The sequence below is a fragment of the Arenibacter algicola genome (assembly GCF_018860365.1).
Taxonomy (GTDB): domain Bacteria; phylum Bacteroidota; class Bacteroidia; order Flavobacteriales; family Flavobacteriaceae; genus Arenibacter; species Arenibacter algicola_B.
Genome location: NZ_JAHKPO010000001.1, coordinates 346,029 through 400,364 on the forward strand (window position 1 = coordinate 346,029; position 54,336 = coordinate 400,364).

General features: G+C 41.0%; 46 protein-coding genes. 17 read left to right on the plus strand and 29 right to left on the minus strand.

What is annotated here, in order from left to right; genetic code table 11:
• Positions 1 to 91: 91 nt before the first annotated feature.
• From KO529_RS01505 to KO529_RS01515, 3 genes are all read right to left on the minus strand, one after another.
• Positions 92 to 2,368 carry a hypothetical protein gene (locus tag KO529_RS01505; RefSeq protein WP_215946157.1) on the minus strand — a complete coding sequence of 759 codons (2,277 nt, stop codon included), beginning with the start codon at positions 2,366 to 2,368 and terminating at the stop codon, positions 92 to 94.
• 547 nt (positions 2,369 to 2,915) lie between these two features.
• The gene (locus KO529_RS01510; RefSeq protein WP_215946158.1) at positions 2,916 to 3,395 is read right to left on the minus strand and encodes a hypothetical protein; all 480 of its coding nucleotides are present in this window, start codon (positions 3,393 to 3,395) and stop codon (positions 2,916 to 2,918) included.
• A gap of 11 nt (positions 3,396 to 3,406) precedes the next feature.
• A complete protein-coding gene (locus KO529_RS01515; RefSeq protein WP_215946159.1) occupies positions 3,407 to 4,603 on the minus strand; it encodes a DUF4221 family protein in 1,197 nt (398 codons plus the stop codon).
• Between the two features lie 1,057 nt (positions 4,604 to 5,660).
• Here KO529_RS01515 and KO529_RS01520 point away from each other — a divergent pair.
• Positions 5,661 to 6,938: an aminotransferase class I/II-fold pyridoxal phosphate-dependent enzyme gene (locus KO529_RS01520; protein ID WP_215946160.1), complete on the plus strand. Its 1,278-nt coding sequence runs from the start codon at positions 5,661 to 5,663 to the stop codon at positions 6,936 to 6,938.
• 98 nt (positions 6,939 to 7,036) lie between these two features.
• Positions 7,037 to 7,669, plus strand: coding sequence for a TetR/AcrR family transcriptional regulator (locus KO529_RS01525; RefSeq protein WP_215946161.1), 633 nt, complete (start codon positions 7,037 to 7,039; stop codon positions 7,667 to 7,669).
• Positions 7,670 to 8,075: 406 nt separating this feature from the next.
• Here KO529_RS01525 and KO529_RS01530 read toward each other — a convergent pair whose 3' ends face one another.
• Complete coding sequence (locus KO529_RS01530; protein WP_215946162.1) at positions 8,076 to 8,729, minus strand: N-acetylmuramoyl-L-alanine amidase family protein; 654 nt, start codon at positions 8,727 to 8,729, stop codon at positions 8,076 to 8,078.
• 202 nt (positions 8,730 to 8,931) lie between these two features.
• Between KO529_RS01530 and KO529_RS01535 the strand changes: the two genes are divergently transcribed.
• The 8 genes from KO529_RS01535 (at position 8,932) to KO529_RS01570 (ending at position 15,804) form a co-directional block, all read left to right on the plus strand.
• Positions 8,932 to 9,219, plus strand: coding sequence for a hypothetical protein (locus KO529_RS01535; protein WP_142190931.1), 288 nt, complete (start codon positions 8,932 to 8,934; stop codon positions 9,217 to 9,219).
• Positions 9,219 to 9,503: a hypothetical protein gene (locus tag KO529_RS01540; protein WP_215946163.1), complete on the plus strand. Its 285-nt coding sequence runs from the start codon at positions 9,219 to 9,221 to the stop codon at positions 9,501 to 9,503. Before KO529_RS01535 ends, KO529_RS01540 begins: the two co-directional genes overlap by 1 nt.
• A complete protein-coding gene (locus tag KO529_RS01545) occupies positions 9,490 to 11,904 on the plus strand; it encodes a TraG family conjugative transposon ATPase (protein WP_215946164.1) in 2,415 nt (804 codons plus the stop codon). The genes KO529_RS01540 and KO529_RS01545 overlap by 14 nt, the downstream gene beginning before the upstream one ends.
• Before the next feature lie 92 nt (positions 11,905 to 11,996).
• A complete protein-coding gene (locus KO529_RS01550; RefSeq protein ID WP_252734278.1) occupies positions 11,997 to 12,557 on the plus strand; it encodes a conjugal transfer protein in 561 nt (186 codons plus the stop codon).
• Positions 12,558 to 12,560: 3 nt separating this feature from the next.
• Positions 12,561 to 13,403 (plus strand): hypothetical protein, encoded by an 843-nt coding sequence (locus KO529_RS01555; RefSeq protein ID WP_215946165.1) that lies wholly within the window; start codon positions 12,561 to 12,563, stop codon positions 13,401 to 13,403.
• Between the two features lie 30 nt (positions 13,404 to 13,433).
• On the plus strand, positions 13,434 to 14,048 hold the full coding sequence (locus KO529_RS01560) for a conjugal transfer protein TraK (RefSeq protein WP_215946166.1): 615 nt from the start codon (positions 13,434 to 13,436) through the stop codon (positions 14,046 to 14,048).
• On the plus strand, positions 14,038 to 14,970 hold the full coding sequence (gene traM, locus KO529_RS01565; protein WP_215946167.1) for a conjugative transposon protein TraM: 933 nt from the start codon (positions 14,038 to 14,040) through the stop codon (positions 14,968 to 14,970). Before KO529_RS01560 ends, traM begins: the two co-directional genes overlap by 11 nt.
• 12 nt (positions 14,971 to 14,982) lie before the next feature.
• On the plus strand, positions 14,983 to 15,804 hold the full coding sequence (locus tag KO529_RS01570; RefSeq protein WP_215946168.1) for a DUF4138 domain-containing protein: 822 nt from the start codon (positions 14,983 to 14,985) through the stop codon (positions 15,802 to 15,804).
• Positions 15,805 to 16,004: 200 nt separating this feature from the next.
• On the opposite strand, the gene KO529_RS01575 is transcribed toward KO529_RS01570, so the two are convergent.
• The 8 genes from KO529_RS01575 to KO529_RS01610 all read right to left on the minus strand — a co-directional run bounded on the left by KO529_RS01575 (position 16,005) and on the right by KO529_RS01610 (position 21,960).
• Complete coding sequence (locus KO529_RS01575) at positions 16,005 to 16,811, minus strand: nucleotidyl transferase AbiEii/AbiGii toxin family protein (protein ID WP_215946169.1); 807 nt, start codon at positions 16,809 to 16,811, stop codon at positions 16,005 to 16,007.
• On the minus strand, positions 16,804 to 17,142 hold the full coding sequence (locus KO529_RS01580; RefSeq protein WP_215946170.1) for a DUF6922 domain-containing protein: 339 nt from the start codon (positions 17,140 to 17,142) through the stop codon (positions 16,804 to 16,806). The genes KO529_RS01575 and KO529_RS01580 overlap by 8 nt, the downstream gene beginning before the upstream one ends.
• Positions 17,143 to 17,385: 243 nt before the next feature.
• Positions 17,386 to 18,972 (minus strand): type IV secretory system conjugative DNA transfer family protein, encoded by a 1,587-nt coding sequence (locus tag KO529_RS01585; RefSeq protein ID WP_215946171.1) that lies wholly within the window; start codon positions 18,970 to 18,972, stop codon positions 17,386 to 17,388.
• Between the two features lie 50 nt (positions 18,973 to 19,022).
• Complete coding sequence (gene mobB, locus KO529_RS01590; protein WP_215946172.1) at positions 19,023 to 20,048, minus strand: MobB family relaxase; 1,026 nt, start codon at positions 20,046 to 20,048, stop codon at positions 19,023 to 19,025.
• Positions 20,049 to 20,052: 4 nt separating this feature from the next.
• Positions 20,053 to 20,607: a BfmA/BtgA family mobilization protein gene (locus tag KO529_RS01595; protein WP_215946173.1), complete on the minus strand. Its 555-nt coding sequence runs from the start codon at positions 20,605 to 20,607 to the stop codon at positions 20,053 to 20,055.
• 380 nt (positions 20,608 to 20,987) lie between these two features.
• Entirely contained in the window at positions 20,988 to 21,368 is a 381-nt protein-coding gene (locus KO529_RS01600) for a DUF6876 family protein (protein ID WP_215946174.1), read from the minus strand.
• Positions 21,369 to 21,466: 98 nt separating this feature from the next.
• Positions 21,467 to 21,805, minus strand: a complete 339-nt coding sequence (locus KO529_RS01605; RefSeq protein WP_215946175.1) for a single-stranded DNA-binding protein — start codon at positions 21,803 to 21,805, stop codon at positions 21,467 to 21,469.
• Entirely contained in the window at positions 21,802 to 21,960 is a 159-nt protein-coding gene (locus tag KO529_RS01610) for a hypothetical protein (protein WP_215946176.1), read from the minus strand. Before KO529_RS01610 ends, KO529_RS01605 begins: the two co-directional genes overlap by 4 nt.
• Positions 21,961 to 22,205: 245 nt before the next feature.
• On the opposite strand from KO529_RS01610, the gene KO529_RS01615 reads away from it, so the two are divergent.
• A complete protein-coding gene (locus tag KO529_RS01615) occupies positions 22,206 to 22,400 on the plus strand; it encodes a hypothetical protein (RefSeq protein WP_215946177.1) in 195 nt (64 codons plus the stop codon).
• 33 nt (positions 22,401 to 22,433) lie between these two features.
• Here KO529_RS01615 and KO529_RS01620 read toward each other — a convergent pair whose 3' ends face one another.
• The 6 genes from KO529_RS01620 to KO529_RS01645 all read right to left on the minus strand — a co-directional run bounded on the left by KO529_RS01620 (position 22,434) and on the right by KO529_RS01645 (position 28,778).
• On the minus strand, positions 22,434 to 23,546 hold the full coding sequence (locus KO529_RS01620; RefSeq protein WP_215946178.1) for an endonuclease/exonuclease/phosphatase family protein: 1,113 nt from the start codon (positions 23,544 to 23,546) through the stop codon (positions 22,434 to 22,436).
• Between the two features lie 11 nt (positions 23,547 to 23,557).
• The gene (locus KO529_RS01625; protein WP_215946212.1) at positions 23,558 to 24,220 is read right to left on the minus strand and encodes an ATPase; all 663 of its coding nucleotides are present in this window, start codon (positions 24,218 to 24,220) and stop codon (positions 23,558 to 23,560) included.
• Between the two features lie 4 nt (positions 24,221 to 24,224).
• A complete protein-coding gene (locus KO529_RS01630) occupies positions 24,225 to 24,899 on the minus strand; it encodes a hypothetical protein (RefSeq protein ID WP_215946179.1) in 675 nt (224 codons plus the stop codon).
• Positions 24,899 to 25,186: a helix-turn-helix domain-containing protein gene (locus tag KO529_RS01635; RefSeq protein ID WP_215946180.1), complete on the minus strand. Its 288-nt coding sequence runs from the start codon at positions 25,184 to 25,186 to the stop codon at positions 24,899 to 24,901. Before KO529_RS01635 ends, KO529_RS01630 begins: the two co-directional genes overlap by 1 nt.
• A 335-nt stretch (positions 25,187 to 25,521) precedes the next feature.
• Positions 25,522 to 26,361 carry an RteC domain-containing protein gene (locus KO529_RS01640; RefSeq protein WP_215946181.1) on the minus strand — a complete coding sequence of 280 codons (840 nt, stop codon included), beginning with the start codon at positions 26,359 to 26,361 and terminating at the stop codon, positions 25,522 to 25,524.
• Positions 26,362 to 26,384: 23 nt separating this feature from the next.
• Positions 26,385 to 28,778 (minus strand): bifunctional aminotransferase class I/II-fold pyridoxal phosphate-dependent enzyme/GNAT family N-acetyltransferase, encoded by a 2,394-nt coding sequence (locus tag KO529_RS01645; protein ID WP_215946182.1) that lies wholly within the window; start codon positions 28,776 to 28,778, stop codon positions 26,385 to 26,387.
• Positions 28,779 to 28,983: 205 nt separating this feature from the next.
• Here KO529_RS01645 and KO529_RS01650 point away from each other — a divergent pair, with 205 nt between their 5' ends.
• From KO529_RS01650 to KO529_RS01665, 4 genes are all read left to right on the plus strand, one after another.
• Positions 28,984 to 29,385 carry a DUF7793 family protein gene (locus tag KO529_RS01650; protein WP_215946183.1) on the plus strand — a complete coding sequence of 134 codons (402 nt, stop codon included), beginning with the start codon at positions 28,984 to 28,986 and terminating at the stop codon, positions 29,383 to 29,385.
• 41 nt (positions 29,386 to 29,426) lie between these two features.
• Positions 29,427 to 30,398: a helix-turn-helix domain-containing protein gene (locus KO529_RS01655; RefSeq protein ID WP_215946184.1), complete on the plus strand. Its 972-nt coding sequence runs from the start codon at positions 29,427 to 29,429 to the stop codon at positions 30,396 to 30,398.
• A gap of 81 nt (positions 30,399 to 30,479) precedes the next feature.
• Positions 30,480 to 30,944, plus strand: a complete 465-nt coding sequence (locus tag KO529_RS01660; RefSeq protein WP_215946185.1) for a MauE/DoxX family redox-associated membrane protein — start codon at positions 30,480 to 30,482, stop codon at positions 30,942 to 30,944.
• A gap of 127 nt (positions 30,945 to 31,071) precedes the next feature.
• The gene (locus KO529_RS01665) at positions 31,072 to 31,350 is read left to right on the plus strand and encodes a DUF6520 family protein (protein ID WP_215946186.1); all 279 of its coding nucleotides are present in this window, start codon (positions 31,072 to 31,074) and stop codon (positions 31,348 to 31,350) included.
• A gap of 66 nt (positions 31,351 to 31,416) precedes the next feature.
• Here KO529_RS01665 and KO529_RS01670 read toward each other — a convergent pair whose 3' ends face one another.
• The 3 genes from KO529_RS01670 to KO529_RS01680 are packed head-to-tail and all read right to left on the minus strand — an operon-like array spanning position 31,417 to position 38,783.
• Positions 31,417 to 34,296: a M16 family metallopeptidase gene (locus KO529_RS01670; RefSeq protein WP_215946187.1), complete on the minus strand. Its 2,880-nt coding sequence runs from the start codon at positions 34,294 to 34,296 to the stop codon at positions 31,417 to 31,419.
• A 24-nt stretch (positions 34,297 to 34,320) separates the two neighbouring features.
• Positions 34,321 to 35,736: a RagB/SusD family nutrient uptake outer membrane protein gene (locus KO529_RS01675; RefSeq protein WP_215946188.1), complete on the minus strand. Its 1,416-nt coding sequence runs from the start codon at positions 35,734 to 35,736 to the stop codon at positions 34,321 to 34,323.
• 11 nt (positions 35,737 to 35,747) lie between these two features.
• A complete protein-coding gene (locus KO529_RS01680; RefSeq protein ID WP_215946189.1) occupies positions 35,748 to 38,783 on the minus strand; it encodes a SusC/RagA family TonB-linked outer membrane protein in 3,036 nt (1,011 codons plus the stop codon).
• An 836-nt stretch (positions 38,784 to 39,619) separates the two neighbouring features.
• On the opposite strand from KO529_RS01680, the gene KO529_RS01685 reads away from it, so the two are divergent.
• The gene (locus tag KO529_RS01685; protein WP_215946190.1) at positions 39,620 to 39,991 is read left to right on the plus strand and encodes a helix-turn-helix domain-containing protein; all 372 of its coding nucleotides are present in this window, start codon (positions 39,620 to 39,622) and stop codon (positions 39,989 to 39,991) included.
• A 91-nt stretch (positions 39,992 to 40,082) separates the two neighbouring features.
• Here the strand turns inward: KO529_RS01685 and KO529_RS01690 are convergent, their stop codons facing one another.
• The 8 genes from KO529_RS01690 to KO529_RS01725 all read right to left on the minus strand — a co-directional run bounded on the left by KO529_RS01690 (position 40,083) and on the right by KO529_RS01725 (position 52,936).
• Complete coding sequence (locus tag KO529_RS01690) at positions 40,083 to 41,180, minus strand: hypothetical protein (protein ID WP_215946191.1); 1,098 nt, start codon at positions 41,178 to 41,180, stop codon at positions 40,083 to 40,085.
• A 215-nt stretch (positions 41,181 to 41,395) separates the two neighbouring features.
• A complete protein-coding gene (locus tag KO529_RS01695) occupies positions 41,396 to 42,268 on the minus strand; it encodes a hypothetical protein (RefSeq protein WP_215946192.1) in 873 nt (290 codons plus the stop codon).
• A gap of 417 nt (positions 42,269 to 42,685) precedes the next feature.
• Positions 42,686 to 43,495, minus strand: coding sequence for a zinc ribbon domain-containing protein (locus tag KO529_RS01700; RefSeq protein WP_215946193.1), 810 nt, complete (start codon positions 43,493 to 43,495; stop codon positions 42,686 to 42,688).
• 425 nt (positions 43,496 to 43,920) lie between these two features.
• Complete coding sequence (locus KO529_RS01705) at positions 43,921 to 44,850, minus strand: hypothetical protein (RefSeq protein ID WP_215946194.1); 930 nt, start codon at positions 44,848 to 44,850, stop codon at positions 43,921 to 43,923.
• A 411-nt stretch (positions 44,851 to 45,261) separates the two neighbouring features.
• The gene (locus KO529_RS01710) at positions 45,262 to 45,504 is read right to left on the minus strand and encodes a HepT-like ribonuclease domain-containing protein (protein ID WP_215946213.1); all 243 of its coding nucleotides are present in this window, start codon (positions 45,502 to 45,504) and stop codon (positions 45,262 to 45,264) included.
• Between the two features lie 83 nt (positions 45,505 to 45,587).
• Positions 45,588 to 45,887, minus strand: coding sequence for a nucleotidyltransferase family protein (locus tag KO529_RS01715; protein WP_031442479.1), 300 nt, complete (start codon positions 45,885 to 45,887; stop codon positions 45,588 to 45,590).
• Between the two features lie 730 nt (positions 45,888 to 46,617).
• Positions 46,618 to 47,505, minus strand: a complete 888-nt coding sequence (locus tag KO529_RS01720) for a PorP/SprF family type IX secretion system membrane protein (protein ID WP_215946195.1) — start codon at positions 47,503 to 47,505, stop codon at positions 46,618 to 46,620.
• A 37-nt stretch (positions 47,506 to 47,542) separates the two neighbouring features.
• Positions 47,543 to 52,936, minus strand: a complete 5,394-nt coding sequence (locus KO529_RS01725; protein ID WP_215946196.1) for a gliding motility-associated C-terminal domain-containing protein — start codon at positions 52,934 to 52,936, stop codon at positions 47,543 to 47,545.
• An 889-nt stretch (positions 52,937 to 53,825) separates the two neighbouring features.
• On the opposite strand from KO529_RS01725, the gene KO529_RS01730 reads away from it, so the two are divergent.
• A partial coding sequence (locus tag KO529_RS01730) for a plasmid pRiA4b ORF-3 family protein (RefSeq protein WP_215946197.1) occupies positions 53,826 to 54,336 on the plus strand: 511 nt, incomplete at its 3' end.

Sequence of the window (54,336 nt, forward strand, 5' to 3'; positions counted from 1 at the left end):
TAAATTTTGAAGAATATCCAATTAATCTCTATGGCCATGATGTGTACTTCTATTTTCTTTAAGCGGAGATTTGGCTCAACTTCCGACCCCCCTAGTTCTTGCTTACAAAAAATTCAAAATCGTGGTGTCCCAATAGCCCTTCTCCACCCACACCTTCAATAATTCCAATGAATTGGGTATTGAGGTCAGAACAGAAAAAAGTGACCGTAGCCTCCCCCTTTTCGTCGGTTACAATGGATGGGGCCCAAAGCAAGGTGTTGCGATAGTCTGGAAGAGGATCTTTAATCGTTTCCTTGTCATAAACAGGACTATAGAACTCTTTCTTTCCATAGAATCCCTGAACCTTGGTAAGATTGTTTTTCCTCAATAGTTCTTCTTCGGTAAATATAGGGTACTCGTATTTCTGAGTTATCCTCCCCCTAATTGTATATTCAGTTTTATTCGAATTCCATTGAAATCCAACATAGGACTGATATACCTTACCCTCGACCGGTTTTTGATTGTCGGGATCCCTAACATGTATTTCACAATTTAAAATACCGCTTATACAAACATAATCCGTATTGATGTCCAACTTGGCCAAACTATCCAATTGTCCCAGATATTTATCCCTAAATACACTCTTCTTCCGAGCACTTACCTTTACCTCTTCCAAGGTTATAGTACCCTGTTCCTGCCAAGGAGTTGTTAGAGAATCAAATTGAGGGATACTATCTTTATTTTCAAATATCGGATATGGCTTTACTTTACCAGTCAGGGCAATTTTAATTTTATCAAAAGTATTGCCCAGATCAACCCTATATTCATCGTTATCTATAGGGAAGTGTTTTAGGAACAATCTTCTTCCCATGGTGAAGGAAGATTCATCTAATTTGAATGTTCCATTATCATCCAATTCAAGTATTTGGCTGGTATTGTTGTCAGGGTTGAATAACACCATGGTACGTTGGGGGCGATGATCTTTTCCTATTTTTAGTTGGCGAAGTGTACCTGTTTCGACTGGAAGTACTACATTTTTTGCCTCAGCCCGTTTTTGAATGGATTCATCGTCCCAAGTATATTTTCGCCATCCTTGGGTCAACATCAATAAATCCAATGCATCAGAACGATCCTTGTTGGATTTGTCAAAATAATAATCAGGATTATGGATATTGCCTTTTAACTGGGTTGACAAATAATAATGAGTCAGAATGTTCTTTTTTCCCAGCCTCTCATAAATTTTATCAAATACACTAAGAGACAACTGAGCCGGCACTGAATTATTGTCACTGTCCGTGGTCTTTATCTTCAACTTTACCATTTTTCTGGTGGCATATAACTTCTCCAGCCCAGTGACAATAATATTCATTCCTTTGTCTAAATTGACATAAACAAGTCTTTCTACGAGAGGCCTCAGTTCATTGTCAAACAAAGTTGCCTCAACTATACCCTGTGGAATCTGTTTTAAGGGAATTTTAATTAGTAGGCTGTCCTTGAGCATCCCTGATGCGATAAATTGGACCATTCCCCTTGTCTGTATCCGTAAATAAATTTTTTGCTCGAGAGATATAGGCGTTTTGGCAACATTAAAAACCAATTCATTCTCAGTTTGTGCTTCAAGATAAAACCGAATACCTTGCTTTTTAGGATTTGGTAAAATGTAAACGGTATCAGGCTGATTTTCTAATCCAATCGTATACTTTTGATTCACCTGCGGCACGAAACTTAATTTTCCCATTCCATCGTGAATACTTTCAAATGGTAAAAGCGTTTTACCACTTTCATAAAGTGTTCCTTTTATTTTGACAGGATAACCATTCGGTGAAACAGCCTTAAAAGCAATTGTGTTCCTCAATCCCTCAATTAATTGGCCACCTTCAGGAAAGACATTGAACTGAGTGCGTATGTTTGATTGATTATCATTTTTTGGAAAGGCCTTTCCAGTAGCATCTCCAATATGGGAAATAATATGAATTTTACGCCGATCATAAAAAGGCTGGCCATTGTCATAAATGGAATGTGCCGAATAAGCAGACAGCCAATATTCTCCCTTTGGCCATGAATTCTCAATATAAACGTGTCCGCTCGTGGTCCCATTTTCTATTTTATATTTTTCCTGAAAAACAATACTATCATTGGACGCTTTGGTTAATGTAATATAAAGAGTTTTATCCAAGGTGCTAATTTGATGTGCCTGACTATCAAGTACCCAAGACTTGAACCAAAAATCCTCATCATGCTCATATATATCTTTATTAGTCTGTAGGTAAATTGAATTGGTTTTGGCCATAGAAGCCAGTTTATTTATGGAAAGAGCCAATTTGCTCATCAAAGAATCCTCCTGCTGACCATACGTTTGTTGTTCAGCAAAAATTAATGCACCTAACATTAATAACAGTCTATAATAAATCATAAATTATCCATATTCTCGAAAACATCAATCATATTACCTAAAAATTTTATATAAAATCAGCTTTCTAAACTGACAGAATACTTCAATTTTTGTTGGATACTGAAACTAAATCTCATTTTTAATATATTTTTTTTTAATTTTTATTAAACTTACAAACATTGATGTATTCTGGTATACAACAATAAATAAGAGGCTCAACAAGCACTATTTTCGGACTGAAGACCGTAGTCATCACTTCCATTAACACAAGCAAACGCCAATATCCCCATGCGAATTGGAGAATACAAAGTACCGATTGCAGTTAATGAAGATATTTTCAACCAAACAACCCAATAAATAGTAAGAAAAATATGAATTGACGAGGCACAAGCAAATGTGAATTGTTCCTTCGAATCTTCATAAGGATTGACTAAAACAAAAGCACCCAACTATAAAAATTACGATTCCTCATAACATAGATTTAAGCCTAATTGCAACAATAACATAACACACCCCCAACCTAATACATTCACCTTCGAGAATTTTATAGCCCTTTAGTTTCTACAAAACTTTTAAGTTTTTCAAATGCAAAAGGATTATCAGGAGTTGAAAATTCTATACTAACTATTCTTTTATTTTTTACTTCCAGTATGCAGGGATAAATACTATTATTTGTCGGAACGACAAATTTGCCTTGTTTATCATAATGAATGTTGGGATAATCCTTTAAGTGCTTATTAATTTTTCGCTGCAATATCTTTAACGACTCAATTTTTGTAAGTACAAAAAGTACCTCCTTATTCTCAAGATATTCTCCCATAAAAAATTCAGCCTCTTCAATACAACCAGTACATCCAAGTCCAGGCAAAATAACTACCCAATCATAAGAAGTTTTATCATTAATATGAGATATAGCTTCACTTAAAAAATCTTGTTCAATTTTATTATTTTTTTCATGACAGGAGGCCAGAACAAAGAAAATTGCCCCAAATAAAACAATCATTTTTTTAAATTTCAATTTCATTTCAAAATACTTTACTTAATTACTTTTGGTTCAAATATTTTAAACGTCATATACACTTCTTCAATATCACCTTCATCCAGATATTCAATGTTTAGACCTTCCTCGGTCACGAAACTATTATCCCAATTCCATTCATAGCTATTCCCTATCACAGTTTCTCCTAAATAACCAAAATTCTTATCCATCACTATAATGGCTATTGGCTTATCCTTAATCTTTGTGTGTACTGTTGCGTCTGGAACAGCTTTACGTAAAAATCGATAATAGACCTCCCTATATTTATCATATAACAAAGCTGAATATAAATCTTGATCAATTACATGTCGTATTGACTCTTGTCTAGGAATCGATTTAGGATTCCCCTTTAGTGGCCGAATTGTACCAGCAAAATTACTTCCACCATATACCTCCTTATAAGTTTCATCGCCTAAAGCTTGAATATAAAGATTATGAGACACTGGAAAGCTATAAATCATTCTATTTTGATCAATATCCAATTGTGGATATACTTTGGTAAATATTGGGTCGCCCCAAGTAAAATTAGAACCATATAATTTACTCGGATATAAACCATTATGCTCGATCTTACCTGTTTCATATTCTATTTGAGCCATAAACTTTATCTTGTCTAATAAAGGATCAGGTATAATTCCTATATAAAATCCGGGAAGCAATAAAGTAGTTTCCATTTCAATGAAGGGCGTTGACGTTTCAGGAAAATATTGACAATTATTTACTAATACTTCAGGAAATTCCTTAAAATCCTTATCTCCTATCAGTGAGTATTTATTTAAAATTTCGGATTTGTTATTAGCTAAGATTAGTTCCATAGTTTGATAGTCTGCTATATATATGGAATCCATACTTTTTATGTGATATCCCGTTGGATAAGGAACTGCATTGGGACCGTGCTTTTCGAATTTTAGTATATTCTCATACTCAGAGCTTTCATAATCATAAATATAAATGGCATTATCAAAGCTGTTTATAAAAGTAAATTTTCTTCTACCTGTGGAGTCTATAAAAATTTCTAAGTACTGGGGTTTAGGGGCAGTATTTGAATCTAAAGGAAATTTTTTTACACTTGTTACAAACAATTCCATGGAACTATTTAAACTTCCCTTCTTAGGGTTTTTTATTTCAGGCAGATTAGACGTACATGAAAGAACCGTTGAAAGTATTAATATTGAGTATATTGTTTTCGCCATTATCGATTATAATATTAAATTTAGCAAGGCCAATTCATAGTTGGCCTTGCTAATTGAAAGTTAATAGATTATTCACTATAGGTGGCATTCCCTTGCCGATGTATCATATCTGCACCGATCTGAAATAGTACACACTGCATTAGCCGAACTGGCTTGCGATTCAGGGCATGCTTCTGCAGGATTAATACTTAACAAAGAATTTAAGTCTAGATTGCTACTTAGTGCACCAACAGTATTGCTACTCATGAACATACCAATAGATAGTGCCATAACTCCTATAATTCCAATTATTTTTTTCATCGCATTTGAATTTAAAATATTACAAAAGAACAAAGTCTTTTGATTATTATGAGTGAAGGTGCAAAGGTCTTTAGGGAGGCACCACCTTTGCAAAAATACCATGCCTTTTACACTTAATAATTGGCATCGCAAAAAACATCCCTTAATCTCCTTGTATTTACATAGGCATATGACTTTTATAGTTGAACATTGTTTTGATTACACACCTCTTGGGAAGGTGATGACCTCCCCATTTTTCATCTTATATTTCACAAATCGACTGAAGAAAGTCTTAAAGGTTGCTCAAAAAACCTTTTTTTATCCGATTTCACTTTTTTCTTTATGTAGAACTCTATTAATGGTCAGTATTACTTCTAAAAAACTCCTTTATGTTCCAGTTCTTGTAACATTTGTTTTATAAAATACAATGATTATCTGCACTAAAAATATAACAACCCATCCCGTGGAATTCACAATTTTCACCTTTTTAGTTAGGGATGCGTGATATACTTGGCATAATTTATTTTTTAAATAGTAATAACCATATATACAACCAATTACCGATCAAAATGGAGCCATTTCCTACAAACATAATAAAATATTCCCAATATTGGGAAGTTTTATTAAAAACATTGCTATTTCAATCAACATTAGCTACACGGACCCATAATCATTGAGTTTTCATGTTTTTTTAACAAAAAATCTTTTTTATAGAATAAAATTATCCCACATATGAGAAATTTATTACATTTAGCTATCCACAAAATCCTATGATTTTATGCCAGTACTACACAATATTAATTTTGATAAAGCCAGTTTTAAAGATTTTGAAAAAATTCCCAACCTAAACTCTTTTCAAAGGACGGAGGCCTTCAAAGAATTTACCGATTATATGGAAACCCACGGCCATATGAATTATCGTTTTGTAACCCATAACGGTTGTGGCCCTGAAATTTTGGTAAGCTCTCCATTTCAGGAAAAGCCCCAAAGCTGTATAAGCCTTGTTTCCAATGACTACTTAAATTTTACTCAACATCCAAAAGTCAAAGCTGCTGCTATTGAAGGTATTCAAAAATATGGAACTGGAGCCGGGGCATCGCCATTGATCGGAGGGCATCATGATTACCATGTTATGTTGGAAGACAAACTATCCTCTTTTTTTGGTAGAGCTAAGAGTTCTTCTATAATCTACACTACAGGCTATACCGCAAACAGTGCTACATTGCTGGCAATGTTAAAAAACAACGATTGTGCCATTGTGGATATGGCCGTACATGCTAGTGTGTTTGAAGGGTTATTGGAAACAAATGTTAAAAGATTTCCCCATAACAATCTTGATTATTTAGAAAGGGCCTTATCCGACACCCGGTCAAAATATGTAACACGGTTGGTTATCATAGACGGCGTTTATTCTCAAGACGGAGATCTTGCCAAGATGAGTGAAATCTATGACCTTACCAAGCTATATGGGGCCTTCCTTATGGTCGATGATGCACACGGTATTGGAGTATTAGGAAAAAATGGCAGGGGCGCCATTGAAATGTTCGACCTTCTGGACAAAATTGACATTATTTCCGGTACTTTAAGTAAAGCATTGGGACATATAGGAGGGTTTGTCGTTTCCAAACCTGAAGTTATCAATTATCTACAATTTCAATCCCGCCAACAAGTTTTTTCCTCAACCTCGACTCCCGCAACCAATGGGCTACTCGTTGCACTTAATTTAATTGATGAAGAACCCGAGTGGCGCAATCAACTTGCAAAAAACGTAGCTTATTTTAAAAAAGGATTACTAGATATTGGGTTGGACATAGGTCCAACGGAATCACCAATAATCCCCATAAAAATTGGAGATGCACATAAAACTGGAGATGCTGCCCGATTGTTGCTTAAGGCAGGTGTGTACGCCAATGCCATTGTTTATCCTGGGGTTTCCCGTAAAGATGCCAGAATCCGTACTAGTTTAATGGCTACACATACCAAAGAGCATCTAGACAAGGCCTTAAATGCGTTTGACTATGTTAACCAAAAATTAAATATTTCTCTAGTCCATTAACATTTTTTAACTGGATATTAATATCTAAATTCAGGCTCCATTTTGCAGCACTTCACAAAAAGTTCTATTTTTATTCCCAATATTGAAAATGGCATTCTATGGGGAGGAAAATATACCAAGGAAAAATCAATAATAAGGAACGTTCAAAACAGAAACTAATAAATGCTGTTGGCAAGATTCTCAAAGTCAAAGGTTACACTGGCTTGACCGCAACGAATATTGCAAAAGCTGCCGGCTTAAGCCGACGGCTTATTACTATGTATTTTGATTCAGTGGACGATTTGATTGAAACCTATGTTAGGGATAGGGATTTTTGGTCTACCGCTGCTTCAAAAACCGATGAGATGATTGCAATTACTGAGGGTAGGGATACCAAAGAAATAATTAATTATTTATTGCAGAATCAAATTGATAATTTTTACAATAATCCTGAAATGCAAAAACTCATTTTATGGGAAATCAGTACAAAATCAAAAATTATGTACGAGGTTTGTCAAGAAAGGGAACATTTAGGCACCAAAGTATTTGAACTGACAGATAAAGAACTGAACAACAAAGACATAGATGTAAGAGCCGTAACTGCTCTTTTAGTGGCTGGAATTTATTATATGGTACTTCACTCCCAATCAACGGACACTACATTCTGTGAAATTGACATTGATGAACCAGAAGGTATGAAAAGGATTAAAAATGCAGTTAGTTTAATCCTGGATAAAACTTATAATAATTAATTCATGAAGCTCTATTAATTAGATAGAATTAGTATGACAAAATCCAATCGCGATGTAACCTATGAACATGTTTTCATACAAAGACAATAAAGTTTGAGTTCGATCAATGTTTGGTAGGAATAAGAAGATATCATCTAAAAACCTTTAGGTGGTGCCATTGTCACTAATTATGTTTTGGGCTTGATATCTCAGATGCCCATTAAAAGCTCATTTGAATTCCATATTATACTTGATATTTCCGAAAACACTCTCCGCCTCTGTGCACTTTGTTTCTTAGGATTTTCCAACTTCACTTAACTGCCTTTTTTTGGTCATGGGATTTATTTCAAATCTTGGTCAATCCACTTTATGTGTTATATAAATATTAAAAATACGATGCTTTTATTTTATCCCTTGCTCTGAAGTCTTAATAATTTTCTTTAGCCATTATTCCCTGCAATATAACCATCCCATACCCCCTAACACTCTCCTTCCTCCAACTATGCTCCGCCTCCTCCCAATTGGACAAGAAACCCAATTCTAACAGTACCCCTGGACAGATATTTTGGGTTTCCCTGAGAACCTGAAAGTTCGAGTATTTCATGCCCCTAATTTTAAATCCTAAAGCCTGATCGAATTCAGACAGGATTACTTCTGCCAAGGTTTTGGATCTGGATCGAAGGTATGAATTCGTGTTAGACTTGGGTTGCTGCACATAAACCTCAATTCCTTGTGCCGCCTTCCGCTCTGCCTGATTGCAATGAATGGAAATAAAAACATCAGGCTTCAAAACCTTGACCAACCTGGTCCTATCGTTCAAAGAAATTAAAGTATCCCTATATCTGGTCAAATAGATATCAAGACGGTTTCCAAACAGCTCCCTATTCAAACGTATCGCTTCCATTGCCACTTCTAGAACAATATCCTTTTCCATTATGCCATTCACTCCAATGGCCCCTGAATCCACTCCCCCATGTCCGGGATCCAGGACTATAATTGGGCGTTTGTTCTCTTGGGCATACAAGGGAGTGTATACCAACGTAATCCCTGTCCAAAGGCAAATTATCCAATAAGGCTTCATTCTTTCCGAATTTTAAAGTGCGTGTTGCACAATTTTCATCGTTTTCCCCAGATTATCTCCAATACGTAAAATTTTAACGCTTTCAGCTGTTAAAATTTATTCGATCCCGATCGATTCCCTTGATCCTTTGGAAATTCCTCAACGAATAATTCATCAATCGGTCTTTCCAACATTAGTTGGGGAGCATAAAAAACGAACAGTCATGAATAAACCAATTAAAACTCTTTTTCTCTTACTTATGACAACGGTACCATCCTTTGCCCAAATTGGGGGAATCGAAGACTCTGTCAACGATGTTTCGGATACCATCAGGACCATCTTTCCCATTATCCTAGGAATCATTTTCCTCATCGGATTCCTATTCAACGCTGGACATTTCTTTGGAGAAAATTCAGATCTTAAAAAGGGTATCACCAGAGTACTGGTCTTTGTCCTTATCGCAGGTGCCGTAGTGGGCATCTTTACTTACCTAATAGGAATTGTGGTCTAATGCGAAAATTCGAGGTATATCGCAACATTAGAAAACAGGCCATGATTTTCGGCCTGTCCATCTCCTTTTTTGCCCTACAGATGATCTGTGTCTTAGGCTCTTTGATGGTCATTATATTCTCCTTCAGTCTTGCTATGATTATAGGAGTATCTGTATTCAATGCCGCTCTTTATATAGCCCTGATCAGGATTATGAACAACCCCCAGACCTTTGCCCTTTGGAGAGTATTCCCCAAAATTATCAGCAATAAGAAAACATCATTACTATCCTATGGACAAGATTAATCTTTCGGCACACCATCCCATTGCGGATATTCGGGACAATATCGTCTTTGCCAATAATGGCAATATTGTACTTTGCTATAAAGGGTTGTTACCAGAAATCCACTCCCTTTCCGAGAAGGATTTTGAAGATATCCATGGCAGCTGGTTCCAGGCCATCAAATCCTTGCCCGTCGGATGTGTGATACACAAACAGGATGTTTATCTAAAGAAGCAATACACTGCTGAAAACCTGCCCAATAAAACTTTTTTGGCCAAGGCCACCCATGACCATTTTAAAGGTCGGGAGTATATGGAACATAGCTGCTTTCTGTTTTTCATCCTTACCAAGAACAAAACCTTGAACAACGCAAAATATGTAAACCCCTTTCGTAAAGTACCCCAAGGGATTCCCCAGGGACTGGACGATCAGGTCAAAAGTTTCATGGACTCCGTAAACGACTCGGTTTCCTATATCAACAACAGTCGAAAAATGCAGTTTGTTCCTTTGTACGAAAAGGAAATCCTCAACCTTACCGACAATTATTTCAATGGGTTCAATGAGGATTTTGATACCGATATTCTTTTGGACCGATCCAAGATATCCATCGGGGAGAATCTCTTTGATGTGTTGGCCATTAACAGCGAACTCTGCTTCGGGGAACATGTCCAGAGCAGTAAGACCAACGAGAAATTCACTTCGGACGATTTTGTATTCCACCAAGGGTTTATCGATGGGATTGGGCTCACTCTGCACGAAAATCATATCGTAAACCAGATCATCTACCTGGACGATAAACATAAATGGCGTAAGCTGTTGGACAAGAAGATCGAAGAACTGAACAAAAGTTCCAATTTTGGCTCCCAGAACAAAGTAACACTTGCAAAAGTCCAACAGATCCTGGACCAGATCAATAGCGATGACAGCTCGCGCATCATCCGTGGCCATCTCAATGTTATCTATTGGCATCCCGAGGTCAAGGGACTTACCAAAATCGGTTCAAAGATAAGGACCGAGTTCAAGGAACTGGACATTGTCCCCTATTACCCCAGGGGGGAGGAACGAAAAAATTATATCCTAAATAGTTATTTCTGTTTCTCCCCCAATTTTTCGGACGGGGATCTTTATGTGACCGACCTGAAACATGCTTTGTGCCTGTATATCAATAACAGCAACTACAGATCGGATGCTACAGGGATTATTTTCAACGACCGGGAACACAACATTCCCGTATTAAAGGATGTCTGGGATGAAAGTAAAAAGCGCATCAAAGCACGGAATTTTGCCATTTTCGCCCCTACGGGCGAGGGCAAATCCTTCCTGGCCAACAATATACTCCGCCAATACTTTGAGGCCGGCGTCCGGTTGGTCATTATCGACCTTGGAGGGTCCTACACCAAGTTTGCAAAGCTTTATCCCGAACAATATACCGTACTGAGATATGAGAGTGGGAAGAACCTGGGCATCAATCCATTTTACGTTCATGAGCCCGAAGATCTAACTCCTGAGCGATTGGAAGATTTGTCGGTCTTCCTTTTTGAATTGTTGGCCTCCGAGCTGAAGGTCACCAAGGCCCAATCGGTCTCCATCAAAAAGATACTGTTGTATTATTATCAGATGGTCGGGGAGAACCATTCCCTGGACAGTTTCTATCGTTTCATAGAGGAGCATCAAAACAGCTTGTTGGATCAGCTTAAAATACAGGCCGATTACTTCAATATCCCCGGCTTCCTTCACATCATGTCCGAATACGTTGGCAATGGGCTGTACAGCTTCCTGTTCGAGGTCAGTGAGGATCAGACTTTTAAGTTAGAGGACAAGAGATTGATCGTTTTTGAACTGGACGAGGTAAAGGACAATAAGGAAATCCTTTCGGTGATGCTCAAACTGATCAAGTCTGCCATCCAAAGAACAATCTGGAAAAATCGAGCGGAAAAGGGCATCATCCTTTTTGATGAATTTGCCAAACAGCTCAAGTTCGACAATGTATTGGAGAGTGTGGAATTCTACTATCAGGCCATTCGAAAACAGAACGGGGCCATAGGGATCATCCTGCAATCCATCAACCAATTGCCCAACAATTCCACTTCGGCCAGCATCCTAGAGAATACCCAAGTCGTTTATAGTCTGAACAACGAAAAGGGATATGGGGAACTGAAGAACCGTCTTAACCTCTCCAACCATGACCTAAATCAATTGAAATCCATCAAGAATAACCTCACCGGTCCGCACAAGTACACGGAAATGTTCATCAAGATAGGGAAGGAAAGCAACATATATAGGTTGGAGGTACCCCCTGAAGTATTTGCGGCATATCTCACGGATGGTGAGGAAAATGAAGCCATAATGGCCATTTATGAAAAGACCAACGATATGGAAAAGGCCATAAAAGAATTTATTAACCCAAAAAACAAGAACGTATGAAAATTTCAAAAAAAATTCACGAACACTTCGGCAATAATTTTGCCATGGGCAAACCAAATGGAAAACAAACCCTTAGGAAAAGCGTGCTTACCATGGTCATTACCCTGACCATGGCCATATTAATGCCTGGCCGTGCCACGGCCCAGGGAATACCGGTATATGACAACACCAATTTCATCTCGTTTATGAAATCCCTTCTGGAATCGGGCAAACAGACCTCGCAATTATTGAAGACCGTCAAATTCCTAAAACAACAAAAGGAAAACGTGGACAAGGTCAACGATGTAATCAAACAATTGAAGGCCGTAAAGGAACTGGCCGATAGCAACCAACGCTTGTTCGACATCGTACAGGACGATCTGAGGGAGATCTTCAGCTCTCCCTATATCAAGCCCGATGAAGTTGCCCGTATCTCGGATTCGTTCAACGACATCATCGAAAACTCCTTGACGGGCATGGATTACATAGAGGAAGTGCTGTCCAGCGACAACCTTAGGATGACCGATGCCGAACGGGCAGCGATACTCAAGGAAAAGGAAGTGCAGTCCAAGGAAATGGTGGCCGAGATCGAATCCAAGACAAGGCGCTATCGGGAAATCATTGCCTTTAGGGAAATGCAGGCCGTTATCAACGGCAGGAAGGCCAACTATTGATATATGACAGGGATAGCCTTAAGCATAGGATTGGAATATGTGGACACTGTTTTCCAGACCATCAAGAACAGTGATTTCTCCCAGTACACCATTACTGGAATGAAGACCCTTGCGGTATTGTTCTTTTTGATCAATATCCTGAAAAAGTACAATGAAGGTGTGGCCAACAATGAAGGCTATACCTGGGGGCTGACCCCTGCCGAACTGGCCAAGAATTTTGTGGTAGTGATCATAGTCATTTTTTCCACCCAGGTGTTGGGAGTCTTCGATGCTATTTTGGTGGCCATCGAGTCCCAATATAGGGACACGGCTCCTGCCCTACTCCCCTTGCAGATGCAGGAAATAGACATTGAACGGGACGTAGGGGCGATCGAAGCGGCAAAAAAAGCTATGGCCCTATTGTACGAGGCTTTGGTGACCCCCTTGTTCGGCCTTAAAATCTTGGCCTTCATTATCGGCCTTTTCCTATGGTTGATGGACCTGTTCATCTATCCCTTGTTCTTGGCGGAACGTTTCTTTCTGTTGGGGATCATGCAGGCCTTTTTTCCATTGGTCATCAGTTTGGCCGTTTTTGAAAAGTTCAGGTCTATGGCCTATAACTTTTTTAAGCTCTATGCGGGGGTATATATGGTGGTCCCTGCATTTTTCTTGGTCAATGTATTTATCAACTTGCTATATACCGAGGTGAACACCAACTTTTGGTCCGACCTGTTCGGAACGGACTGGGGGAGCCTATTCTTTGCGCCCTTGATACAATTGGGGTCCATAGGATTTATAGTGTTCCTGAAATTCAAATTGTACCGGCGTGCCATCTCTTTTACTTTGAAACTGTTCAGCGGTATATAGGTCTTCACTAAAAACCATTAAAACGCAATAATGAAAACACCTTATAAAAATATCTACAAAGTCCTTGACCAAAATCGGTTCATAGTTTGGTCAATGGTCATAGGCACCATGGTGACCTGCGTCGTAGCCATCTTGTCCATGTTAAAACTGCACAGGGAAACCGTCGACAAAGTTTTTATGGTCAATACCGATGGGGACGTGATACCCTTAAAATTGGTCTCCCAAAAAGAAAATCTGGGCGTGGAAGTCCTGTCACATTTGGAACTGTTCCACACTTACTTCTACCATATAGACCCGAGCAACTACGAAAAGAACTTGGAAAAGGCGCTTTGGTTGGGCAACAGTTCGGTGGATGCCCTGTACAGGCAAAAAAAATCGGACGGGATATATAACCGCTTATTGCAGTATTCCCTGGTGCAGAAGGTACTCCGGATCGAATCCGAGATAGAGATCTCCCAAGAGCCCTATACCTTTCGTACCACTACCCTGTTCCAGATCAATCGGGGCCAGGTAACCGATACCTACGAACTGGTGACCTCCGGTAATTTGATCCATGTGGACAGGAACTTTCCCAAGAACACCCATGGTCTTTTGATCACCGACTATTTCGAGAACTCTTTAAAAAAGGTACAGAATGAAAATTGAAAGGAACAAGATCGTATTCGGTTCGGTAATCCTGGTCATTGTACTGTTCATTGTGGGATATGCCATGTTGGTCATGGACAAAGGGGGTGAATCCGGAGAATCACTGGATAAGACCGCAGTGCCGGAATTAGAAGAGCAGCAAAAGGAGTACCGCTCCAAACTGGAGGCTGTTGACAATATTCCAGAAGAACGGGTAAAAAATGCACCCAGTATTTACGATGAAAGGTTGCTGGATTCCACAGGTTTATATGATCCCGATTTTATGGACAGGGATAAACAACGCATCGTGGACAGCATCTATAGCCAAGGCCGGATCGATTATTCGCAAGGTAGATACCGGAATGCGGAGGCAAAAAAAGCAAAACCAGTTGTACCAGTTGCGAAGGATACTATCAAAGAGGAAGTTGAAGAATCCCATACTACCAAGGAACTGGCATTGGAACACCAGCTCTTTTTTGCTGCAGATCCAAAATCCCAATCAATATCCTTTGCTCCAGATCCCCAGGTGGTTTTGGTAGAAGTGGACGGCAATCAAGTGGTAAGGGCCAACAGCCGTTTGCGAATGCGCCTACTTCAAGAAATACAACTGGGCAACACAATGATTCCCAAAAATACCTTGGTCTACGGCATCGTCAATTTTAAGCCGAACAGGACACTCCTCAAGATTGACAATATAGACCATATTCCTGTTAAGATGAAAGCTTTCGACCTCCAGGATGGACTGGAGGGCATTTATGTGGAGAACAGTATAAGGGGGGAAGTTGCCAACGAGGTGGTCGATGATGTCCTGGACGATATCAATATCGCAGGGGTTCCACAGGTAAGCGGTATCAAAAAAGTCTTTCAACGGGGCCATAGAAGAACCAAAGTGGCCATACTCAACAATTACAAACTCATTTTAAAGGCTCCAGAGGGGCAATAAATTTATACACCTATGAAAAAATTGATAAGCATGATGGGTCTACTAATCATAATGGCCACGGTAAAAGCACAGAATGGGAAAGTCCTCGACACCATATTTGCCAATGAACAAATGACGGTATCCCTCTTCTTTCCGAATCCTATTAGGCAAGGGATTACCGGTTCCCTTAATTACGCCTTTAGCTTCAATAGGGAAAGGGCACAGTTTTTTGGACTCCTTCAGGCCACCCCCGGGGAAAACAGTAATTTATTGGTGGTTACAGAGAATGGCAGCGTATATTCCTTTCTGCTCCGGTATTCCCAGAAGCTTGAAAAGCTGAATTACTTCATTGATATCTCCGACCGTATTGGCCATGAAAGGACCGGTCCCTCCATGGTTCCCCAGGTAAAATTGTCCTTGGCCGACTCGGATACTGTCCCTACCAATGATAAGCCTTTGGACTATCCAAAACTCTGCGCCCAATTGCTCCGAAATCCCAGGCCTTTTAACCAAATAAAATATAAGGATGGGGTTACGATCCGCATGACAAAAAGTATCTATTATCTCAATGAGGTCTACGTGGTCTTTGAAATTGAGAACAATTCCCAGATCGATTTTGAGATAGATTCTTTGAATCTCTACAAAGTGAACGGCAACAATAAGCGTAAATCATCCTATCAGGCACTGTTACTCTCTCCTATCTATCAATTCCAAACCCCAACAGTGGTTCTCAAGGACCAGACAGTAGAGTTTATAAGTGTGTATCCCAAATTTACTCTGGGAGCACGTGAGAGGCTATTGGTGAAACTGGAAGAGTTGAATGGGGATAGGGATCTAATTTTGAAATTGAGATAATCTACCTGAATTTAAATGCAATAAAACCTAACGCCTAATGAGGTTACAGTTCAGTGAAAGGAGACTTTCGTCCAACCGTGGCTTTAGACAAAAATTATATTTTATATGCACTACTGATTATCAGTAAATCCTTACCGTACAAAGAGTGTCAAATTAATGATTTTAAAAGGAATTTGTTAATTTGAAACCAAACCTCTCAATTAACCTCTTGAAAATCGAAACTTACCAAAAAAGCTTTTGGGCTTTCTTTTTGAATCGGTGCGTCTGAATTGTAGTCCTTCCTCTTGGGCAAATTCCTGAACCTTTTTCAACCATTTATTCCTTAAAACGGGCCAATCAAATTTTATGGTCGATTCTTCCGTGAGTATTACCCTATTACCTGAATTACTCCTATCGCCAGCTTTTGAGAAATCGCCAAGACATGTGGCATCCTTTTTTAAATCTTCAAGTGGCCTACCATTTTGGATATCAAAAATGGTTCTATCCCCTATCTTATTGAAAGTATCCTGTCTTTTCCTTAGCATACCGTAGTAAAAACCCAATGAGTTTTTTTCGGTTAAAAGGTAAAGGTCATAAAAATCCTTTTGATTACCTCTGTCAGCAGCTGCCAAAAGTTTAAGTGCTCCTATGTCATGATCGCTTATGAGTCTTATTCCATCAATAACACATGGTTCGTGCAGTAATTTCAGATTTTGGATGATATCAATCTTGATAACTTCTTTTTTCAAGAAGATTTCCAAATGCGATAGCTGTTCAGATCCAAAATTTTTTTTGTTTATGATGGTGTTTTCTTTGCCAAATTCATTTTCCAAGAAATGACAAATCTCAGAGAGATGGTCGGTGCCTACTATTTCTGTTGAAAACAAATCAATGTCCGTTGAGACCCTATGATTGTACTTTATGGCCAAGTTGGTCCCTCCACCAAGCAGGAATTTATCAAATAATTCATGATTCATAAGTTTTTGAATTACTCCATAAAGCAATTCAGAAACTCCTGTTTTATGCATACAAAGATAAGTTGGAAATGTATTTTTTGAACTGTTCAGGTTTTAATTGATATCGTTCGGCAATAAATTCAATATCCTCATTACCTCGAATCTCTGAACTTTGTAATGCAATCGCACTAATTTCGCTATTGGAATAAAGTTTTTCCAATTTCTCCAAATACTCAGAATTGTGCATGCTCCTAGATAAAACCCTTTGGATAATCAAATCACTATCCTTTTCCAAGGACAAATCATCCATGTTCATATCCCAAAACATTTCACGAGGAAAAATGTCAGAAAGATTATGCCCTAATGACTTATTACCTTTTAATATTTTAAAGAGGCTTATCATAATACAAATGTATTAAATTTTGTTGACAACTTATAATATCGCTAGTACATTAACAACTTATGGCTCAGTAAACTATAATCAAATAACGTTCCAATTTTTAATAAATTTTATAGCCCTACCACAATTACAGGTTGAAAATTTAAAGATCTCAATGACATTAGTAAATATTATAGTCATTTTGTCAAGAATGTCCTGCCTCCCATTTTATCTTTACTACAATTGGTCATCAAGAAACTGCAGTTTCTATTTTAAAGTCAAAAATTTCCTAACGTCCAAATGGATCTGCTCAAAGTTTGCCTTTATGGCGCCATCCCCGATTCGGAATTTAGGGTCCGGTAGACATTTGACAATATCAGGCTTTGGAAAGCGTACTTTTTTATCCTTACCATCAGCAAAGGCAATAAATTCCCCTTCTTTCAGCCTAAAGAATTCCTCCGCCCGGATCTTGCTTACCTCCCGCTCCCCTTTGGTGATCCTGGTATCAAAATTTAGAGTATTCTCCCCCTTGCTCACACTTTTGGTAGGGCGTTTCACTATTTCAAAAAAGCGTTCGTAATATCGGGCCGTATCGGGATCATTGGCCTTTCCAAAAAACTGATAGGATAGATTACCTAAAATGGCCCTACTGGCCTTATCTCCGTACATCATATCGTTCTGGACCTTGTCCTGGAGCACGTATATGGTGGCAATATCATAACTTCTCAATGTAGCCGGAATCCGGTGCATATTGAGCAAACGAATGGTAGGTGCCTCTTCCATAAGAACAAAGGAAGGCTGGCGGCCCCGAATTCCCATTTGTTTTGTAATGGTATGCATTATGGTGGCTATTACCGGCGAATAGGCGGTTTCAAATTTGGGATTGTTCACGATGGAAACTACGGATGGGTGTTCGGGGTTATTGATATCCAAGGGCACTTCATCGGCCGAAAGCGTCATAAAGATGCGTTGTGTACTGATTTTTTTAAGGGCATTGGCCAGGGTACCCATCACTCCGGCGGTCTGTCGTTCGGAATCCTTCCCAGAAATAAAGGCATCGGCCATGGCCTTAGCGGTATAATCGGAACTCAGAAAATGTATCAGGTTTTGGGTATCCAGGTACAGATAGGTAGCAATCAGATGTGGCAGGGTGCAATACTCCCCATGGCTTGTCTTCAATTTCCAGATCAACCCGCCCAACAGTCCTTCCACGGCATCATTGAAGAATTTGGATGAACCCATAGCTATGGATTCACGTTGCTCCAATAGGTTTTCCAAAAGCACTCTGGAAACCTCGTTGACACTTTCTTCGTCCGTCATGTACCTGGGCGCAATGGGATTCACCCGGCTATGGATATCGTCAAAGGAGATAATATGAAAAGGCATATCGGCCTTGCCGAAAAGAGGATAGGCCATTTCTGTAATCTCAAAATCCTTGTAATCATGGATGACCCCGGAAAATCGATATTGGCCAAAATGTTTTAGAAAACCATAGACCACACTTTCGGTCTTGCCACTGCCGGCCGAACCGATGATGGAGGCACCCCTTCGGATATTCCGAAGGACCAGGCTACCGTTCAAAAGATTGAACCGGACCCTAAAGATTTCCGAAATATTTGGAATCCCTATATTGTAATTGAAGCTTATAAAAAGTCCCAAATTGATTACTTGAAAAGGCAACAACCACCACAGCAAGACAATGGCAAAAACCTGCCGATCATGCAGGTAGTGGAGCACTGCTCCCAAGAGAATCAGGAGCATAATATTTGGGACAAAGGCGTACTTATAGTGTGCATAGGACAGATAAAACGCTGCCATCGCCAACCCATAGATTCCTATTGTAATAAGTACCATAACTTTCAATTTGGATTACTGATATGAACTTCTGCTCCTTTCTAGAATTCCTACATACCGATGGAACTGGAGGATTTGGCAATATCAATAGCCTTTTTAAATTGTTTAATCGCCTGCAGGGCAGCTTCCACCTTGTTCGTAGGAATATTCAATTTGGGAACGTGCACTCCAGCGGCACCCATTAGTTTAAAGGCCGCGCTCCTTTCGTTGGTAGGCAATCCCAGTAGATGTGCAAAATAGATTTTGGGATCCTGGACAAAGGCCTTACGCGCACTATAGGATTCCACATAATTTCGTTGGTAACTAAATAAGGTGTCGAACCTCTTTTCTGCCTTTTCATAAAATTGGTCGCGATTAAATCCCCGCTTTACCGTCCTGCCATTCAGGGTAGATTCGGATTCCCTGTATTTGCTGCCAGGGGAAAGACTATATCTATTGGTAACATCCTTTCTGCTTACTATAATATGGACATGGGTCTGCAGTCCCTGCTTTTTCATACCCTGCGTCACCACTTCTCCATCGATCCGGTGTGGGATTTGGGCATGGAGCCTGTCTATTTCCATTCTCATGGCCTTAACATTACCAGAAATCTCACCACGGTCCACCATACGGATTTCATTTTCCAATTTGGTGATCTTGGCCCGATATTCCTGGTTCACCTTGACTTCCCTGTCAAAACCTTTAAATGTGCGCTCATATTCAATCTTCGCATAATATTTGATAATGTCCACGGACACCGGGGTATCGCGATGAAAGGAAGCCGCATAATCCTTCATGACCTCGCGTACGTATTGCTTTAAAAGATTTGGATCATTGTTTATATGCTTCAGTTCCCGCTGACTGGGGTTGATGGTCAGGGCAAAGAATTTGGGTTCCTGTTTTTTCAATTTGGCAGTGTTGCCATCAATTTCTTTGACGACCTGTTCCGGGGCGATCCTGTCGTTGTGCTGATCAAAAAATTGTTCCTGTAGTTCAGGCTGTTTTCCTTCGTTCTCTTTTTCCAAATAAGCTACATAATCCGAGCAGCTCTGCGAAAAAGTGGTATCCAGATGTTGTTTGGTGATACTGATGTACATAATCCTATTGCTTTTCCATTTTTATCTTAAGTTTTTGAAATTCCTCCGGGGCCATATCCAATTGTAACCTGGGCTTTCCGAAGCTGCCCTTTACCAATTCTACCCTGTTAAGAAGGTTCAAAAAATCGGTTCTTAATTCTCCAAAATCCCGTTTTATATTGGTGTAATTCTTTTCCATGGCGATGGCCTCCTCCACCTTTTTAAGGAACCTATCCCTATCTGGATCGACCTCTTTACCAGCCATAAGCAAGGGGGCCTGCCCCTGTTTCTTTTGGGGCGAGTGTTCGAACAGGAGCTCCAACATGGCCGTGGTGGGTTTGGTCTGGTTTTTTTCGATATCCCGGATAATGGCAATTGCCGCTTCCGTCCTTTTTCTATTCTTTAAAACTTCCTTGCCAACACTCTTTTCAAATTTGTCCGAAGGCAAAAAACCGTGCCATTCAAAAAAATCAATCATCATCTCCATCGACTCCGAATAGGAGGTGGCAACTTTCTTCGAAAACCGTTTGAACCGCTGTGCGGTATTCCTTCTAAATCGTATCGTATAAAAATGGTCCATCCCTTAAAAATTCATATTGGGTCATTTTTTATCAATATTTTTAGTGATTTCCAACGCATTTGACCCAATGGCCCATTTGTATTAAAAAGCATAAGCTCTCCGAAAGCCTTTAAACAAAGGGCTTCAATAAAAACCAACCTATACAACGCCGCAACGCGTGTTGTCCTCTTGCTATTCCTTTTTGCGCGCCGGCGAAAAATTTACGCCTTAAGGCCCAATGTAGTCCACTGGGGCACAATCTGGTAAGGGATGGAAAATTTTAAGAAATTTTAAAGTTGAATTTTGAGGAATTTCCAATGGATTTGGAAAAATGGTGAGGATAATGAAAATCAATAATTAAAAAAAAGGCGGTACCAGCATCGGCCCGCCCTTTATTCAATTCAATATTCACTGGGGAGCATCAGGGTATCGTCCACAAAGTACAATCTTAGTTCGTCCAGCGGAAAGTCGGTCAAATGATATTTCTGGGTCTCAAAGACGAGCCCATTTCCATCACTGTAATCAATTTTGGCCTCATATCCCATCTTGTCCTTTTCCTCCTCGGTGAATTTTTTAAAATCGATGCTGATGAATCGGCTTTTGTCCAATAAACTTTTGGCGATAACGGAGGTATCCGTCACCAACCAAAAGCTGTTGGCGGCCTCGGCAAGGTATTTTATACCTTCCGTAAATTTTGTCTTGATCAACGGGAGTTGATAAAGTACTAACGAACCGTTAAAATATTGTAACCGTTCCTTTATTTGTATAGTTTTGAAGTTCATATTAGTTATCGTTAGGATTAATATTGAAAGCAATAAGAGGGCGTTGAATTTCGGGAACGCCCTCTTTGTTTTTTCCCTCATCTTGAAAGGGTATCCATTTAGGAACTGCTTCCAAGTAACAGGATTTCATCTATGACCACTTCGGTCACATAGCGTGTGGCACCCTCTTTGGTTTCATAGTTTCGGGTCTTCAATTTCCCTGAGATTCCCACCTCCTTGCCCTTGACGACATACTTCTCTACGATTTCAGCGGTTTTGCCCCAGGCCACAATGGTATGCCAGTCCGTATTCTGGACTTTCTCCCCATTGGCGTTTTTGTAGCGCTCATTGGTCGCCAATTGAAATTTGGCCACTTTTTTGCCACTTTCAAGATTCGTAATCGTCGGGTCGTCCCCGATGTTCCCGATCAGTTGTACATGGTTTCTAAATTTGCTCATAATTGAAAAGGATTATGTCCACCTTCCAGTGGACGGTTAATAATGGATTTAAATGATTTACTTATTATATCTCGAACGTTTTCCTTGCCTGCGGCAGGCAGGCCTTTTTGATACTTTTGTGCCGTTTCATTTTTAGGATCTGGATTCGATTTCATGATTTCCTGTTTTTGATTTACTTCCCATAGAGCTCTCACGTTACCTTTTTTAATGCCAGATCCCACACAACATTCGAACTTGGAAAGACGTATAAATAAGATCGCGCCATAGGCGTGACTGGTTTATGCCGTCGGACAAGGGAGAATGTTGTTTTTTCGCTAACTAAAAAAGGTCCGGGGGCTCGAATGGCGGTAGATCGTAAACGGCCCATGAAAGAATTCCACCGCCTTTGGAACGGCACAAAATGCATAAACGGAATTCCACTCGGGCAGTCGGCCAAGCGGACTTGAGCAAGGGTTTTATGGGCAGGGAGCTGAGGGTGTGCAGGACGGACCGTAAAACCCTTGCTCGTGTCCAAGACCCTCCCCAAGGCTTATTGCCAGAAATGGAATGTAGTGGCAATGTGCCGAGGGTGGCAGGCACCAATACCTTGAACTAGTTAAACTCTGGGATAAAAAGCCATCCGCTTCCTTCAAATATTCTTGAACTCCCCCCAGATCAAAGGATGTGTACTGGCCGCATGGATCCTACTTTTCAGGCCTGGATAGGTTTCCCATCGTGAATTCCCTTCTGGCCACATCCCTTTACGATCAAGCCCGCAGACGGTCAGCCTCCCCTTCATTTCCGGGGAAAGAAGCATATAATCCTTTTGCCTGATATTCACTCCCATGCGGTAGGCCCCCAATCTAAAATATCCCGCACCTTTGCCCAAATCCCTTTCCACACTGCAACCGGGATGTCTCGACACATCCGATAGATCGGTCTCCCTAAGTAGGGGGGTCAGGCAATCGCTATAGGACACATCGTTCAGGGTTCCACAAACCATGATCATTTGCTTTCCCGAAGCTTTCATTTGACCATAGATATCGGCTACCTTTCGTGCCTGAACTTTTCTTTTGTTGTCCTTATCCGAGGTAAACTGTGCGGAAAGGATATGAACCGATCGGCCTTTCGGAGCTATAATGGCATATTCCAGACAATCTACCTCAAAAATAGGATCCTGTCCGTCGGTCGGTTCCAATCCATGGCTTTTTAGGGTATCCAATCGGTAACCGTTTTTCGCCATGATAGCCATTCCCCGACCATGGCCATCGTTCCCTTCCAAATGCAGGACCTGATCATAGGGTTCCACATCAAATTCCTTTAAGAGTCCATGGTTAAAAGCCATCAAAGAGGCCCTATCCTCGACTTCTTGTAGGACAAGGACATCCGCATCCGTATCTGCAATGAGCCTGGCCTTGTTGAGGGTCGCATTATAGGGAATGGCGACGGTCTGCAGGGCCACCCATCCATTCCAATCCGTTAGTCGTGAGGCTTTGGGCTCATGTGCAGATCCATGCGGTTTTAGAAAGAGTTCCCCTTGTCTTTTTCTCAGGACCCCATAGGGCCTATGGTCGGTCTTTTCAAATCCCAATAAAAAAGTGAGCTCCCTGATACGGTCAATATCATGGGCGTTTTTCTGGATTCTGTGCATTAGGCCGTCCAGTTCCGATACCCAATCGGAGACACATTTGTTCAGCTTGGGCCGCATAAGGCTTTTGTCCCGATGATATACATTTTCGATGTTGAAGGTTGCGATTTTCATATTGGTCGATTTTAGATTCGTTTATCCTTGGTGTGCTTGTCAAAAGAGATCAGATTGAACATTTGGCGCATACGGCTACGGACGCGTTTTCCGTATCGCTCCTCCAATTCCTCAGCATTGAGATTGGTGGTTATGTGGGTAGGGATCTTGGATTGTTGGTAGAGTTCATGGCGGGAGACCAATACCTCCCCCATAACATTGCAATCGTCCCCATAGTATCTACCCATTGGTTCCACCCCCAGATCGTCAAAACAGTAGGACCGGCCGTTCCCATAATCCTCTATGATCTTGTATCCGATGTGGTTAAAGGCAAAGGTGACATTCCGGGCAGGGATTATATCGTAGGTCCTTTTATGGGGGACAAGGTGGCGTACCAACCGCATCATGCTCGTTTTTCCACATCCCACCGGCCCTGTCAACAATATACCTTTGGCCGTATCCATTTCCATTTGCCGACAACTCTCGAAATCCTTGACCATATAGCTGCAAAGCTTTAGGAAAGTACCCCTGTCCTCTGCGCGGACCTTAAAACCTTCCCCGAAGAGGGACCGACCCTTGGCTTCCAGATAGAGGAGCACTTTGGAAAAGTCGTAATCGATACGTTTTCCGTCAAAATTTCCCAGGCAGTATTCAATGCCTCCTTCCACCAAAATATGTGGCCGTAGATTTTGCATTTTATCACAAGGGTTCCCCATAATTTTTATTTGTTTCGATATCCAGATAATCTGCAGTCAGCTTTTTGTTGGACCTTCCAACAAGAGCACTTTCCTTTTTCAATTCCCTGGCCCGGAGCATCCAATTTCTCGCCGTGGCCATCCAGTCCTCTATCATGCACTTTCCACCTACCTTCCATCCTACCCCCTGATAGTGATTGTAGAATTTGACCCCCTCGCTAAGCGGCCACTTGTTCATTTTAAAAAACTCAATAACATCATGTTCATTTTTTGGCTTGCTCTCTCTAGAGAGTTTATTTAATGTTTTATTATGTTTGTTAATGTTTATATATGGTACCACCGCTGGTCCAGCACTGGTTTCGGGGTTGTCCAGGAGTTGTCCAGCAGTTGTCCCAAATATGGGCATCATGATACGGCTTCCCTTGAACCGGCTATGGGAGGGCAGATAGGAGATGTAGCCCCAATCGTTCAAATTGTTCAGGCAACGGTGGTAGGTGGTCCTGGATCCTATTTTGGCATGGGTCATGGTCTCCTCCCTATCCACTTGAAAACTCTCGGGAAACCTGTTTTGGTTCCAACATTGAAACAGTGCCATATAGAGGCTCACATGAGAGGGATTAAGCCTTGAATCCTTTGAAAATTGCTGAAATACCCCATTGAGGTGTTTTATATAGTTCATTACTTGTCTTTTGAATTGGTGACCATGTTATCCAAAAGAATCTTCTCAATTTGATCGGCCTCGTAAAAAATGAGCCCCCCTATTTTTGTAAAGGACAGGGTACCGTTGTGCCTAAATTTCTGCAAGGTGCCCGAGCTGATATTGAGCATATCCATGACCTGCGTACTCTTGAGCCACTCCTTTTTCATGACCATGGCCCGATTTTCATTGAACATTTCCCGGATCTCCTCGAGAAGTTCCAGTTTAAATTCCAATAAGTCTTCTGTGGTAATGATGGTTGCTGCCATTGTAAAACGGTTTTTATGGAAAGGGACCATCGCATTGCTGTCAACTAATTTGACGGCCCCTGTCCAGGTTTGGTCCACGAACTTTTTATTTTGACAAAAGGTGTTCGAGAACGTTCGACTTGATTTTCGTCCTACAAAATTGCAAAGGCATTTTGGTTAAAATTCCATAGCTATGATAGAGGTGGGAGATATTTTTTTGGAACTATTTTTTAGTGGAGTTTGTAGTGTTTTGACATATCAGACCCTCTCCAACCACCTTAAAAAGTGTCAAAATTTATGTTGAAGGGGTTAAAATGGAAATCCCCCACCTTGGGATAGAGGTGGGGGATTTTGGGTCAGTCGTCCAGGCCCTCCATCCTTTGTTGCAACATCTCGATGAGCCTGTCCAAAAACTTGGTCCTACCGGTCTTCCGGGACCTGATTTCGATAAAGGTGTGGTAGTAGTTGCCAAGGTCCACATTGTAGAAGTGTTCAAAATGGGCCGCCAGTTCCTTGATGTCCGCAGTACCGCTATTGATGCATTTAGTGGAGTGAAGGGCATAGAGGAGCTCTATCAGGTCCGTCTTGCTACCTGTCCAAAAAAGTTTTGAAGGTCGTTCCATAGGTTTGTCTTTTAAGTCGTCCATGTTGATGGTCAGCGTATCGATCTCCCTTTGCAGGTAAACAATGAGCATGTCATAGGCCATAATGGTGGCCACCGTACCGTCCTGACAGGTGGAGAACTGGTCGTCGATCATAAAATGAAAGGATTCCAGGGGCAGCCGCAGGTCCATGTTGCCCCGGACAAAATACTGTTCGTCCAGGGATATGGCCCCACGGCGGTAATAGTTATAGAATTCCAGATTGTCGTTAAAGAAGATCTGTAACTTTTCGATCTGGTTTTTCAGGTATTTGACCTGAGCGGCATTGCTGCCCCGCGGCCGTCTGCTCTCGATGTTGAACAGCCTGCCATAATAGATGAGCTTACTAAAAAACTGGGGTTTGATATGCTTAAAAAAATTGATCTCCTCCACTTGGGAGGCAAAGGCCTTCTTGCCGATTTGGGCCTGGAGCCGTTTGATGTAGCGTTCCACCATGGAAATACCGGACTCAGCCCTAAAGAGGATGTCCCCATTTCCGTTCTCCAGCTTATCGAGTTGCGTCTTGAATTCCGATACCAATCTTTGATACTTCATCCCTTCTAGGTTTAACCTACATGCTACATAGTGCCCAAAAGTTCCAGGACATAGTTGTCCGAGGCCTGTACAAAGGCATAGCGTTCACTGACCATTGCACCCAGTTTGCGTTTTTCAAAGGCAGCGGTCATCCCAAAATCGATTTCTTCAAAATCCAGGTCAATGGCCCTTTTAATGGTCTGGTACAATAATTGGCGATAGGTGTGATGGCTTTTTACATAGGTGTAATCCAGCCCCACATAGGCCGGGACATATGTTTTTCCTTGGTTTTTGTAACAGTACATTGCCCCGATGGGTTTTTGTGGGCTGCTTTTTAACCTAAGTACGATAAACTCCCAATGCGGGTTATCGGACATGTTCTTAAAGACCCGTTCCGGAAAGGAAAAGGTATTCAGACCAAGATTGTTCCGATGGACATTTCGGTACAGTTCGATCAGCTGTGGCAATTGTTCCTTAGGACAAGTGTTGAGGATATCCACTCGGAATTCCGGCTCCAAAGCTTGTATCTCCTTTCGGAAATGGCGACGGTTTCGGGCAGAAAGCCGGGAGATGTAGTTTTCAATATCTCCATGAGCTAAAAGATTTACCGAACATGAATCCGGCATTTGGATACGTACAAATCCCTGGTCCTTAAAAAATTCCCCCATTTTCTCATCCGGTCCAAAATCCCGAAGTACGGTCATTTTGGCCCCCAATTTATGTCCCAAGGTCTCCAGGGTCCACATCAGTATGTTCAGGGCCCTATCCTTCAATGGATGCTTCCGGTCCAGGTACAGGTGATTGCCCTCAGTGAAAAGGGACCCTAGGGACAGCGCCCGGGCAGTCAAATGATAGGGATCGTACTTTCTGATATTTTCCAAGGTTTTTGATATGCTTTCCTTGGCCAACATATCGTCCTTCCATAACCCTATGGTCATGAACGTGGCCAAAATCGGCTTGCCTTTGCGGTCCATTATTATCAAGTATCGAAACTCCCAATTGTGTTCCTTGAGGTCGTTCCCCTGAAAACTGTTCTCCAAATACAACAGTCCGTCCCAATCCATGGCTCCATGTGCCCCCATTAAATTGTTCCATATTTTCTTATCCACCTTGGCTATGGAATTTTCCAATAGGATGTCGAGATCACCATGGACGACTTTTGGTCCTGTTTTGGGGACGGCCATGGCAAAGGCATGGCATACCCTGCCAAGGTCGGTCCCGGTCTCCTCAAGGACCTTTGGATAATGGTGGGCCATGGCCCCTACCAAGGCAGCTATCTCCTCCCTTTGGTTATGTCTTGAAATAGTGATACGTACCCCTGTGTTCTTTACGGGAACGGCCGGAAACAATCCCAGATTGACATAGAATCCCTCTTCCATCAATCGGTTTACAAAACTGTAACCCGTTTTGGGCATTCCCGTACCAATAAAGAACACCGGGGATTCGTTTGGATCCACCAAGGGCAGATCCGTTTTGGACAGCAGGCCGTTGAAATATTGGATTCGGACCTTAAGTTCGTTCTGCAGGTGGTAGATCTCCGGGGAAAGATGGATGTCCGCCGAGGCCGAGGCAGCCGCGACGGATGCCGGTTCCAGTTGTGCCGAAAAGGTCAAGGGCCCTCCGAAAGTCTTTATCCTTTTGTACATTTTTTTATCCGGGCATACCAGTACCGCCCCGCTGGCCCCAAAGGTCTTGCTCAAGGTCCCGAACAACAGCATATTGCCGGGAAGTTCCTTTAACTGATCCATGACAAAACCGGTACCATGTCTCCCCGCCCAGCTCATGCCGTGTACGTCATCGATATAGAAATGCAATTGGGAATACTTCTCCGACAGGGCCATCAATTGATGAAGCGGTGCACTGTCCCCGTACATGGAGTATATACCATCTGCCATGTACCAGATACGTTTCCGCTTTCGTGCATGGTATTTTATTTTGTCCTCGAGCATATCCAGATGGTTGTGTCGGACCATGTCCACGGGAATACTCCGGTTATTTAACAACTTGCAGGCATTCTGAACGCTCCAGTGCACCTGGTGGTCCAGTATAACGGCATCCCTATCGTCCACTGCACTGGGAATGGCCCCCAAATGTCCTAAAGTGCTGTTCTTTGTGATGATGATCGGCTGCCCATACATTTTCCCTATTTTTTCTTCCAATTCCCTGTATAGGGGATGGGAGATATAGGATTTGGACAAGGGGAACTGAGTACCATACTTTTGGATGGCACCGACCGCGGCCGCTTTTAATCTGGGATCCTGTTCCAGTCCCAAATAGCCTGTGGTACCAAAATGGAATAGTGCCTGGCCCTTGACCCTTATGGTCCTTCCAGTAAAGTCTTCCCCTTCGGCATATAGGTGTAGTATACCCTGATGCGCGGCATCTGTTATCACCTCGTTGACGGTGTCCAAAAAATTGTTGTGTTTGATCCTTGCCATGGTCATTTTGTGTTTGGTTCCCTAAAATTTAATAGCATTTGTAGGATTTTATACTACTCCACACAAAATTAATCCCTCTCAGATAAGTTTTAATCCCTCTGAGATAAGAAAAACCCCCTTTATAAAGGTCATATAGAAGGAATTAAAATTCACAATTATTATATTTATGTAAATTTAGAATCACCTACCAGTTTTTTTAAAGGCCATGCAAAAGTATTTTCAAAACGATTTCACGCGGTACATGCTTGTGGACAATATTGTACAGATCATTTATAAAAAGGGGGCCGTAATCGACCTCCAAGCGTCAAAACGGATCGTCAGGGACCGGTTGATGTTCCAGGAGGAACGGGCCTATCCCATTCTCTGTGATATCCGGCAACTACGTAAGGTGGACAAAGCTGCCAGGGACTATCTGGCATTGGAAGGCTCCCAGTTGATAAAGGCATTGGCTTTTGTTATCGAACCTCCCGTGACCGATGTCATGACACGGTTCTACCTTATGACCAACCATCCCGATATCCCCACGGCCTCTTTTCGGGAAATTTCCAAGGCCTTGGCCTATTTGGGCAAGTTCCTTGGCCTTGTCTTTGCTACGGCCATATTTTAAACCATTTAATACCTAAGAAGTTAACCTATAAACAAACACCTATGCCCCCCTTAAGAACTGAACACAGAATGCAAGAGATCCAGCACATGCTCCTGGAAATGGCCGGAGGTAATTTCTTTTACCGCCTGGAGACCTCGGAGAGGAACGACAATGTGGAGGCCCTGGCCATAGTGCTAAACATGCTGGCCGAAGAGATCCAAGAATCCTTCTACCATCAGGGATATGTGAGTTCCAAGGGCACCACCGAGCATTTGGTGCAGATGTGCTTTTTACTTGACGGGAACGGTATGGTTCAAATGGCCAACCAAAAGGCCTGTACCATTCTTTCCAAATTGCACGGCAATATTGTCCAAAAACCATTTTCGGACCTGTTGACGGATGCTTCCAAAACCGATTGGATCCAGAAATGGAGGACCCTTTGTAAAAAGAGCTTCTATGATATGGCAATCCCCCTTAGTTTTTTGACCAATGAAGATCTGGTCGTCCCCAACCGCTGCCATATCACGTCCATCAGATCCGAAGCGGACGGTTCCCACAACGTTCTGATCACCGTGGTACATACCGTTACGGGCAGGACCTATGCCAAGGAAAGGAGCCAAATTGCCATTAATACGGACCCCAATAGCACAATTTCCAAAAAGAAAGGAACCAAGCCAAAGGTAAAACTGAGTTATGAGGACATCCGCAAGATAAGGGAGGGACGGGACATGATCCTAAACAACCTGCAGATGGACCTCCCCAACCTTAAGGACCTGGCCCACCAATTGGGTACCAATGAGTTCAAATTGAAATATGGTTTTAAGGAACTTTATGGTACCACCGTATTCAAATATCTGGTACAGGAAAGGTTGCGAAAGGCCAAGACCTTGGTCCAATATACCCGGCTGAACTTCAAGTCCATTGCCAAGATGGTCGGTTTCAAAAGCGTTCCCCATTTCAGCAGGACGTTCAGTGAGCAGTACGGATATTCCCCTAAAATTTTCAGGAAAAAGGCCGATATGGGAGAGATATAATACATAAATCCCTCTGGGATAAGTATTTATCCCTTACAAGCAATTTTAACTCCCGAACTTTACCATATCAATACAAATGATATGAAAGGGTATCTAAAATATAGGGAGACAATTTTAATGGTCATAAGCTTGATGTTCATTGTCCTATTTGCTTATACCGGACTCACCAAACTCTTGGTTCACAATTTATTCTATGACAGTATCCTAAATTCGCCCGTTCTCGGGGGCAGGACCATGGCGACCCTGGCCTCTTGGACCTTACCGCTATCGGAACTGGCCGTTGCCCTTCTTTTGATTTGGAAAAAAACCAGATTGATAGGTTTTTATGGGGTATTGGGCCTAATGCTGCTATTTACGGGCTATACCGTGGCCATTGTATTTTTTGCCCCCTATAGGCCCTGTTCCTGTGGGGGCATTATCTCCCTCTTGTCCTGGGAACAGCATTTGGTCCTCAATGCGATATTGCTCCTATTGGCCCTACTGGCCATATGGTTTTCACGAAAACATAAAGGGATACCCTGGAAGAAGGCCCGTAAAGGTCCATAAATGGCCATGGGACCACAAATAAAAAGTAAAATGATGAAGATATTTTGTTGCGCAACAAGAGCAGGGGGGAAGACCGAAAACCTGTACAAGAGAGTAGGCACCTATTGTTAATTTAAATCTAAGTATTATGAAAACTAAATTTTTATTGCCCGTATTGGCAATCATTTTTGCCGTAGGAATGTCGTTTACAACTGTAAATGCGTCTTTGGACACCGAAGCATGGATCGATCTAGGTGATGGCACACCATTTGAGATCAATACCATCCCTTGTGAAGGTACAGGAAATGATTGCCAGGTAATCGTACAAAGCCTTGCGAACCCAGGACCTTATACGCTCTATAAGGATATTGAATTGCAAGACCCATACGATGCAAATACTCCCACACCGTATACCATTACGGATTAGGGTAGTTGAACAAGCCCCGTACTCTTTTACAGGTACGGGGCTTAATTTTAACCATACCCAGGATAACTATTCAATATAAACTTCCTTTTCCGCGCCTTTTAATATGAATTCGGAACAATAATCCCCATCTAGGATTTTTTGGGCACTTGTCAATATATCTTCTGGTGTCAACGATCGTACATATCTTTCAACCTCTTCCGGGGAAACGAACGGTTCCCCAAAACGGTAAGTTCTATATAATTTTTCCTGCATTTTTTTAGCACTACTTTCTACCCTTTGGGCACTGTATTTGTTATAATAGGTTTCCGCTACATATTGGAAAGTGGCATCGTCCAATTTTTGATTCTTTATAGTATTGATTATTTTATGTATATCCCTCATTATCAATTCGGTATCTTTCACGGAACACTCCAGATCTATCGAAATAACATTCCATCCAATAGACGCATAATACCATTGATGGGCCCTTGCGGAAAATACGTCCCGTTTGTTTACATAGCGCAATCCATCAAGTTTGGCACTTAATGCCCACGCTAATAATTCGAATCCGATCCTTTCTCTCTTATCCAACTTTTCCTCTTCGGGATATATGTATTTGATCCTGATCTTGGTATTTTCAGAGGACAGGCCCGATAGCCCGGATCTAATTTCGGAAAAATGGTGTACTTCATGTTTCCAGGCCGGTTCCATTTGTTTGTCCGGCACTTTTAGATTGGGCAGATTGCCCAAATATTTTCGGATCAAAGGTAAAATCCTCTTTTCTTCGTAATTTCCACTGATCAAAAAAGTAAAATCCCGTGCATTGCCGAATATTTGGGAATAGGCCTTGTACGCATTGTCCAGATCGGTTTTTCCTATCCCCTTATAATGTTTTGTACCCCCCAGTGGACGGAAGATAATGCTATCATTGGAAACCTTATCCATAAATTCATTGAGCATATCCGTATACATCAACGACTCGGCGGATTGTTTATGATATCGGTCCCTTTGTCTTTCTTGCCAGTCCTTAAAGGCCAAGGAATCCTTTCGTGGTACCGTAAAATACAAGTAGATGAGTTGCATCAACTTTTCAAAGTCCTGTAGGTTGGATTCCCCTTTGATCCCGCTTTCGGCATATTCCATATAGGGCATTACCGACAAGGGGATACTGGTTTTTTGCAAATACTTGTTCAATTGGAAATTATTCAATTCGCCTACACCGGAATTTCTTACGATTGAAGGGGCATTGGTACTTGAATAAAATTCCTCTCTTGAAAATGAAGAAGTCCCCTTTAAACTAAAGCCGTGTACCTTGATATTATCCTTAAAACTGCCTTTATGCAATACCACTTTGGCCCCGTTGTCAAGTAAGATTTCCTTGACCCCTAATTTATGGTCCTCCTTTTCTTCATATCCTACCGGCACAAGCCCATCCACTTCTTCGGCATCCATCAACGAGGCTACTTCGGCCTGTCTGGAAACCTCCAAAACGGGTCCCTGGTTTATCCCTAAGATCCATTCCCGGACCTCCCCTTCCGACAATTCCAGAACTTCACTGCCTTTTGGGGCAATCACTGCAATATCCTGTGGTATATCGGGGATAGACCTGGACAATATCCCATTTATGTCCGAAAGGGAAAGGTCCCCTAACCAATTTTGCAATATCAGGTTTTTGTCTTTCGGCAATGGTCTCTCCAGAACAAAATGGTCCCTGATCTGATCCAACCAATATGGTATTGCACCGGTATCGTTTTCAAGGTTTTTAAACGCTGTCCCTTTCATATTCTCCCACTCCGTTCCGTTAATACCCCTTACTTTGATATGCCGTAGCACTTTTGCAATAAATTCTATCGATTCCCTCACTTTTCCTTCCCTGGTATCCCATTTCATCTCAATGGCCGGAAATTCATCGGAAGGGTCGTAAAAGCTTCTTAGGCGATAGGAAGTGTTGCCCAAATCCTGGGACGCTTGATCCGTTCTCATATTGATTACCTCACTTAATAAGGCCATAGCCAAGGCTGACCGGTTGCTGTCCAAAGTAGGCAGTACGGCCCCATTGTCCCGTAAGAAGGAATGGATCTGGACCTTATTTTCCATATCTCCCATGGACCAATTTAATGGATCTTCCAGTACAATAAATTGATTCTGGCGCTTTAGATATTCTTTGGCACAATCCACTTTGGCCCTTGCCCCTTTGACCGCCCTTAAGTCCGAAAAGCTTTTACGGATCTGTTTTTCCAGGGCATCCAGATCCTGTACGTCCCCAACGATCATAATGGCCGACAGGTCCGGCCGATACCAATCCCTATAGAAACGCACCAGTTTTTCCCTATCAAAAGTCTGGACGTACCTATCATAATCATCGGGATGGATAGGGTTTTTAGAACACTCCGATATGCCCTTTGAGATTTTCCTATCCAAATAACGTCCCCTACCATTTCGAAAAAGATATTCCTGAAAAAAAGGTCCCCGCTCCCCATCAACTTCCTCTTTTCTAAATTCCATTTTTCCACTGATGATATCGTGGAACCACAAAAGGCCATTTGTAAGTGCCGTTGGGTTTTGGGCCGGAACATCGAACCAATAGTTCGTAAAGTTTCCAGCGGTCAAAGCAAAGACATCTCCCTGTTTCATTACCATAGATGATAAAATGTCGAAGTTCGCTCCTATATTGGTAAAGTTCTGCGTCCTTACAAAGGCCATATGTTCCGTAAAATGGGCCAATTGCCATTGATCCGGGTCTTCCTGAAACGTTCCTACCTTCACATAAAGGCGCATGGACAACTTTGCTCCTGAATTAGGGATAGGTTTTATATAATATTGAAATCCGTTGGCCAATTGACCATGACGTATCCCTGGGTCCAAAGATGCCATATTGCTTTCCATATCACTCCCGACCTGTCCCCATAGCACATTACAATTTTGCAATATCCATACGACCATCAGGATTCTTATAATTCTTTTCATCCTAAATAATTTGTATCATGAATTTTAGTATCCTGTATTTTGATCCAGATTGGGGTTTTTCAACCTTTCGTCCTCCGGTATGGGATAAAGTACTGCGGTAGGGTCCCAATTGTCCTTAGTCACCCCCAACACCTCTGTCGCGATCCCATTTCTTTTTAGGTCCAGCCAACGGTGTCCCCACTCCGCGAACAGTTCGTACCTTCTTTCCTTTAGTACAATTTCCATGAGGTCCGAAGCGTTTAAATTTGGGGCCGTATCCGCCAATAGTGAAATCCCGGCCCTTTGTCTCAGAACGTCCAGATCGGCAATGGCATCCCGAAGATTGCCCAATTTAATGTTGGCCTCGGCACGGATTAGGTACTGTTCCGCCAAGCGTAGGACCATGGAATATTCCGTGATATCGCCTCCCGAATTATCATAACGGACCTTATATTTAAAGGGATAATAATAGGTTTCATCGGGACCGCTACCATCAAACCGGCCTACCCAATTGGTATGGCGCCTATCCCCTACCTCCCAAGAATCCATCAAATTATCCGAGAGTCCGATGGCCGTGTTGGTCAAAGAGGTCTTGATAAAAATATTGCCTTCCTCGGTATGGGTCAGGCTATTGCCCCTTCCCAGCGGGGAAATTTGCCATATGGCCTCCTTGCTATTGGCAAGAAAAACCTGGTCCAGATCGTCCAATATCCCAAATGTGGAAGTTTGGGCAATTATTTCGCTGCTCAATGTTTTGGCATTTTCCCAGTTCCCTTGAAATAGATGTACCCTGGCCAATAAGGCCTTGGCCACAAAGGTATTGGCATGGGTTCTTTCACCATCTGCATATCCAACTTCCAATAATTCTATGGCATCGTTCAGGTCCAGAACAATTTGACCGTATATTGTTTCGGTATCGGACCCTGATGCCAAGGAATTGACCTTATAATCCGTACCGAGTATCAATGGTACTTCACCATAAAGATTCACCAGATAGAAAAAACAGAACGCACGCACGAATTTGGCCTCGCCGACCAATCGTTGCTGAACGGCCCCACTTAAAGTCCCTGAATTTGAAACCCCTTCCAGAATTGAATTTGCCATATAGACGACATTGTACATGCTGGACCAGAGCACCTGATTATAGCTGTTGGCTATCAAAATTTGGTTCCCATGGTATTCCAAGTATTCCTTGGAGGAGGTCGTTATTTTAAAATCATCCGACGATAATCCGGACAGCAGGGTCACGGACCTTCCCCCTCCGGAAGAAAAATCCGCCCTGAACAACTGGTTGTATACCCCCTGCATGGCCGACATTGCACTTTGGTCGTCCCCAAAAACCGATTCGCTTACGATCATATGGTCGGGGACATCCACATCCACGAATTTCTCGCAAGAAATTAAGAGCATGGTAAAATACGCAATGGCAATAATACCCGATTTTGAAAATAGTGTCTTCATAGTTCTTGTTTTTAGAATTGTAACTGGACTCCAAGGGTTATACTTCTTAAGGCAGGTAACTGGGTAGAACCGGGCCTTTGAGGGTCCAGGCCCTTATAGCCCGTTATCGTAAAAAGGTTCTGTGCATGTACATAGATCTGGCATGCACTCACATGGGCCCCTTGCAATATCGAGCTGGGCAGGGCATAGCCCATGGAAAGGGTCTTTAATCTAATGAACGATGCATCCACATAATTAAAGTCGCTGTTCTGCATATTGAGATAGGCAATATAGGCAGGGAAGGCCTGTGAGGCCATTTGGACGTTCGTTTGCTGGTGCTCGGCCCGCCAAACATTGTTCAGGCCCTGGGGTATATTGCTGTTTCTCCCCGGAGGGGTACTGGGTTGCCTAATACCATCTTGTTCTACGAATTCCAGCAAAAAGTTCAATGAGAGTCCTTTATAGTTGAATTCGTTGTTTATACCTCCAAAATATTTTCTGTTCTGATCCCGGATGACCGTACGATCTCCATTGTCCAACCTGCCATCTTCATTGACGTCCACCACCCGATATAGCCCTGTTTCGGGATCAATACCATCATAATTGTACAGAAGGGCAATATTTAAAGGATGGCCTATTCTATAGAGATTGGCATAGGATGACTGTTCCAGGTCGGGATAATCGACCAATTCGTTATTTGGATATGAAATATTAAGGGATGTTCGCCACCTAAAATATTTGGTATTAAAATTAAGGGTAGATGCCTCTATTTCCAGTCCTTTATTCTGTACGGTTGCTGGAAGATTGGCCTGAACAGTGGTAAAACCCGTTATTGAAGGAAGTTGGTAGCCCACCAATTGGCTGGAAGAGCGGTTGCGGTACCAGCTGAGACCAAAATTGATCCTGTCCCTAAAGAATCCGAGCTCCAGAGCGGCTTCCAATTTCTTGTTGGATTCCCATGAATAATCGGGGTTGGTGAGCTGGGTAGGGTATAGTCCCCCTGGCCCACGGGTAACCTCATAAGCATCCAAATACCTGTAATTTCCGATCTGGTCGCTCCCGGTAAGGCCATAACTGGCACGAATTTTTCCAAAGGACAGCAAAGACCGGTCCTTGTCGACATGGTTATTTTCCGAAAAGATCCAGGCCGCCCCGACGGCACCAAAGTTGGCAAATCTTTTATCCTTTCCGAAACGTGAGGAACCATCCCTTCTTCCCGTAAGATTTATAAAATATTTTCTTTTCCAATTATATCCTATCCGTCCAAAGATGGCATTGTACCTATACAGGGTATTCTCATTGGTGCCCACGGTGACCGCATCGGCTGCGGCCAGGTTGCCTATCAATTGCTCGTTGGAGTACCCCGTTCCGGTCATCCTGATGATATTATCATTGTTCTGTTGGAAGGTTGTACCTAAAAGGGCATCTAAATTTCCTAATGCGGAGGAGCCCTGGTATATGATCTGGGGTTCTATGATCCACGATTTCCTTTTGGTGAGGGAATGAAGGGAGCTATGCGTTGCCCTGTCCCAATTTGCAGGATCATAAGCGCTTATAGGCCGTCTCAACTTCTCCCCACTGTCCAAAAAGGTATATCCCATATTGGTCCTCAAGGTAATTGCCTTACCGATCTTATAGGATATCCCAACATTGGAGATCAGGTTATTGGCCTGGGCACGGCTATCCATCTTAAGAATTCCCAAAGGGTTCGTCCACGTGGAATCTTCCCAGTTGAGGCTGCCATCATCATTATATAGTGAGGGGGCATTGGGCGGCAGGCTCAGGGCCTGTGATACAAAGGAAGAACCGTTGAAAAGCCGGTTATCGTCCAATCCATAGTTTAACGTCAGGTTCAATCTGAACTTGGCATCCTTGGAATAGTGGTCAAGATTGAAGTTCGCCGTTACCTTGTTGTATTTGGAACTTCCCGGAAACACGGTCCCTTCCGTATGATAGGAACCCCCGAACCGAAAAGAAGTATTTTTATTGCCGCCCGTTACCCCTATGTTCAGATCCGTTACCGTAGCGGTTCCCCCGTACAGTTCCTTTTGCCAGTCGGTATACCGGTCTTGGTCCCATACTACCAGATCTACCGCGTTGAATGTTGTAGGTGCCACATTATCATTTTCAAAAGCTTCCCTTCTAAGGGAAAGGTACTGTTCCGTATCTAGGAGGTCCAACCGATTTGAGGCCCTGCTAAGACCGGAATAAAGACGGACATCCATTTGGGTTTTCCCTTCAGATCCCCTGCCGGTTTTTGTACTGATAAGGATTACCCCATTGGCCCCACGGGAGCCATAAATGGCCGTGGCGTCCGCATCTTTTAGCACCTCTATACTTTCTATATTGGCCAGGTTCAAGGTATTTAACGGGTCCAGCCCCGTAGAATTGGTCAATCCGCTATAACTATGTATGGGAGCAGCATTTATGGGTACTCCGTCCACAATATAAAGGGGCAGGTTGCCATTGTCCTCGCTACCGTTCCTTAAACTGTTCTGTCCCCGTATCCGTATTCTGGGCGCGGTACCTGGCACTCCATTGGGCTGTACCACCTCTATCCCTGCCATGCGGCCCTGCAGGGCTTCTAACGGACTAATAATAGGCTGTAGCTCTATTTCCGCGGCGGTGACCCTACTGATGCTCCCGGTGCGCTCCTTTTCCTTTACGGTGTAGTAACCGGCATTGACCTCTACTTCCTGCAGTTCGGTGACTTCGGACTGCATTTCTACTTCCAAGGTACTCCTGCCCAAAACTGGCAGTTCCCTGGTATGGTAGCCCAGATAAGAATAGACCAGGGTGTCATTATTATCTGCCAAAAGGGAGTATTCCCCGTTCTGGTCCGTAAAGGTGCCTGTGTTGCTTCCCTTGATAAGCACATGCACTCCTGGCATGGGTCCGTAGGGGTCCGTAACGGTGCCGGAAATTTGCTGTTGTTGGGTTAATATTATAGTAGAAACCTTAAAACAATGCCCATGGGGGAAATGGGCAAAGTAAGGTGGGGGAACAAGAAAGCAAATATATAGTAAACATAGGCGCATAAAGCCCCTGTACCCAAGATTATTTTTCATAATTTTGAAGATTAGATGAAACTTAGTTTTATTTAGTTAAGGCCTTCCAAACTTGTCGGTCAAACAGGGTTTGGGAGGCTATTTTTTGTAAATGTTCTATGTCATAGGCAATAAGGATCTAGTGGTTGGTATTGCTGCTTTGTGTGCAAGATTATGGTTGCCGATTGGGTATACCTTACCTGGCTCACTGTTATGGCTTCCCTCCTAGCCTGTCAACAATGCTATATTATAGCACAGCTGAGGCAGCAAAGAGTTGGCCTTAAATGATGTTAGGCTGCTTTGTCGTTATTTGGCCGGATGCCAAAAAATGTGTGGATCGTGGATTATGGGATAAAAAGATTTTCGGGTTCCGGAAAAAGGGTACAACACAAATCCCATAATAATGCAAAACCTATATTGGGTTCTTGGGCTTTTTGGTAAAGAGAATATCGTACACGGTATGCTGCAAAAGAATGGTAAGGTGCCCAGAGGCGGTTTTACCAATTAAGTTACATAAGCTGTGTTTCATAGCTCTTTTAGCCTTTAAGTTATTGCTTGCAAAACTTCTAAATAAAACAACGCTCGGCATAAAGTTGATTAATACTCACTTTAAGGTCCTAGAACTGGTTTAGCACACTCTGATAAGAAAACCCATGCCCCGGGTCATGGGCATCTTGCTTATCATCCCGTGCATTTAGTTACCAGTTTTTAGACCGGGAATCCAAGCGACTACTTCTAGACTAATTCAAACAAAGAAGAATCGCAAACATATGTTAATGAGACAAATATAACTAAAAATAATTATACAATACAAATATGTATCGAATAAAAAGTTCTATTATTTCAAAATTTACTTAATGAATGAGAACCCTAAGGATTTATTGGAATTATTAAATATCCAGATTGGGTGTGTTATAAAAATTAATAGACTTAGGCAGGGTATTTCGCAACATGACTTATCCTTAGTTCTAGATTTTAATCCCACTGCAATTGGTAGAATCGAAAGAGCGGAGGTAATCAGTGGATGGGATAGAATTTACATTTTGAGTCAAGAGTTAAGGATTCCCTTTTCGGATTTGTTTGTACTTCTATCTGAAAGTGATTTGCTTTTAATTGTTGATGAAATAATAAGTCTAGAGCAGAAATTAAATGATGAAAAGAAAGAATTTTATCGAACTCTCATATCTAAAATCAAAATTAAATTCACTAGATTACAAGACCTTAGATAAAACCAATATTTGTAGCAGTATCTCAGAAAACGAAAAATTGTCGAATCTAGAGTCGTCTGCAAAATGGGGAAGGCTACAATTGTGACCACAGTTATTTTTTTTCTTCAATTAATTCTTTGAACTCTATTTTGTCCTCTTTTACATTTTGTTCGGATTCGACTGGAATATATATCAATTCCTCTTTAAATTCAGGTTCCAAGTTGACCGTTAAATTATCCGATTTGTCAAAATCTCTGGCGAAAAACACCCAAGAAATATTCATAGAGGTTTGTTCAAAATGAGGTATGAAGAAAATTTTAAAAGTTCTACCTGACTTTTGAATAAGTGGCTCTTTGGTTGCTGGTTCGAAATGAAAGCTATTAGTTTTTTTGTCGTCAAATAGTGTACGATTGTCATACATCATTTTTTTAATTTCATTGCTTAACCATATACTCACATTAAATCCGTCACTAATTTTCTTTGGGTTCTCAAGTTTTAGTTTTAAATACCAATCTTCTAAAACAACACTACCTGTATTTTTAACCGTTAACTCCAATTCACACCAACTTCTGTTTATTTCGTTTGACTCAAACATCGTTGGTATTTTCGGTAATATTATTCGGTAATCGTTATTTGCAATATTTATTTTATTAACTCTATATCGAGTAATCTTTTTTAAAAACTGTGGCTTAACCAATATTTCACTTTCTCCTGTATCAAAAGAAACCTTAACATCATATTTATCTCTGTAGTTATTTATTCCTAAATACCAGTTTGAGGTCTCCCTATTTTCTTCAATTAAATCAACAATATCTTCCCAACAATAAAGCAGAATTTCGAATGAGCCATTTTTCTGGTTCTCGATGTCTTTGATTCTAACAAATTTTTCAATTTTCGAATCTTTGTTGGTTGAAGAAGCAATGATAAAAACAGCTAAATTTGGTTCAAAAGTTTTAGCTTTTTCAATTTCTTTCGCAATCTCAGATTCCGTTAGTTTTGCATTGGTGTAATCATCTTTACCTTTAGCTTGAATTCCCCAATATTGGTTTTCTCCTTTTGGTTTTCCATATACATCCACTCCAGCTTGTTCTTGTCCTAAGCGCCCATTCTTTTTAATCTTATTAGGAATTTCCCAAATCTCTCCCCAAAGCTTTTTGCAAAGTGATTCAAAATCTTGCCAATTTTCCGGTTTTCCAATGGTTTTCTTCATTTAGTTCAAATAATGCATAACGGTTTAGCTATGCGTAGTCCGAAGGCAAGGAAACTTTTCGTTTCCGTCTACACACAAAGTTAAAGCTTATTGTTTAGTTTCATGTTTTCTTGTCCAAAACTAAAATTGCATATTTCGCTGACGCGTAATTTTCAATTTAGCGACTTCATAAATATACAAGACCTTTCGTTTTTGCACTAAAGTCCGCATTACGTTCAGGATTTATTGGCAACTGTGCTTTCGCGTTTATCTTGGTTCTTACGAAAGATTTTCTTTACATCCTTTCTACTGAGTATTGGTTCAAAGCCTAAGTCCTGCTGAAATTTTCGTAGTTTTTTTCGATTAAAACGATATTTACAAAACATTTTCCATTTTAAGTAGCGTTTGTCTTTTTTCTTTTTTAGACCATGTCCAGTCCTATACAACATGGTTTCGTATATAGACCATAATGCAACTAAATATAAAAAAGGCAAAAATGTTATTGTTAATAGTATTGGTAATAGAAAACTTCTTAAAGTAGATAGTTTCGCAAAATCCTCAAATCCCTGATAGATACGATAGACGGTATAGGCTAGAACCACGAGCCCAAAAATCATAGTAATGTTACTAAACAGTTTCTCAACAGCTTTATATTTTGGTTCATCTTTTGTATAAACCGTCGAAACTCCAATAATTGTCATTATTGGAATGAGTATTAGTTCTGCTATTAATGAGAAACTATAGAAATTTGCTATAAATTCCAGAATTACAATTCCTTTAATACTGTCTTTAAAGATTGATTTCAGGTATTTTTTTTCAGACCCAATCTTGTTTGTTTTCATAAGAAGAGGAAATCCAACTAGCATGGGCCAATAGATTGTGTCTTTTAATAGTGAAGTATCCCATATCCCCAGTTTGACAAGTCCAATTATTTGAAGTTGCACATAGATTATCATTAATAGAAAAAGAACAATTAATTTTTGTTGAAAAAAAGCTTGAATTAATTTAATTGAAGATTTTCTAACATCTTTTTGTGTAAGTGCAATGATTAAAAAAAGGGTTAACCAGAAAATAATAGCTAATTCTCTCGTGCTAAAAAAGTCAGTCATATTTTGATTTTCAGCATTGTTGCCAACAATTAAATATAGTAACTAGTGCTTTTATTTCTATTATAGCCCTAATTTAGCACATCTTTTCCGTTGGCCTAATTATTAATTTAATGGTTTATGGCTCTGCTGACCCTTACCCTATTTTGTTAAGTCCAGTTTCACTTGCTTGCCAAATTACATGCCTTAAAGAAAAACAATTCTTTGAGAAGTTGGTTGCGGGAAACCGTAAAAAGTGAATGGCACTAGGGTACATAAAAATTATAAAGTGGCACAATAGATCCGAAATGCGTGCCATATAATGATGCTATACATTTAGCAATCCCGATAGTAAAGGACAAACGGCCCAGGTTCAGTCAATGCGACCTTCATGTTAGGCCTACCGACCACACGAACACTTAGTTATTGGCAAATGTTATTTTAGAGGTGATTGTCCCTCCATCTTTCCAATCTGGATAACCTACTTTTTAATATTTTTTTTGACAACCAATTTTTGTTCTTCTTAATATTTAATGAATTGGTTATAAATTCTTCTTTTGTCAAATTGGGATTTGTAAATTTTCCCTTTCTAAAACATTCTTTACAAAAGGCATAATTATCACTTTTATTTTTGTTTGTTCCATATTTGAGCATTGAATTAAATTCCAATCCACAGCTTTGACAAAACGAGTATAATTTTTCCTTTTGTTTAATTATGTTCTTTTCTCTATTAATGGATGGTATGTCCATAACCCACATTAGTACTCCAAGAAAAAGTAGAGTAAAGCCAATATCTCTAATTTCCATATAATTGGAGAAGTAGTTTTTTTTCAAATTTTCTTCTTCATCTAAATACTTTTGAGAAAAAGTTAGTTTCTTGGTCAGTAAATTCAGTTGAAATTTATGTTTTTTGTAGCTTTTCCATATTGTTTCTATTGAATCACTAACAATTAAGTTGTTTTTAGGTCCATTAAGAACTCTGGAAAAAACCAATGTTGAGTCGGATATAAGTAAAGGGTTTTCAACACTATATTTTGTAGAAAGAAAATCAGAAATTCTAATTAAATCATCTTTTTCATTATCAATTTGCATTTGAGCTAGTAAAACTGAATCCCTTATTTCTCTATGTTTGTCAATCTCAGAAAAATACTTTTGCTCCGCAAAGTCCATATAGTAAAAACTATAGCCGATTAGAAATAATCCTATCAAAGCTAAAAGTTTATAAAGTCTATCTGGAATGCTTATATTCATAATATTAGCTAACGAACGGTTGAAACTTGTAATTACAATTGTTTTATAGGTCTAATGTATAAAATAAATTTTGCTGTTTTGTTATATCTGGATTTGTACGACACCAATTTTACAGAGTTTGTAGGGAATGACTGTGTTGGTCTCGGTTTTGCGCTACCCTTGCTTTTGGATTACTATTTTATTACTTACCAATTTAGGGATTTTTGCTTTGTGCTAGAAGAATTTTTCTTGTTTATCTAAAGTGGCAGAATTTAAAACGGGATGGGTAGCATAAAAAACCGAAATATATTAAGATTTGCCTGTCCCTATAGTTTGGGAAAAATAGATCTATTTTTAATACTGCTGATATTAATGTTGGGTTCCCTAAGATTTCAATGTATAGGAGGTGCCTGGGACACGAATGCTTAGTTTGTAGTTGTGGTCTTTTACTCAGACCATTTTGTAGTAAATGCTATATCCTGAATATTAACATTATGTTTGGTCAATTCAGTAATATTTGACTTGTTAAATAAAAATATTGCTATTTTTTCATCTTTGTTCTTAATAGAGGACTTATTAAACATAATATTTCTTAGCTCCAACATATTATAAATTAACCTGCTGCAGAATTTCGTCATTTCACAATCTCTTTCAGGATCGAATAATCTCGTTTTAATTATTGTCTCCTTTTCTTTGTCATTATATTTCTGATATGACACGGAATTGCTTAAGTCAAACTCAAATTCTTCCTTTGAGGTTTTAGGGTCAATTAATTTTATGGATTGATAATTAGGGAAAGCTCTCATGGTATGTTTATAGGAATTGTATTCATCTCGATTATGAAAATCTATCGCTAATACTTTAATTGCCACCTTTAGAGATTCTATACTTTCTTGTACATCAGTGAAGTATTTCTTATCAAATTTTTGTCTAGAAAATGTTCCAAGATAAAATATATATTGTCCTACAGTAACGTTATGTCCTTCAAAATTTATCTTTTTATCAAGTATATTTAATTTCATATTACCATTTGCAATATAACCTATTTTCTTATAATTTCCCGACCAATTAGATTGAACAACTTGTCTAACTATTTTACTATTATCAGGTATAACTCCCTTATTTGGTAGAAATGCAAAAAAGAATTCGAAAAATGTTTCAATTGCGTGAAAATAATTTTGTCTTAAGTCCGCTTGAATTATGAATTTTGTATTCTTTGTGAGTGAAATTCTAGTACCTGCATAATTAAGCTCATTTTCTTTCAGTAATTCATCTACCGAATCTATATTTGAAAGCAAATTCTTTAAGTACGTAGCTCTAACTTCATGATACTCCTTAACATAAGAATGATAAAATGTTTCTGGTCTAGTTTCCAATAAAATTTTGTTTAAATATTTCAGTTAACAATTGGATATGGTTGTTAACTATATTTCCATTATAGGTCTAATTTACTAAATCTTTTTATTGGCCTAGTTATTAATTAAATGGTTTATGGCTCTGCTGCCCCCTACCCTATTTTGTGGGGTCTGATTGTTTTAGTTTGCTTAATTTTATGGAACTAAAGAAAAACAATTCCTTGAGAAATTGGTTGTGGGAAACCGTAATTTGAGGTAGTTTTAGATAATATGATGGTCTAAACACAACGGAATAATAAAGCAAGTAGGTTACCTTCAGGTCAATGGACAACCGGCGAAGTATGGGAAATAGGGTCTATTTGTTTGGCCCCTTCAGATTTTTCCAGACAGTTGGTAGTAGGTGCACTAGGCCTAGTTATTGCAGTATGTACTTTATTTTTTGATTTTTATTATTTCCTCTTTCAGTTTTGGTAATTCTCTCACGATTATTGTCCAAATAACTTCATCAGAAATGTTGTCATATTCGTGTGCAATTCTGTTTCTTGTCCCGATAATTTGTCTTGCGTTTTGTATTTCAATTTTTGTGTTCTTGTAATTTGTTATTCTGTTAACCGCTTCTCCGATAATTTCAATATTTCGCTCGACCGCTTTTTTGGTTTTTAAGCTTTTTGAAATTCTAGAAAATCTTTTATTTCAGACAAAAAGTCGAAAATCTCATCTATCGACCTTAAAATATCCTCAAGCCAAGCATTTTTTTATTATCCATAAAGAACAACTTTTGACTCGTCTATTTCCTTTCTAAAAAATGAGTTCTTTATTCCACGTTCTTCTATCAGGTCAATCTGTCTTTTTAATAAATGTTCCAATTTATCCTTTAATTGAAAATACAAGTCTGTATATTCCAACGGATCATTTTCTTCAAAGTCAACAACAAAGTCAATATCGGATTCTGAAGAAAAATTGTCAGTCAATACGGAGCCAAAAACTGAAAAGTTCTTAACTTTATATTGTTCGCAAAGCTGTTTGATCCGTTCTATATTTTTTTCTGATATTTTCATAAATAAATCATATAAATAACAAATTTACGGTTTTTCCGAGAGTTTATCTGGAGGAACTATTTTTGTTCAGGTTTACCTTCTGCGCTTACCATGCTATTGAAATTGGCTCCTTTTTATTTAGCACCAATTTAAGAGTTTTTGTTTTGTGCTGGGGAAAATTTTATTGGTTTTCCTTAAGTGGCACAAATTAAACTGGAATGGGAGTCGCCGACAGCCGAGATTTATTAAGAATAGGCATTTCTCACAGCTATCGAAAATAGGACCCTTTTAGTTAACATTTTAGTGTTCAGCCTTCCCTACTGCCCGTAAAGTGTTAAGGGTTTAATCCTTCTTATTTCATCGAATTTAGGGATTTTTGGTCAATATATGTACAGTCGCGGTGATAGTAGCTGCATTTGAGAATACCCAATGGCTAGATGTCCAGCCAAGTTGAGCAAAGACACGGGCGTGAAGTCTGTCTGTGTGTCCGTCAAAGGCAGGCCCGCCTGCAAGCGAGTCAGGCCCAAACCATTGATCGGTTTTGGGATTTTTTTAGATGTTTGGATTGAAATGAGTACAACTTTTCTAATTTTGCAGTCCCTTTAATCAAGGAAATAAGGTTTTGGTTCGGCCAACAGATATTCCCATTTGGCTCCTTGATGCGTGGAGAAATATCGAACTCGTCTTAAATTGTCACATCCAAGACGAGTTGTCGTAAAAAATCTCTGTTAGTAAATTTTAATACTATGTATTATAGTTTTACATAGAGCATTACCTCATGGGTTCCATTGTTCATGCTTGCAATGGTATTATGCGGAGCGGCCTCATAGGCATATCCCAGGTGCAGCCCTTTGCTTGCCTTAAAGATAAAGAACCCGCCAAATCCTTCGTCCAAACGGTATGCTGCTCCTAGTTCAAACCGGTCCCCCATCGCGAATGCGGCCGTAAAATCGACCGATATGGGGGATGCCTCCACATATCTCACCATTAGGGAAGGCCTGAAAACAATATTGGCGTTCAGGGGTATATCGTAACCTGCCGCTGCATATAGGTGTATTTTATCCTCTCCCTGTTTGGCTATCCCGTTGGCATCGTCCAAGCGATCCGGACTAAGGATCCTTGGAACGGACAGGGAGGCGAAGAAGGACTTGCCTTTTAGGTAGGCGCCAGCACCTATGTTGGGCGTAAACCCACCGTCGATTCCCATTATGCTTGGATCGGATTGTATGCCATAGGTAACTAGTCCGTCCGTGTTCGCCTTATAAGAATTTAAGCCTGCCTTTACCCCAAGAAAGAGGTGGGTATCTCCGCCAATCTGCAAGTGGTAGGAGAAATCCAGGGCCATGGAAGTTTGGTTCTCAATGAAGGTCCTGTCATTAATGATGGAAACCCCAAGGCCCAGGTTTTTCCCTACAGGTGTTCCGAAGAAAACGGTCTGTGTCTCCGGGCTACCTTCTATACCGGCCCACTGGCTCCTAATGCCGACCCCGATATCGGCCCCTTCGTTGGCCCCTGCAAAGGCGGGGTTCACAAGGTTCATATTGTACCTGTAAAAGGTAAAGTTGGGATCCTGTTGGGCATTTGAAATACCCGAAACCATTAATGCCGTAATGGCAATATATACTATTTTAAATTTCATTTTGATATTGATTTTTTTAATTGGTTAACGATCGGTCTTAATAATTGATGAACAGCCATCCCTGAATAGGGGCTATGCCATTGTCTAGATCAATGACGTACATATAGGACCCCGAAGGTAAGCTGTTACTCCTGGACTTATAGGTGGCGTTCCAATCGTTATTATATCCCTTGCTGGCGAATACCTCGTGTCCCCATCGGTTGTACACCTTGACCAAGGCATTGGGATAGTTTTCTATTCCGGGTATTACCCAATAATCATTGATTCCGTCCCCATTGGGTGTAAAGGCCTGGGCAGGTACCAAGGTTGGTGTCACCGGTGTCTCTTCTTCCCCTGGAACAAAAAAGCTGGTATCGTCCAACGGATCTGTATTGTTTGCTAGCTCATCTACATCCGAATCCCCGTCGTTGTCATCATCGGTATCAGAATTATTGCCAATACCATCGCCATCCGTGTCGGTATCTTCGGTGGCATCCAAGGGGAAGGCATCTTCCGCATCCGGAGTACCGTCGTTGTCCTTATCGTTATCACAAGAATCAGCTATTGAATCCCCATCCGTGTCCTCTCCGGTCAAGGTAAGGATCGCTGTTTCTATTGTAGTATTTCCATGGGAATCCGTTGCCGTTATCGTAATGGGGTAATCCCCCAAATCGGCACAGTCAAAATCCGTACGGTCAATACTTATGCTCACGGCACTGCAACTGTCATCACTATCAACTAAAAACGCTTCCGCTGTTATACTGGCGAAACCTGTTTCATTCAATGGCATTTCAATATCCTGCACCACTATTGTCGGAGCCGTTACGTCCGCCAAGGTAACCTCAAAAGCGGTGCTATGGGTATTCCCGTTGCCATCGTCCGCAGTTAAAGTAATGGTCTGCAATGTCCCGTGTCCACTAATTACGGTTCCCGCAATTGGCGATTGGGTAATCGTTGTTGTGCCACAATTGTCCGTAGCCGTTGTTAAACCTGTATAGTCCGGGACAACAAAATTGCAATTGGCATCCAGCTCTTCCTCAATGTTTTGAACGGCGGTCAATGTGGGAGGAATAAGGTCGTTAAAGGTCACGCTAAAGGTCTGTGTGCCTATTTCACCCAAACTATCCTCAATAGTAACAGTAATGGTACTTGTTCCCGCCGCACCCAATACCGGTGTTATGGTAAACGTACGGGTATTGCCGTTTCCGGTAACGATAATGTCCGCATTGGCGACTACAGCTGTATTTGAAGAAGTCGCGGTAACCATAAAGGTATTGTCCCCCGGAAAGGCATCCGTAATCGTTAAGGCAAGTTCTGTGACCGACCCGTTGATACATTCGGACTGGTCCGCCACCACTGATCCTACGGGCGAATCGTTGGCCATAGTCGTAAAAGAAACTTCATTTCCATAGCCCGTCCCTCCAACATTGATGGCATAGGCTCGGACAAAGTATTCGGTTCCGGAATCAAGTCCTGTTATTTCATCGGAGAAGCTACCGTCCCCATTACCAATTATTATTTTGGGATCATCATCCACATTGGGTGTGCCTGTAGTGTTATAAACGATACCGCGTTCAGTAACCGTTTGCCCTCCGTTGTCGGTTACCTCACCGCCTAGGATTGCAGTAATGAATGTAATGTTGGACGATGTTGTTGTGGTAACGGTTGGAGGAACATTTACCGTCATCGTTATTGAATTTGAACTTAATACATCCGTGGTAAACCGATCTACCTCTGCGTTAAAGTTTTGGGCAACCTCCAATGCCGATAAGGTTTTATTATATACCCTTATCAATCCCATGTTGCCATTCAAGGGATGCTGCCCCGGTGTTTGTCCGTCACCGATCAAATAATTTGTGATGGAAGAAAGCGTAGCTATACCTTCGTTTTGGTCTGCTACCTCTACTCCATCTACATAAACCCTAGTGGTGATGTTTCCTGTTTCTACCCCTGCTGTATAAACAATGTGGTGCCAGACTCCTTCAGAAACCAATATTCCCGAATTTCTGTCTGCATATTGCCCCATATCCCAAAATAAATTTCCAGAGGGATCCACACCCAAACGATAATGCAGGTTGGGTGTCGAGAACCAAAATTGATGACCGCCATTTATGCGTTTTACCCAAGTTTCCACCGATAGCGCATTGGTAGACGTAATGTCCCAATTGTTCACTGCACTACTTTGAATGGTTGTACTGCTGTTTCCCTGAAAATTAAAACTACCGGCCCCTACAATAGTGGAATAGGAAGTAGCCAAGTTGGAAGGCAAGGTGGCGTCATTGTTATTGGAGCTTATGTCCGTCCATGCCACTCCGGAACCTGGATAACTGGACCGGTCTCCGGCATCTAAATTTAAAACCAAATTTGTATTGACGATAGTTCCCGAATCAGCGGACAATTGCACCTCGATAACATCGCCATTTACCAAATCTGTGGTAGTATAGGTAGCGTTGGTCTCACCGGGAACCACAATTCCATTTTTCTTCCACAAATAATTTGTGGCAGCGGTTCCGGACGGTGTTGCGGTAAACGTAACGGAAGCATCTGAACTAATGGTATTGTCCGTTGCGCTGGAGGATAATGTTAAGCTCGGATTTAATGAAGTGGTAAAACTCTCTTCACTACCATAAGCCGTACCTTCGCTATTGATAGCATAGGCACGGACAAAATATTGGTTCTCGGCGCTAAGCCCTGTGATTTCATCTGAAAAGCTTCCATCACCATCACCAATTTGTACTTTGGTATCGTCATCTACATTGGGGGTACCAGTGGTATTATAGACAATGCCTCGTTCGGTGACGATTACGCCTCCATTATCGGTGACCTCTCCGCCAAGGGTTGCTGTGGTATTGGTAACGCCTGAGGCGGCAGAAGTGGTAACGGTTGGGGCAGTATTAGCAGACAAAACAATAGGATCAGGGCTTACTGCAGGGTCTATTTCATTACCCCCACCAGTAGCTGTATGAATCCAATTCCAATTATAGGTTCCTGGATTTCCGTTGTTAGACACATTTGCTATGGTTACTACAATCTCAGATCCACTAGCCACTATTGGATTGTCTAGAGTAATAAAGGCTCCGCTGCCGCCGACAGAAAATATTCCTGCAACAGTTCTCGAATTTCCATTTACCAAAACGGTAATGTCTCCTACAGTTACACTATTAGTATTCCAGCCATTTGCAGTATTTAAAGCATATAAAATAGCATCACTCCCTCCTAAGCCCGTAACAGTAGTATATTCAAATGTATAAGTGACACCTGTAGCTCCTGCACTTAAGTTATCTGCCGACCAGAAAAAATTTTCTAATTGAGGGTTTGATGTCGTAAAACTTTCGACTCCACCATAACTCGTACCTTCGCTATTGATGGCATAGGCTCGGACAAAATATTCGGTACCTGCGGTAAGCCCTGTAATTTCATCCGAAAAGCTACCATCCCCAGAACCGATCTGTACTTTAGAGTCGTCATCTACATTGGGGGTTCCCGTGGTGTTGTACACGATGCCGCGTTCGGTGACGGCTGCTCCGCCGTTGTTGGTTACGTTTCCGCCAAGGGTGGCTGTGGTATTGGTAACGCCTGAGGCGGCTGTGGTGGTCAGGGTCGGTACTTCAAGTAGATTGATGGTGATTGTAAAGGTCTGATTGGTCAATTCCCCACCATTGGGATCGCTTACCTTGAATTCAAAACTATCCGCGTTCTGATCACCGACAGTATTGGTGTATCTGAGCCTATCATTCTTAATATCATCCAAAGTAAAAGTGGCATTGACTACCAATTCTATATCACCGGTCTCAAATACGTTGCTCGGATTGGAATCTATAAACAAAACACCGTATGAAACTGCCGAAGTAATGGTAAAAGTAATGTCGGAACCACTGCCTGTTTCAGCATCCGTGGCGTTCAATTTTCCAGAGTCAATGAGCTCGGTCGTCCCTTCATTGAGGGTCAATCCGTTGTTTACGGCTACCGTAGGCGCCTGATTTATCGTAATATTAAACGTCTGGTTAACCAACTCCCCTCCATCCGGGTCACTCAGGGTAAACACAAAACTATCCGCGGTCTGATTATTAACCGTATTGGTATATCTGAGTCGGTCGTTGTTAATATCATCTTGCGTAAATGTTGCATTTACCAAGAGTTCTTCCTCACCGGAATCGAAGGTATTGTTGAGGTTGGCATCAAGAAACAATGTTCCATAAGCAACGGTACTGGTAATGGTTGCAGTCAATTGGACGTCATCCCCCGTTTCGTCATCATTAAAATGCAATTTACCACTATCAATGTTTCCGGTTGCTCCTTCCGTTACCGTTAATCCGGTATTGGCATCCACTATTGGAGCTATATTGGGAGCACTCGTTGCAAAACTCTCCACCCCACCATAAGAGGTCCCTTCACTATTGGTAGCATAGGCCTGATAGTAATAGGTCGTTGATGAATTTAGCCCTGAAATGCTTTCGTTAAAAACACCTGTGCCACTTCCATCTGCGACTTGTGTAACCCCTCCTTCCGCAATAGTTGGGGTATTGTCCGAACTGGAATAGACAAAGCCTCTAGCAGAGACGGTTGATCCGCCGTCAGAAGTGACATTGCCGCCAAGAGTAACAGTGGTAGTTGTAATATCTGAAGCCGTTATGGTGGTTATGGTTGGGGCAGTACTGGGGGCAACAATATTTGGTGTATTAAATGCTCCTGACGTAATGGTATAAGCATTTGAATCATCATAGATCCAATTACTCCTATTATTGATTTCTGAGGCTATAAAAGCTTTGGTTCCAGTTAACGTACCGTTATATTTTGCGTTGTCCGTTTCATTAAATGGATTAGGAAACAGGGCAATTGCATTGGTACCGTTGGTCAACATACTGGGAAGCCCGGTGGTACTGCCTCCAGTGGTTGCACACGACTGTCCTGCTGTTGTGCAGTTCTGGCAATCGAACCAATTATTTGCATCGTCACAGCCTGCTGTGTGGGCAAAATTATCATCACCATAAAGTCCGGATAGAAAATTAGGAGAGCTGGGCTTCGCTCCAGTTGTGCTTTGATATGCAAAAAGGTTATCCCCTCCTAAAAGATTCCAACCAGTTCCACTCAAAAGTGTAGACATACTGCCAACGGAAGAAATCAAATTATCTGTTGAACCATTTTCGTATATATATATTATTGTTCCAGCGGGTGTTGCCACTGTGGAAGTCCACGAATAATGCCCTTCATTTGCCCCGTACCATGTATTACCGTTGCTATTCCAGCCTTCTTCTGTAAAATAGATTACTGTTCCTGCAGATAAATCTTCTAATGTAATCCAGGAAAAAGAATGGTCTTCTGTTCCGTTTGCATCGGTATTATAACCTATAAATGCAACATCCCCTGCAGTAAGTGTTGTTTGGGAATTCACAACTGAAGTAGTAATACTAAAAAATAACATAAATAGAATAAGATAGGTAGTTTTTTTCATGATGGCATTGCTTTGAATTTTTTAAAAAGGCAATACTATGACATTGTACTTTTCCTTACTTAAAATTGTTGTGAAAGTGGAAAATTTTGATGTTTACACCTATAATTTTTGTAAGAATAATAATATTAAAATGATCAACTGTGATTGCCGTACCACAAGCGCATGGAATAAAAAGATGGACTTACGGGATTTTTGCCTGATATAGGCCAAGTTGTGGGAAGTGATCAGTATTTGAGCGGCCAAGGCAGAACTGTTTAATTGCTAGTGGGCCGGCCAAGTTATGCATAGGCAAGGGCGTGATGCCGGCACCAAAGGAGTTTCTTTTATTGTTTTCTTTAGATGGCACGGATTGAAGCGGAATGGGTGGCACCGACCAACGAGGGAAATGATCCGCTGTAGGCTCATCAATCTTTTCTCCATAATATAGCAAATCCTCTTATTCCTAAAATGATAAAATACAAATACATAATCGTAATAATTCCGATTATGTATTACATTTATTACAAATTCTTCTAAATATTTTATTAAATCTACGTAGTTACTACCCAATAAGCATGTATTTCGCAAAAGTTGCATGATTGAGAATGATTGGGATAAAATATTTGATAATCAGATAACCTCACAATGCTAATTGAAATCTAGAACTAAAAAAACACCCTCTTAGAAGGTGGCTTTTGAAGCTACCTCCATTCACATGGATAACAACAATGTTGTCACAAGAGCATTTTTATAAGATGACGCAACAAATCCATAGCACCATTCACAATGGGACATGAAACTTTAGGACAATTATTTTGAAAAAGCTCTGGGTTTTATCAAATCTAAAAGCAGAATAAAGGGTATTTTTGGAACGTTATGTCATAAATTGCAATGAATAAATTAATAAGAGTTGAGTAGCATATTTAAATTTCGAATCGAACTGGAGGGCAGTCACCCCACTATATCACGGGAATTTTTGGTTCCATCGGAATTCACGTTTTACAAGCTTCATCATATCGTTCAAATCGTTATGGGATGGGAGAATTATCACCTTTACGAATTTTCAATTGACAGCTATCGTATAGGTCAAAAATTTGAGGAGGATGGCTTTAACGGACCTAATGAGATCATCGATTCGAAGACGATAAAAATAGGCGATGTCCTAAAATCCAAAGGCCAGAAATTGGATTATCTCTATGATTTTGGGGATTATTGGCAACATTCCTTGATCTTGGAAAGAATCATAGAAGACCTGACAATTCCATTTCCAATATGCTGCTCGGGAAAATTGAACTGTCCCCCAGAGGATGTAGGTGGCCTACCCGGTTTTTATGACTTTCTTAAAATCATGAACAAACCTAAACATCCGGAATATAAAGAGCTCATTAAATGGGTAAAAAGGGATCAATCTCAAAACTTGG

Excerpts from the sequence above, each read along its gene's own strand:
- KO529_RS01655 (WP_215946184.1), top strand. The coding sequence starts at position 29,427 with ATGCCCCCCTTAAGAACTGAACACAGAATGCAAGAGATCCAGCACATG.
- KO529_RS01665 (WP_215946186.1), top strand. The coding sequence starts at position 31,072 with ATGAAAACTAAATTTTTATTGCCCGTATTGGCAATCATTTTTGCCGTA.
- KO529_RS01720 (WP_215946195.1), bottom strand. The coding sequence starts at position 47,505 with ATGAAATTTAAAATAGTATATATTGCCATTACGGCATTAATGGTTTCG.
- KO529_RS01545 (WP_215946164.1), top strand. The coding sequence starts at position 9,490 with ATGGACAAGATTAATCTTTCGGCACACCATCCCATTGCGGATATTCGG.
- KO529_RS01555 (WP_215946165.1), top strand. The coding sequence starts at position 12,561 with ATGACAGGGATAGCCTTAAGCATAGGATTGGAATATGTGGACACTGTT.
- KO529_RS01680 (WP_215946189.1), bottom strand. The coding sequence starts at position 38,783 with ATGAAAAATAATCTTGGGTACAGGGGCTTTATGCGCCTATGTTTACTA.
- KO529_RS01690 (WP_215946191.1), bottom strand. The coding sequence starts at position 41,180 with ATGAAGAAAACCATTGGAAAACCGGAAAATTGGCAAGATTTTGAATCA.
- KO529_RS01715 (WP_031442479.1), bottom strand. The coding sequence starts at position 45,887 with ATGAAAATATCAGAAAAAAATATAGAACGGATCAAACAGCTTTGCGAA.
- KO529_RS01640 (WP_215946181.1), bottom strand. The coding sequence starts at position 26,361 with ATGAAGTATCAAAGATTGGTATCGGAATTCAAGACGCAACTCGATAAG.
- KO529_RS01700 (WP_215946193.1), bottom strand. The coding sequence starts at position 43,495 with ATGAATATAAGCATTCCAGATAGACTTTATAAACTTTTAGCTTTGATA.
- KO529_RS01615 (WP_215946177.1), top strand. The coding sequence starts at position 22,206 with ATGCATAAACGGAATTCCACTCGGGCAGTCGGCCAAGCGGACTTGAGC.
- KO529_RS01540 (WP_215946163.1), top strand. The coding sequence starts at position 9,219 with ATGCGAAAATTCGAGGTATATCGCAACATTAGAAAACAGGCCATGATT.
- mobB (WP_215946172.1), bottom strand. The coding sequence starts at position 20,048 with ATGTACATCAGTATCACCAAACAACATCTGGATACCACTTTTTCGCAG.
- KO529_RS01650 (WP_215946183.1), top strand. The coding sequence starts at position 28,984 with ATGCAAAAGTATTTTCAAAACGATTTCACGCGGTACATGCTTGTGGAC.
- KO529_RS01625 (WP_215946212.1), bottom strand. The coding sequence starts at position 24,220 with ATGCAAAATCTACGGCCACATATTTTGGTGGAAGGAGGCATTGAATAC.
- KO529_RS01510 (WP_215946158.1), bottom strand. The coding sequence starts at position 3,395 with ATGAAATTGAAATTTAAAAAAATGATTGTTTTATTTGGGGCAATTTTC.
- KO529_RS01630 (WP_215946179.1), bottom strand. The coding sequence starts at position 24,899 with ATGAACTATATAAAACACCTCAATGGGGTATTTCAGCAATTTTCAAAG.
- KO529_RS01635 (WP_215946180.1), bottom strand. The coding sequence starts at position 25,186 with ATGGCAGCAACCATCATTACCACAGAAGACTTATTGGAATTTAAACTG.
- KO529_RS01515 (WP_215946159.1), bottom strand. The coding sequence starts at position 4,603 with ATGGCGAAAACAATATACTCAATATTAATACTTTCAACGGTTCTTTCA.
- KO529_RS01570 (WP_215946168.1), top strand. The coding sequence starts at position 14,983 with ATGAAAAAATTGATAAGCATGATGGGTCTACTAATCATAATGGCCACG.
- KO529_RS01525 (WP_215946161.1), top strand. The coding sequence starts at position 7,037 with ATGGGGAGGAAAATATACCAAGGAAAAATCAATAATAAGGAACGTTCA.
- KO529_RS01580 (WP_215946170.1), bottom strand. The coding sequence starts at position 17,142 with ATGATAAGCCTCTTTAAAATATTAAAAGGTAATAAGTCATTAGGGCAT.
- KO529_RS01575 (WP_215946169.1), bottom strand. The coding sequence starts at position 16,811 with ATGCATAAAACAGGAGTTTCTGAATTGCTTTATGGAGTAATTCAAAAA.
- KO529_RS01725 (WP_215946196.1), bottom strand. The coding sequence starts at position 52,936 with ATGAAAAAAACTACCTATCTTATTCTATTTATGTTATTTTTTAGTATT.
- KO529_RS01645 (WP_215946182.1), bottom strand. The coding sequence starts at position 28,778 with ATGGCAAGGATCAAACACAACAATTTTTTGGACACCGTCAACGAGGTG.
- KO529_RS01685 (WP_215946190.1), top strand. The coding sequence starts at position 39,620 with ATGAATGAGAACCCTAAGGATTTATTGGAATTATTAAATATCCAGATT.
- traM (WP_215946167.1), top strand. The coding sequence starts at position 14,038 with ATGAAAATTGAAAGGAACAAGATCGTATTCGGTTCGGTAATCCTGGTC.
- KO529_RS01670 (WP_215946187.1), bottom strand. The coding sequence starts at position 34,296 with ATGAAAAGAATTATAAGAATCCTGATGGTCGTATGGATATTGCAAAAT.
- KO529_RS01660 (WP_215946185.1), top strand. The coding sequence starts at position 30,480 with ATGAAAGGGTATCTAAAATATAGGGAGACAATTTTAATGGTCATAAGC.
- KO529_RS01610 (WP_215946176.1), bottom strand. The coding sequence starts at position 21,960 with ATGAAATCGAATCCAGATCCTAAAAATGAAACGGCACAAAAGTATCAA.
- KO529_RS01695 (WP_215946192.1), bottom strand. The coding sequence starts at position 42,268 with ATGACTGACTTTTTTAGCACGAGAGAATTAGCTATTATTTTCTGGTTA.
- KO529_RS01585 (WP_215946171.1), bottom strand. The coding sequence starts at position 18,972 with ATGGTACTTATTACAATAGGAATCTATGGGTTGGCGATGGCAGCGTTT.
- KO529_RS01600 (WP_215946174.1), bottom strand. The coding sequence starts at position 21,368 with ATGAACTTCAAAACTATACAAATAAAGGAACGGTTACAATATTTTAAC.
- KO529_RS01605 (WP_215946175.1), bottom strand. The coding sequence starts at position 21,805 with ATGAGCAAATTTAGAAACCATGTACAACTGATCGGGAACATCGGGGAC.
- KO529_RS01595 (WP_215946173.1), bottom strand. The coding sequence starts at position 20,607 with ATGGACCATTTTTATACGATACGATTTAGAAGGAATACCGCACAGCGG.
- KO529_RS01505 (WP_215946157.1), bottom strand. The coding sequence starts at position 2,368 with ATGTTAGGTGCATTAATTTTTGCTGAACAACAAACGTATGGTCAGCAG.
- KO529_RS01530 (WP_215946162.1), bottom strand. The coding sequence starts at position 8,729 with ATGAAGCCTTATTGGATAATTTGCCTTTGGACAGGGATTACGTTGGTA.
- KO529_RS01535 (WP_142190931.1), top strand. The coding sequence starts at position 8,932 with ATGAATAAACCAATTAAAACTCTTTTTCTCTTACTTATGACAACGGTA.
- KO529_RS01560 (WP_215946166.1), top strand. The coding sequence starts at position 13,434 with ATGAAAACACCTTATAAAAATATCTACAAAGTCCTTGACCAAAATCGG.
- KO529_RS01550 (WP_252734278.1), top strand. The coding sequence starts at position 11,997 with ATGGTCATTACCCTGACCATGGCCATATTAATGCCTGGCCGTGCCACG.
- KO529_RS01620 (WP_215946178.1), bottom strand. The coding sequence starts at position 23,546 with ATGAAAATCGCAACCTTCAACATCGAAAATGTATATCATCGGGACAAA.
- KO529_RS01520 (WP_215946160.1), top strand. The coding sequence starts at position 5,661 with ATGCCAGTACTACACAATATTAATTTTGATAAAGCCAGTTTTAAAGAT.
- KO529_RS01675 (WP_215946188.1), bottom strand. The coding sequence starts at position 35,736 with ATGAAGACACTATTTTCAAAATCGGGTATTATTGCCATTGCGTATTTT.